This is a genomic window from Rhodobium gokarnense (assembly GCF_025961475.1).
GTDB classification, from domain to species: domain Bacteria; phylum Pseudomonadota; class Alphaproteobacteria; order Rhizobiales; family Rhodobiaceae; genus Rhodobium; species Rhodobium gokarnense.
Genome location: NZ_JAOQNS010000001.1, coordinates 394,020 through 450,919, shown reverse-complemented (window position 1 = coordinate 450,919; position 56,900 = coordinate 394,020). Strand labels below are relative to the sequence as shown.

General features: G+C 65.7%; 53 protein-coding genes and 1 tRNA gene (2 of these 54 cut by a window edge). 12 read left to right on the top strand and 42 right to left on the bottom strand.

Annotated features, from left to right (window positions below; genetic code table 11):
- The 15 genes from M2319_RS02110 to M2319_RS02040 all read right to left on the bottom strand — a co-directional run.
- Nucleotides 1-648, bottom strand: partial view of an NAD(P)/FAD-dependent oxidoreductase gene (locus M2319_RS02110; RefSeq protein ID WP_264599773.1) — the 5' portion only. Its footprint begins 678 nt before the window's first position; the window shows 648 of its 1,326 coding nt (coding positions 1-648); the start codon lies at nt 646-648; its stop codon lies off the left edge, out of view.
- Nucleotides 649-773: 125 nt separating this feature from the next.
- The gene (locus M2319_RS02105) at nt 774-1,322 is read right to left on the bottom strand and encodes a hypothetical protein (RefSeq protein ID WP_264599772.1); all 549 of its coding nucleotides are present in this window, start codon (nt 1,320-1,322) and stop codon (nt 774-776) included.
- 10 nt (nt 1,323-1,332) lie between these two features.
- A complete protein-coding gene (locus tag M2319_RS02100; RefSeq protein WP_264599771.1) occupies nt 1,333-1,728 on the bottom strand; it encodes a RidA family protein in 396 nt (131 codons plus the stop codon).
- Between the two features lie 2 nt (nt 1,729-1,730).
- Nucleotides 1,731-2,648 carry a hypothetical protein gene (locus M2319_RS02095; protein ID WP_264599770.1) on the bottom strand — a complete coding sequence of 306 codons (918 nt, stop codon included), beginning with the start codon at nt 2,646-2,648 and terminating at the stop codon, nt 1,731-1,733.
- A complete protein-coding gene (locus M2319_RS02090) occupies nt 2,648-3,421 on the bottom strand; it encodes an SDR family NAD(P)-dependent oxidoreductase (protein WP_264599769.1) in 774 nt (257 codons plus the stop codon). Before M2319_RS02090 ends, M2319_RS02095 begins: the two co-directional genes overlap by 1 nt.
- Before the next feature lie 94 nt (nt 3,422-3,515).
- Nucleotides 3,516-4,460: a DMT family transporter gene (locus M2319_RS02085; protein WP_264599768.1), complete on the bottom strand. Its 945-nt coding sequence runs from the start codon at nt 4,458-4,460 to the stop codon at nt 3,516-3,518.
- On the bottom strand, nt 4,457-5,272 hold the full coding sequence (gene proC / locus M2319_RS02080) for a pyrroline-5-carboxylate reductase (RefSeq protein ID WP_264599767.1): 816 nt from the start codon (nt 5,270-5,272) through the stop codon (nt 4,457-4,459). The genes M2319_RS02085 and proC overlap by 4 nt, the downstream gene beginning before the upstream one ends.
- 8 nt (nt 5,273-5,280) lie before the next feature.
- Nucleotides 5,281-6,525, bottom strand: coding sequence for an acetoin dehydrogenase dihydrolipoyllysine-residue acetyltransferase subunit (locus tag M2319_RS02075; protein WP_264599766.1), 1,245 nt, complete (start codon nt 6,523-6,525; stop codon nt 5,281-5,283).
- A 10-nt stretch (nt 6,526-6,535) separates the two neighbouring features.
- The gene (locus M2319_RS02070; RefSeq protein ID WP_264599765.1) at nt 6,536-7,513 is read right to left on the bottom strand and encodes an alpha-ketoacid dehydrogenase subunit beta; all 978 of its coding nucleotides are present in this window, start codon (nt 7,511-7,513) and stop codon (nt 6,536-6,538) included.
- Nucleotides 7,513-8,484, bottom strand: coding sequence for a thiamine pyrophosphate-dependent dehydrogenase E1 component subunit alpha (locus tag M2319_RS02065; protein WP_264599764.1), 972 nt, complete (start codon nt 8,482-8,484; stop codon nt 7,513-7,515). The genes M2319_RS02070 and M2319_RS02065 overlap by 1 nt, the downstream gene beginning before the upstream one ends.
- A 232-nt stretch (nt 8,485-8,716) precedes the next feature.
- The gene (locus M2319_RS02060; protein WP_264599763.1) at nt 8,717-9,403 is read right to left on the bottom strand and encodes a GntR family transcriptional regulator; all 687 of its coding nucleotides are present in this window, start codon (nt 9,401-9,403) and stop codon (nt 8,717-8,719) included.
- 98 nt (nt 9,404-9,501) lie between these two features.
- Nucleotides 9,502-10,251 (bottom strand): amino acid ABC transporter ATP-binding protein, encoded by a 750-nt coding sequence (locus M2319_RS02055; RefSeq protein ID WP_264599762.1) that lies wholly within the window; start codon nt 10,249-10,251, stop codon nt 9,502-9,504.
- A gap of 15 nt (nt 10,252-10,266) precedes the next feature.
- On the bottom strand, nt 10,267-11,367 hold the full coding sequence (locus M2319_RS02050; protein WP_264599761.1) for an amino acid ABC transporter permease: 1,101 nt from the start codon (nt 11,365-11,367) through the stop codon (nt 10,267-10,269).
- Between the two features lie 30 nt (nt 11,368-11,397).
- On the bottom strand, nt 11,398-12,567 hold the full coding sequence (locus M2319_RS02045) for an amino acid ABC transporter permease (RefSeq protein WP_264599760.1): 1,170 nt from the start codon (nt 12,565-12,567) through the stop codon (nt 11,398-11,400).
- A 64-nt stretch (nt 12,568-12,631) separates the two neighbouring features.
- Nucleotides 12,632-13,669, bottom strand: a complete 1,038-nt coding sequence (locus M2319_RS02040; protein ID WP_264599759.1) for an amino acid ABC transporter substrate-binding protein — start codon at nt 13,667-13,669, stop codon at nt 12,632-12,634.
- A gap of 241 nt (nt 13,670-13,910) precedes the next feature.
- On the opposite strand from M2319_RS02040, the gene M2319_RS02035 reads away from it, so the two are divergent.
- Complete coding sequence (locus M2319_RS02035; RefSeq protein ID WP_264599758.1) at nt 13,911-14,093, top strand: hypothetical protein; 183 nt, start codon at nt 13,911-13,913, stop codon at nt 14,091-14,093.
- 122 nt (nt 14,094-14,215) lie between these two features.
- On the opposite strand, the gene M2319_RS02030 is transcribed toward M2319_RS02035, so the two are convergent.
- Both M2319_RS02030 and cpdR read right to left on the bottom strand, forming a co-directional pair.
- Nucleotides 14,216-14,290 (bottom strand) — tRNA-Val (locus M2319_RS02030).
- Between the two features lie 137 nt (nt 14,291-14,427).
- Nucleotides 14,428-14,787 (bottom strand): cell cycle two-component system response regulator CpdR, encoded by a 360-nt coding sequence (gene cpdR, locus M2319_RS02025; RefSeq protein ID WP_111435381.1) that lies wholly within the window; start codon nt 14,785-14,787, stop codon nt 14,428-14,430.
- Between the two features lie 207 nt (nt 14,788-14,994).
- Here cpdR and M2319_RS02020 point away from each other — a divergent pair, with 207 nt between their 5' ends.
- Nucleotides 14,995-15,885, top strand: coding sequence for an N-formylglutamate amidohydrolase (locus M2319_RS02020; RefSeq protein WP_264599757.1), 891 nt, complete (start codon nt 14,995-14,997; stop codon nt 15,883-15,885).
- A gap of 370 nt (nt 15,886-16,255) precedes the next feature.
- A complete protein-coding gene (hisN, locus tag M2319_RS02015) occupies nt 16,256-17,047 on the top strand; it encodes a histidinol-phosphatase (protein WP_319801758.1) in 792 nt (263 codons plus the stop codon).
- A 10-nt stretch (nt 17,048-17,057) separates the two neighbouring features.
- Here the strand turns inward: hisN and M2319_RS02010 are convergent, their stop codons facing one another.
- Nucleotides 17,058-18,068, bottom strand: coding sequence for an alpha/beta hydrolase (locus tag M2319_RS02010; RefSeq protein WP_264599756.1), 1,011 nt, complete (start codon nt 18,066-18,068; stop codon nt 17,058-17,060).
- 135 nt (nt 18,069-18,203) lie between these two features.
- Nucleotides 18,204-19,115, bottom strand: coding sequence for a LysR substrate-binding domain-containing protein (locus M2319_RS02005; protein ID WP_264599755.1), 912 nt, complete (start codon nt 19,113-19,115; stop codon nt 18,204-18,206).
- Nucleotides 19,116-19,184: 69 nt separating this feature from the next.
- Between M2319_RS02005 and M2319_RS02000 the strand changes: the two genes are divergently transcribed.
- Complete coding sequence (locus M2319_RS02000) at nt 19,185-20,177, top strand: DMT family transporter (RefSeq protein ID WP_264599754.1); 993 nt, start codon at nt 19,185-19,187, stop codon at nt 20,175-20,177.
- An 18-nt stretch (nt 20,178-20,195) separates the two neighbouring features.
- On the opposite strand, the gene M2319_RS01995 is transcribed toward M2319_RS02000, so the two are convergent.
- A complete protein-coding gene (locus tag M2319_RS01995; RefSeq protein ID WP_264599753.1) occupies nt 20,196-20,507 on the bottom strand; it encodes a hypothetical protein in 312 nt (103 codons plus the stop codon).
- A 379-nt stretch (nt 20,508-20,886) separates the two neighbouring features.
- On the opposite strand from M2319_RS01995, the gene M2319_RS01990 reads away from it, so the two are divergent.
- Nucleotides 20,887-21,351 carry an Hsp20 family protein gene (locus M2319_RS01990; protein ID WP_264599752.1) on the top strand — a complete coding sequence of 155 codons (465 nt, stop codon included), beginning with the start codon at nt 20,887-20,889 and terminating at the stop codon, nt 21,349-21,351.
- 620 nt (nt 21,352-21,971) lie between these two features.
- Here the strand turns inward: M2319_RS01990 and M2319_RS01985 are convergent.
- The 6 genes from M2319_RS01985 to M2319_RS01960 form a co-directional block, all read right to left on the bottom strand.
- Nucleotides 21,972-23,165, bottom strand: a complete 1,194-nt coding sequence (locus tag M2319_RS01985) for a patatin-like phospholipase family protein (RefSeq protein ID WP_264599751.1) — start codon at nt 23,163-23,165, stop codon at nt 21,972-21,974.
- 61 nt (nt 23,166-23,226) lie between these two features.
- A complete protein-coding gene (locus M2319_RS01980) occupies nt 23,227-24,291 on the bottom strand; it encodes a threonine aldolase family protein (protein WP_264599750.1) in 1,065 nt (354 codons plus the stop codon).
- 126 nt (nt 24,292-24,417) lie between these two features.
- Nucleotides 24,418-24,993, bottom strand: a complete 576-nt coding sequence (locus M2319_RS01975; RefSeq protein WP_264599749.1) for a DoxX family protein — start codon at nt 24,991-24,993, stop codon at nt 24,418-24,420.
- A 5-nt stretch (nt 24,994-24,998) separates the two neighbouring features.
- On the bottom strand, nt 24,999-25,742 hold the full coding sequence (locus M2319_RS01970) for an HvfC/BufC N-terminal domain-containing protein (RefSeq protein WP_264599748.1): 744 nt from the start codon (nt 25,740-25,742) through the stop codon (nt 24,999-25,001).
- A gap of 1 nt (nt 25,743) precedes the next feature.
- A complete protein-coding gene (bufB, locus tag M2319_RS01965) occupies nt 25,744-26,658 on the bottom strand; it encodes an MNIO family bufferin maturase (protein ID WP_264599747.1) in 915 nt (304 codons plus the stop codon).
- A 36-nt stretch (nt 26,659-26,694) separates the two neighbouring features.
- Nucleotides 26,695-26,997: a BufA1 family periplasmic bufferin-type metallophore gene (locus M2319_RS01960; protein WP_264599746.1), complete on the bottom strand. Its 303-nt coding sequence runs from the start codon at nt 26,995-26,997 to the stop codon at nt 26,695-26,697.
- A 692-nt stretch (nt 26,998-27,689) separates the two neighbouring features.
- Here M2319_RS01960 and gltB point away from each other — a divergent pair.
- Both gltB and M2319_RS01950 read left to right on the top strand, forming a co-directional pair.
- Complete coding sequence (gene gltB, locus M2319_RS01955; protein ID WP_406682059.1) at nt 27,690-32,429, top strand: glutamate synthase large subunit; 4,740 nt, start codon at nt 27,690-27,692, stop codon at nt 32,427-32,429.
- A gap of 5 nt (nt 32,430-32,434) precedes the next feature.
- Nucleotides 32,435-33,856: a glutamate synthase subunit beta gene (locus M2319_RS01950; RefSeq protein WP_264599745.1), complete on the top strand. Its 1,422-nt coding sequence runs from the start codon at nt 32,435-32,437 to the stop codon at nt 33,854-33,856.
- Nucleotides 33,857-33,940: 84 nt separating this feature from the next.
- On the opposite strand, the gene M2319_RS01945 is transcribed toward M2319_RS01950, so the two are convergent.
- The 3 genes from M2319_RS01945 to M2319_RS01935 form a co-directional block, all read right to left on the bottom strand.
- Nucleotides 33,941-35,095 (bottom strand): SGNH/GDSL hydrolase family protein, encoded by a 1,155-nt coding sequence (locus tag M2319_RS01945; protein WP_264599744.1) that lies wholly within the window; start codon nt 35,093-35,095, stop codon nt 33,941-33,943.
- 112 nt (nt 35,096-35,207) lie between these two features.
- A complete protein-coding gene (locus tag M2319_RS01940; RefSeq protein WP_264599743.1) occupies nt 35,208-36,464 on the bottom strand; it encodes a lytic murein transglycosylase in 1,257 nt (418 codons plus the stop codon).
- A gap of 59 nt (nt 36,465-36,523) precedes the next feature.
- Nucleotides 36,524-38,023, bottom strand: coding sequence for an outer membrane beta-barrel protein (locus M2319_RS01935; RefSeq protein ID WP_264599742.1), 1,500 nt, complete (start codon nt 38,021-38,023; stop codon nt 36,524-36,526).
- A 335-nt stretch (nt 38,024-38,358) separates the two neighbouring features.
- On the opposite strand from M2319_RS01935, the gene M2319_RS01930 reads away from it, so the two are divergent.
- The 3 genes from M2319_RS01930 (at nt 38,359) to M2319_RS01920 (ending at nt 41,309) form a co-directional block, all read left to right on the top strand.
- Entirely contained in the window at nt 38,359-39,378 is a 1,020-nt protein-coding gene (locus M2319_RS01930) for a KpsF/GutQ family sugar-phosphate isomerase (RefSeq protein WP_264599741.1), read from the top strand.
- 293 nt (nt 39,379-39,671) lie between these two features.
- Entirely contained in the window at nt 39,672-40,445 is a 774-nt protein-coding gene (locus M2319_RS01925; protein ID WP_264599740.1) for a motility protein A, read from the top strand.
- 9 nt (nt 40,446-40,454) lie between these two features.
- A complete protein-coding gene (locus M2319_RS01920) occupies nt 40,455-41,309 on the top strand; it encodes a flagellar motor protein MotB (protein WP_264599739.1) in 855 nt (284 codons plus the stop codon).
- Between the two features lie 24 nt (nt 41,310-41,333).
- Here M2319_RS01920 and M2319_RS01915 read toward each other — a convergent pair whose 3' ends face one another.
- The 4 genes from M2319_RS01915 to M2319_RS01900 form a co-directional block, all read right to left on the bottom strand.
- Nucleotides 41,334-41,810 (bottom strand): NfeD family protein, encoded by a 477-nt coding sequence (locus M2319_RS01915; RefSeq protein WP_264599738.1) that lies wholly within the window; start codon nt 41,808-41,810, stop codon nt 41,334-41,336.
- Nucleotides 41,810-42,799: an SPFH domain-containing protein gene (locus M2319_RS01910; protein WP_264599737.1), complete on the bottom strand. Its 990-nt coding sequence runs from the start codon at nt 42,797-42,799 to the stop codon at nt 41,810-41,812. The genes M2319_RS01915 and M2319_RS01910 overlap by 1 nt, the downstream gene beginning before the upstream one ends.
- A 169-nt stretch (nt 42,800-42,968) precedes the next feature.
- Nucleotides 42,969-43,991, bottom strand: a complete 1,023-nt coding sequence (gene hemH / locus M2319_RS01905) for a ferrochelatase (RefSeq protein WP_264599934.1) — start codon at nt 43,989-43,991, stop codon at nt 42,969-42,971.
- 223 nt (nt 43,992-44,214) lie between these two features.
- Nucleotides 44,215-45,414 carry a putative manganese transporter gene (locus M2319_RS01900; RefSeq protein WP_264599736.1) on the bottom strand — a complete coding sequence of 400 codons (1,200 nt, stop codon included), beginning with the start codon at nt 45,412-45,414 and terminating at the stop codon, nt 44,215-44,217.
- A 185-nt stretch (nt 45,415-45,599) separates the two neighbouring features.
- Between M2319_RS01900 and M2319_RS01895 the strand changes: the two genes are divergently transcribed.
- Together M2319_RS01895 and M2319_RS01890 are read left to right on the top strand one after the other, a co-directional pair.
- Entirely contained in the window at nt 45,600-47,102 is a 1,503-nt protein-coding gene (locus M2319_RS01895; RefSeq protein ID WP_264599735.1) for a bifunctional metallophosphatase/5'-nucleotidase, read from the top strand.
- A 125-nt stretch (nt 47,103-47,227) separates the two neighbouring features.
- Nucleotides 47,228-47,725 (top strand): response regulator, encoded by a 498-nt coding sequence (locus tag M2319_RS01890; RefSeq protein ID WP_264599734.1) that lies wholly within the window; start codon nt 47,228-47,230, stop codon nt 47,723-47,725.
- Nucleotides 47,726-47,904: 179 nt separating this feature from the next.
- Here the strand turns inward: M2319_RS01890 and M2319_RS01885 are convergent, their stop codons facing one another.
- The 9 genes from M2319_RS01885 to M2319_RS01845 all read right to left on the bottom strand — a co-directional run.
- Nucleotides 47,905-48,348: a response regulator gene (locus M2319_RS01885; protein WP_264599733.1), complete on the bottom strand. Its 444-nt coding sequence runs from the start codon at nt 48,346-48,348 to the stop codon at nt 47,905-47,907.
- Nucleotides 48,349-48,548: 200 nt separating this feature from the next.
- Nucleotides 48,549-49,784, bottom strand: coding sequence for a phenylacetate--CoA ligase family protein (locus M2319_RS01880; protein ID WP_264599732.1), 1,236 nt, complete (start codon nt 49,782-49,784; stop codon nt 48,549-48,551).
- Nucleotides 49,785-49,915: 131 nt separating this feature from the next.
- Nucleotides 49,916-50,764 (bottom strand): ABC transporter ATP-binding protein, encoded by an 849-nt coding sequence (locus M2319_RS01875; RefSeq protein ID WP_406682058.1) that lies wholly within the window; start codon nt 50,762-50,764, stop codon nt 49,916-49,918.
- Nucleotides 50,765-50,829: 65 nt separating this feature from the next.
- Nucleotides 50,830-52,119 carry an ABC transporter substrate-binding protein gene (locus M2319_RS01870; RefSeq protein WP_264599731.1) on the bottom strand — a complete coding sequence of 430 codons (1,290 nt, stop codon included), beginning with the start codon at nt 52,117-52,119 and terminating at the stop codon, nt 50,830-50,832.
- 130 nt (nt 52,120-52,249) lie between these two features.
- Nucleotides 52,250-53,326, bottom strand: coding sequence for a branched-chain amino acid ABC transporter permease (locus tag M2319_RS01865; RefSeq protein ID WP_264599730.1), 1,077 nt, complete (start codon nt 53,324-53,326; stop codon nt 52,250-52,252).
- Nucleotides 53,326-53,706 carry a VOC family protein gene (locus M2319_RS01860; RefSeq protein ID WP_264599729.1) on the bottom strand — a complete coding sequence of 127 codons (381 nt, stop codon included), beginning with the start codon at nt 53,704-53,706 and terminating at the stop codon, nt 53,326-53,328. The genes M2319_RS01865 and M2319_RS01860 overlap by 1 nt, the downstream gene beginning before the upstream one ends.
- Before the next feature lie 7 nt (nt 53,707-53,713).
- Nucleotides 53,714-54,682 carry a branched-chain amino acid ABC transporter permease gene (locus tag M2319_RS01855; protein ID WP_264599728.1) on the bottom strand — a complete coding sequence of 323 codons (969 nt, stop codon included), beginning with the start codon at nt 54,680-54,682 and terminating at the stop codon, nt 53,714-53,716.
- 12 nt (nt 54,683-54,694) lie between these two features.
- The gene (locus M2319_RS01850) at nt 54,695-55,516 is read right to left on the bottom strand and encodes an ABC transporter ATP-binding protein (protein ID WP_264599727.1); all 822 of its coding nucleotides are present in this window, start codon (nt 55,514-55,516) and stop codon (nt 54,695-54,697) included.
- Nucleotides 55,516-56,900: the 3' portion of an AMP-binding protein gene (locus M2319_RS01845; RefSeq protein WP_264599726.1), read on the bottom strand. It continues 601 nt past the right edge of the window; the window shows 1,385 of its 1,986 coding nt (coding positions 602-1,986); its start codon lies off the right edge, out of view; its stop codon occupies nt 55,516-55,518. Before M2319_RS01845 ends, M2319_RS01850 begins: the two co-directional genes overlap by 1 nt.

Below are 56,900 nucleotides of genomic sequence, written 5' to 3'. Positions count from 1 at the left end.
GCTCTTCTCGTGGATGACGGCGCCTTCCTGGGTCGCGGCGCGGGCAAGGCCGAGGCAGAGCGCGAAGGGCTGCACCGCACCGCCGGTCGGATTGCGCCAGGCGCCGAGATAGCCGGAGGCGCCGAGCGTCGCCTTGACGTCCGCACCCTCGATCCACTCGACGTCCTGGCCGAGCGCCTTCCATTCATCAAAGACGGCTTTGACCTTGGCCATCGCCTTTTGCGAATGGGCCGGCTGCGCCCAGCCCTTTCGGAGCGGGTCGCAGGCGATCTGGTATCGCTCGATCTCATCGAACATCCAGGTCGGCCCGCCGGCGACCAGTGAGATCAGCTTGTCGGCCTTTTTCTTGCCGAGCAGCTTTTCCACGTCGCTCGGCTTTTTCGCGCCCGGGAAATGCGGAACCGCGTAGCCGCCGGTGCGCCCGGAGGCGCCGACGCCGACGATGCCGGCCTCCAGGACGACGACGGACAGCCCGGCCTTTGCCGCGTAGCGGGCGATCGTGAGGCCCGCAAACCCGGCCCCGACGACAACGAGGTCAACGTCCTTGTCGGCCTCCAGCGGCATGCTGGAAAACGGCTTTTCCTTGGCGGTCCCGGCCCACAGGACCCCTTGCATTTTCACATCGATGCGGTCGAGGGCAGATCCCATGACCCGAACCTTTCCTGAAAAAGTGCCGGCCCGACCGCCGGTCGGGCCAGCGCATGCTGGAGGACATGTTCTTTATGCGTTTATCGGGAGGCGGCGTTCTCGGACGCCGCTCTTGTCGTTGCCGTTTATCCGTCTTTGGTTTTGGCGTCGAGATGGCGGAAATAGATCACCTCGATCTCGCGCAGGACGTCGACCGGCTCCTCGTCATAGGTTTCCGAAAAGACGCCGCCCTTGCCGTCCTCCACCGAGATCGACCACTTGCCGCGGTGGGGATTGAAGCTGCAGGTCGGGAAATGCATGTGGTGATGCCACGTCGCGCCCGAGGCATCGATCTCCCGGACCTTCGGCAACAGGGTCGAGGCCGCAACAGCCGCATTGTCGCCGCCCGATTTGGAGGCATCGAGGATGTCGTCGCCGTGCAGGATCTTCACCAGCACCTTGTCCTCCTCCGGAAAGCCGACGGAGTGGGCGAGATAGGTGATGTCCTCGCTGTCGTCCTCGATGACGAGGCCGTACTGCTCGGGCTTGGGGTTGTGCAGGCAGCCCGGCGAGAGGACATGGGAATGCCACTTCTTGCCGGAGGTCCTGAGTTCCTCGGCAAGGGCCAGGGTCTCGCCGAGCGGGATGATCCGATAGACGAGGTCGCCGTGGGTGATCGTTTCTGCGTCGGCCATGGGGTCTCCCTTAGCTGCCGCAGCCGATGACGGCGGTCGCCGAAATTTCGACCGTCACGTCCGGCACCGGGAATTCGACGACGAGCGCCGCGTTGGTCGGGCGGATGTCGCCGAAGATCTTGCCGAGTTCCGGACCGATCGCCTGGAACACCTCCGGCGCCGTCACATAGGTCGTGATCTGGACCACGTCCTTGAGGCTCGCACCGGCCTCCTTGAGCGCCGGCTCGATGTTCCTGATGACCTGGCGGAGCTGCTCGACCGGATCGGGGGAGACCTCGCCGGTTGCGAAATTCATGCCGATGGTGCCGGAGATATAGACCGTCTCGCCGACCTTGACCGCGCGCGAATAGCCGAAGGCTTCCTCGAATTTCGATCCGGACGAGATGTTCTGGCGTTTTGCGGTCATTGTCATGCCTTTCCGAGAGAGTTGTCGGCAGCCTCAAGCGTCTTCAACGTCATTTCGTTGATCGGCCACCATTGGATGTAGAGGTCGAGCCAGGCTGCCATCCGGCCGCTGTAGAGAATGCCTTCGACGAGGACGTCATCGAGCCGGGCGGCGCCGTCGCCGAGCGCGACGATGAGCTTTTCCAGCACCGCGGCGGTCTCGCCCATGTGGCAGAAGCCGCCGACGCGGGTGATGGCCGCATGCGTTGCAAAGCGTGCGATCGCCATCTTTTCGGTATCGATGATTTCACCGCCCGCATTCCACAGCCGCCACAGCAGCTCGTGCAGCTTGCGCAATTCGCCTTCGGCCATGGAGAGCGGACCGAAGGGGATGTTGAGGCCGCGGCGGCCCAGCAATCCGGCAACGTCCGACGGCTGGGCCGCCCAGACCGCCCGGCGCGCGGCGCGGACGCCGGCAAGGGCACTGCCGTCGTCGGCTTCGTCCGGCTCGGGTGCCGCATCGGCGGGGGCGTCCTTCAGATAGACCTCGGCCTTGAAGATGGCCGTACCCTGACCCTGGCGCTGGCGGTCGGCATAGTCGCGCAGCCAGGCAACGTCGCCGCGAAGCCGGCCGAGATAGTTGACCGCGGCCGTTTCCGCCTGCAGCGCGTCGTAGGTGATTTCCAGATATTGCCGCTCCGGCCAGAAGAAGAACGAGCCGGCTGGCATGTCGAGCACGTCGGAGGCGTTCTCCACGGCTTCCACGAACGGCACCGGCCACATGATGTGGCTGCCGGCGATCTTGGCGCAGTGGATGTCGACGGTCGCCGGCAGCGCCGCCTTCACCTTGGCGAGCGTTGCCGGACATTTCGAGCCGTCGAGCAGGATCTCCCGCTCCACGCCCTCGACCTTGAAGATGAGGATATCCGGATCGCCCGCCATCAGTCGCGCTTGCCCAGGGTGTAGCCGTTGGCGATCCAGCCGCCGTCGACGGGAAGGATGGTGCCGGTGGTCATGCGGGCCTCGTCGCTGGCGAGGAAATAGCAGGCGGCGGCGACCTCTTCGGGCTCGGCGAGACGGCGCAGCGGCGCCCTGCCCTCGACGCCGGCAAGGTCGTAGATGCCGCGGTCGATGAGGTCCTGCACCATCGGCGTGCGCACGCCGGTCGGCGCGACGGCGTTGACGCGGACGCCGGACGGGCCCCATTCCACGGCAAGGCTGCGCACCAGATTGTGGACCGCGCCCTTGGAGGCGCAATAGGCCGTGCGCTGCGGCGCACCGCCGGCGCCATAGACCGAGCCGATCATGACGATCGCGCCATGGCCCTGCTCGATCATCACCCGGCCCGCCGCCTGGGCCGTGAACCAGGTGCCCATGACGTTGATTTCCATCGTCTTGCGGAAGAACTCCGGATCGGCATCGACCGCGGGCTCCACCTTGACGACGCCGGCAGACGTAACGATGGCATCGAGCGTGCCGAACATGTCCTTCGTCGCCGCGACCGCATCGGTCATGTCGGAGAGTTCGGTGACCGATCCGGTCACGCACAGCGAACCGATCTCCGGGTTCAATTCGGCAGCTACCTCCTTGGCAGCCGCCTCGTTGATGTCGAACAGGCAGACGCCATAGCCCTCGGCGTTGAAGCGCAGGGCCGCCGCGCGCCCGATGCCGCTGCCCGCACCCGTGATGAGAACCGATTTCCGTTTTTCCTGCATGTCCACCTGCCTTGCGTTCGGATTTCCCGAACTATGAAATATGTTATATCAAATTACAAGAGCCTCATGCCGGCGATTATCGGCGATTTTTAGCTCAGGCCCGAGCCGCCGCGCGGGCCCGCACCCGCTCGCGATAGGCAACGAACAGGCCGCTGCCGACGATCAGCGCGCCGCCGGCAAACGCCCAGGCATCGGGCATGTCGTTAAAGACGAGCCAGCCGACGATGACGGCCCAGACGAGCTGCAGGTAGTTGAACGGCTGCAGGAGGCCGGCCGGCGCGATGCTGAGGGCCCGGATCAGCGAATAATGGCCTCCCATCGACATGGCGCAGAGGACCGCCAGCCAGGCGCCGTCCTCAAAGGTGATGGTGGTCCAGGCGAACGGCGCGACCACCGTCATCATGACGGCCCCGACCATGCTGACATAGAGGAACGACGTCGACGGGCTGTCGTCATTGCCGCAGAGCCGGGTGAGGATCTGGTAGACCGCATAGATCAGCGCCGAGATCAGAACGTACACCGCACCGACATCGACAACCCCCGCGCCGGGCCTGAGGATGATGACGATGCCGACGAAGCCGACGGCGACCGACACCCAGCGCCGCCAGCCGACCGGCTCGCGAAGGAGCACGGCGGCAAGCGCCGTCGCCATCAGCGGATAGCACATGAACAGCGTCATGGTCTCGGCGAGACCGAGGGTGCGGTAGGCAAGCGCCATCAGGCCGATTTCGAGGACGAGCAGGATCCCGCGCCCGATCTGCAACACCGGCCGTCGGCTCTTGAAGGCGATGTGGAGGCCCGGCTGGCGCGCGGCGAGGCCAAGCCCGAAGGCGCCGAAGAACCAATAGCGGATGACGAGGATGAAGGTGACCGGATAGGACGCCACCAGATGCTTGGTGATGGCGTCCTGGCAGGCGAAGATGATGGTCGCAAGGACGAGCAGCAGCACCCCGGCGACGACATTCGTGCCGGCCGGGGGCGAGATTGTTTTTATGTTGCGAGAGGTGTCCGGTTCGCCGGCCGCACCGGGACTGGTCACTCGGATTTTCCGAGCTCTACGGAACGGTCGCGGGCGGCTTCGACGGCATCGCCGAGGAGCGTCGACAGGGCGCCCTCGCCCATCAGCACGCCGAGCGCAGCCGCCGTCGTACCGCCCGGGCTGGTCACCTTCTCGCGCAGCGTCCCGGGCGCATCGTCGCTGGTCGCGGCGAGCCGTGCGGCGCCTTCCACCGTCTTGAGCGCCATCAGGTCCGCCAGATCGTCCGGCAGGCCGACCTTGCGCGCGGCCTCCGAAAGCGCCTCGATGAAATGGAAGACATAGGCGGGTCCGGAGCCGGAGACCGCCGTGACGGCGTCCATCAGGGCCTCGTCTTCGATGGCGACGACCGTGCCGCAGGCGGCAAGGAGCGTTGCCGCGGCCTCGGCCTGCTCCGCGCTCACCTGGCCGTTGGCATAGAGCGCCATCACGCCATGGCCGATCGCGGCCGGCGTGTTCGGCATGCAGCGCACGATGGCCGCATCCGCTCTGGTCAGTCCGGCAATGGTGGCGGTGGTGACGCCCGCGGCGATCGAGACGAACAGCGTCGACGGACCGGCGAACCGGGCATAGTCCGGCAGGACGCCGGCGAACATCTGCGGCTTGACCGCAAGGACGACGATGTCCGGCCAGTAATCCGCGGCAAGGTCGTCCGCCGACGCAAGGGCCGAAACGGCGAGGTCGGAGATCCGCTGGCGCAACGGGGCGGCGGGCTCCACGACGGTGATCTCGGGCGACGGCTGCAGGGCGAGCCAGCCTTGCAACATCGCGAACCCCATATTGCCGCAACCGACAAGCAGAACCTTCTTAGCCACAGAGCCTCCTATCCGGCCCGCGTCAGCTCGTTGATGAGCCGCGCCGTCAGCGCCGGCTGTTCCATGTGCGGCACGTGCCCCGTTCCCTTCATGAGATGGAGGCCGACACCGGCCGATGCCGCAAAGGCGTGGGCGGACGGGATGATCCGGTCATCGAGCCCCCACAGCACCTTTGCCGGGATCGCCAGGTCGGCAAGGACGGGCGCCAGCCGCATCGATTGCGTATTCCCCGGGAAAAGGCCGTCGGCCATCTCGGCTAGGGTCTTTTGCGTATCCCTTGCCTGCCACTGGCGCAATACCGTGCGCGCATAGCCGCTCTGCAGGGTGAAGTCGGTTCCCGTCATGGCATCGAGCCACGGCTCCAGGCTCTCGGCACTCTGCGCATTGGCCATGCCATCGAGGAAGCCGCCATTGATCTCGGGGCCGAGCCCGGCCGGCGCGATCAGGCAGAGGGAATGGACCGCGACCCGGCCAAGGCCGCACAGCGCGAGCGCGACGGCGCCGCCGAGGGAATGGCCGACGAAATGGGCGGCCGTAATGCCTTTGTCGTCGAGCTCGGCTGCGACGGCATCGACGAGATCGTCGAACCGGGTGATGGCGCCATCTGTTGACGATCCGTGCCCCGGCAACTCGATCAGGATCGGCTTGATGGCACGGTCGACGAGCGGCACGACCCGGCTCCACGCCGTCCTGTCGGCCCCGAACCCGTGCAGGAAGACGACCGGGACACCGTCACGGGCCGGTCCTGCGGCATCCTGCGGCGCGGCAGCGGCCGGCTTCGGCGCGGCCTTTGCCGCCTCGACATCCCGCAGCTTGATGCGGCCGCGGGGGCCCGTGCCGCGAATGTCGTGGAGGTCGATGCCGCGCTCCTTGGCGACGCGCCGGGCGAGCGGCGTCGCGACGACCCGCGCGCCGCCCTTGGAGGCCGCGGGTGCCGTCGACACCGGCGCCTCGTCGGCGGCCTTCGGCGTCGGCGCAGCGCTCTCGGCGGGCGCCGGCGTGCTCGCAGACTTCTCGTCGCCGATGCGGCCGAGGACGGCGCCGATATCGGCCTCCTCGCCGGGCTGGAACAGGATCTCCTGCAAATAGCCGGCATGCGGCGCCGGGATTTCCGTGGCCGCCTTGGCGGTCTCCACGACGACGACGACCTCGCCCTCGGCGACCGCCTCGCCGGGCTTCTTGGTCCATTCGACGACGACGACGCTTTCCATATATTCGCCGCCGGCGCTTTCCAGCGTGATCGGATGGGTCATTGTCCCCTCCTCAGGCGAGCGTTTGCAGCGACGCGGCGACGATCTTTTCCGCGTTCGGAAGCACCGCCATTTCCAGCGGCTCGCTGTAGGGGATCGGCATGTCGGGCATGGTCACCCGGGCCACCGGCGCATCGAGATCGTCGAAGCAATGGTCCATGATCGTCGCCGAGATCTCCGCCGCATAGCCGCAGAAATTCCAGCCCTCGTTGACGACGACGGCGTTGTTGGTCTTGGCGATGGATTTCTTGATGGCGTTGAGGTCGAGCGGCTTCAGCGACCGGAGATCGATCACCTCGGCGGAAATACCCTTCTCGGCGAGCGCCTCAGCCGCCTTCAGGCTCTCATGCACCATGCGCGAGGTCGCAAAGATGGAGACGTCCGTGCCTTCTCGGGCGAGCGAGGCGGCGCCGAGCGGTACCAGCACGTCGTCGCCCTCCGGCACCTCGCCGCGCATGTTGTAGAGCAGCTTGTGCTCCAGGAAGACCACCGGCTGGTCGTCGCGGATCGCCGATTTCAGGAGCCCCTTGGCGTCGGCCGGGGTCGACGGCGCGACCACCTTGATGCCGGGGATGTGCGCGACCATGGAATCGAGCGACTTGGAGTGCTGGGCCGCGGCCCCCGCGCCGCCGCCGCCCTGCGTGCGCAGGACGAAGGGCATCTTCACCTGGCCGTTCCAGATATATTCGTAGATCGAGGCCTGGTTGACGAGCGCGTCGAGCGTCAGCGGCATGAAGTCCGCATACATGATCTCAAGCACCGGCCTTGTGCCGGTCATCGCCGCCGTCACGGCCATCGCCGTCATCGCCTGTTCGGAGATCGGGGTGTCGCGCACCCGGTTGAAGCCGAACTCCTCCTGCAGGCCGCGCGTTACCTTGAAGACGCCGCCATAGCGGCCGATGTCCTCGCCGAACAGAAAGACCGACGGATCGCGCGTCATTTCCTCGCGAAGCGCCGCGTTCAGCGCCTCGGCATACCGCATCAACGCCATTACACAACCTCACTGTATGCCGCGCTGGCATCGAAGAGTTCGAATTCCGGGAACGGATCAGAGAGCGCCTTCTCAAAGGCGGCTTCCACCTCGGCGACGGCCTCCGCCTCGATGGTCTTCAGCTTGTCCTCGCCGACCTCGGCCTTGAGCTGGTCGAAGGCGATCTTCAGGGGGTCGCGCGCCTTCCAGGCGGCGATGTCCTCGTCCTTCTGGTAGCCGCCCATGTCGGAGGTCGAAAAGCCTTCCAGGCGATAGGTCTTGGCCTCGACCATGCCCGGCCCCTCGCCGCGCCGGGCGCGCTCGACCATCGCCCCGACCGCCCGGTAGACGGCGACCGGATCGTTACCGTCGACGATCTCCGAGGGCATGCCGTAGCCGGCGGCGCGGATGCTGAGATCGTCGATGGGCGACTGCATGTCGGTATCGACCGTGAGGCCGAACTGGTTGTGCTCCAGCACGAAGACGATCGGCAGCTTCCAGAGAGCGGCCATGTTCATCGCCTCGTGGCAGATGCCGGTCTGCGCCGCGCCATCGCCGAAGATGCACATGGAGACCGCGTCGCGGCCGAGCACCTGGTTGGAGAGCGCCGCGCCCGTTGCCGCCGGAATGCTGGCGCCGACGATGGCGTTGCCGCCGATCATGCCCTTGGAGGCATCGGCGACCAGCATGTGGCCGGCCCGGCCCGCGCAACTCCCGGTCTCGCGCCCGAAGATCTCGGCGACCACCGGATAGACGTCGAGCCCCTTGCCGATGTAGTGGGCGTGGCCCCGGTGCGTGCTCATCACATAGTCGGTGTCGTCAAGCATCGCCGTCGCGGCAACGCCGATCGCCTCCTGGCCGTCGCAGCGATGGATCGGGCCGCGCGTCTTGCCTTCCTTGTGCAGGGCTCCCAGCTTTTCCTCAAGCTGCCGCACCACATGCATTTTTCGAAATATTTCAATTTGTTCGTCGATCGACGGTGAGTTCTTCATCCGGCCTTTTCCGCGTTATTTTGTTATAACATGTAACACATAACTTCAAAAAGCCGCAAGGGCAAACTGGCCGCGAAAGGACATCCGCAAGCCGAAGACAGTCGTCGTGATGAAAGGAAAGACCGCAGCCGGAAGCGTAGCGCCCAGCCGGCGAAAAAACCCGTCCGGACCGGGGAGCCGCCGGGAAACGGGCGATTCGCGGACGAAGGCCGGCCCGGCCGTACTTGTGGACCTAGTCGGCCCCGCGCTTGCGGATCATCTCGGCAAGCCAGTCACCGGCGGTGCGGATGTCCAGCGCGATGGTCGCCTCAAGCTTCTCTGCATCCCGCGCCTTCACCGCCTTGATGATCTCGCGGTGGATGTCGATGCCCACATTCACCTGGCCGTAATCGGGGTAGAGGACGTTCAGATAGGAGCCGATCATCAGCCAGCAGGATTCGATCATCTTGCAGAGCTGCGGCATCTGGGCCGCCTCGTAGATGGCGAAGTGGAACTGCCAGTTGAGCGTCCGGAGCGCCGTGTAGTCCCGCGCCTCGTCGGCCTCGATCAGCTTTTCGTTGGTGTCCTCAAGCCTGGTGACGAGCTCCGGCGACAGCCGCGGCGCCGCCTCGCGGGCGGCAAGGCCTTCCAGGTTGATGCGGATCTTGGTGATCTCGATCAGCCGATTCTCGTCCATTTCGGGAACGCAGACGGTGCCGTTCGGCTGGGTTTCCAGCGCCCCTTCGGCAACGAGGTTGAACAGCGCCTCGCGGGCCGGCGTCAGGCTGACGTCGAGCGCCTTGGCGACGGCGCGAATCGTCAGCTTCTCGCCGGGCATGAACTGACCCGCCATGATGGCGGAGCGGAGCTGTTCGCGAACCAGTGTCCCGAGCGTTTCCTTGCGCTCGACCGGCCTGAAGCTTTCAAGAGTAGATGACATGCCGGTTTTTGCCTCGCGGAAAGTCGTTCTCGGGAAATCGTTTGCGTCGTATATCATATAACGGATGCCCTACCATTAGGACTGTCCACAGCAACACCTCAGTGCGACAAGATCTGCCCGAGAAAATCCTTCGTTCTTTGGTGTCGGGGAGCGGAGAAGAAGACCTCCGGGGGCGCCTCCTCGACGATCTCGCCCTTGTCCATGAAGATGACGCGGTCCGCCGCCTTGCGGGCAAAGCCCATCTCGTGGGTAACGCAAATCATCGTCAGGCCGTCGGAGGCGAGCTCGATCATCACGTCGAGCACCTCGGCGATCATCTCCGGGTCGAGGGCGGAGGTCGGTTCGTCGAACAGCATGATCTGCGGCATCATGCAGAGCGAGCGGGCGATCGCCACCCGCTGCTGCTGGCCGCCCGAAAGTTCGCCCGGATATTTGTGCGCCTGTTCGGGAATGTGCACCCGCTCCAGGAACTGCATCGCCCGCGCCTCGGCGTCCGCGCGCGACATCTTGCGCACCCGGATCGGCGCCAGCGTGCAGTTCTCCAGGATCGTCATGTGCGGGAACAGGTTGAAGTGCTGGAACACCATCCCGACCTCGCGGTGGATGCGGGCCTCGCTGACCTCGTCATGGCCGATCCGGTGCCCGAGCACGGTGATGTCGCCGGACTGGTGGTCCTCCAGCCGGCTGATGCAGCGGATCAGCGTCGACTTGCCGGACCCGGACGGCCCGCAGATGACGATCCGCTCGCCGTTCTCCACGGTCAGGCTGACGTCCTTCAGGGCGTGGTGGGCATTGTAATACTTGTTGAGGCGATCCACCCGGATGGCGTGGGGGCCGGTTGCGAGCATTTGGTCAATTCCCACTCAGTGCTGCGCGATGCGCATGCGGCGTTCCAGATAGGCGCCGTAGCGCGACAGGCTGAACACGAAGACGAAATAGACGAAGGCGATGAAGACGTAGACCTCGACATAGGCGAACGCCCATTCGCCCGACCCGTAGGCCGCATTGCCGGAGGCGAGGAACTCGAACAGGCCGACGATGATGATCAGCGAGGTCTCCTTGAAGGTGATGACCATCTGGTTGATCGTCGGCGGCAATGCGCGGCGGAACGCCTGGGGCAGGACGATGTAGATCATCCGCTGCCAGTAGGTGAGCCCGAGGGTCCGGCCCGCCTCGTCCTGGCCCGAGGAAAGCGACTGGATGCCACTGCGGATGATCTCGGCCTGGTAGGCGGCAAAGAACAGCGCCATGCCGGCGATCACCCGGTAGAGCTTTTCGCCCTGCAGCCAGCTCGGTACCAGGATCGGCACGACAACGGCAACGGTGAAGAGGATGGTGATCAGCGGCAGCGAGCGCACCGTGTCGATGAGGAGGCCGACCGGCACGGAGACGAACGGCGTGGAGGAGCGCCGCATCAGGGCGAGCAGGATCGACAACGGCATGCCGATGAGCGCGACGGCGGCAAAGATGAAGATCGTCAGCGACAGCCCGCCCCACTGCTCTTCCGTGACTTCGGAGAGGCCGAAGATGCCGCCGCGCATCAGGATGACGAAGGCGGCAAAGCCGAGCACCCAGGCGATGGCGAGCCTTTTGGCGGCCCAGAAATAGGGCACACAGGACAGGATCGCGACGCCGATGGCGATGGCGCAGGCGAGGCCCGACCGCCAGTGCTCCTCGTAAGGGTAGAGCCCGAAGAACATCAGCCGCCAGCGCGCCGCGATCACCGACCAGCAGGCACCGGCCTTGGCCTCGCAGGCCTTCGGCCCGACATCGGCCGAGAACGCCGCATCAAGGATCGCCCACTGGAAGAGGGTCCAGCCGATATAGACGAGGAGCGCGGTGCCGCCGAGGGTGAGGATGACGTCGGACGGCCGGCCGAAATAGTCGGCGCGGAACTTTTCCAGCGCGCTCTGGCGCGGCGGCTCCATCGAAACGCCGGACGTCCGCAGCATGGTGTCAGCCATGTGGAAAGATCCCCTCGCACAGCATGATCGTCACTTGCGCGTCCCCTGGCCCTTGATCGCGATCGACCGGTTGATGGCGTTCATGACCGTGCCGATCGTGTAGTTGATGAGGAGGAACCCGCCCATCAGGATGAGGAGGAGCTCCACGGTCTGGCCGCTCTGGTTGATCGAGGTGGAAATGACGAGGAAGAAGTCGGAAAAGCCGACGGCGATGCCGAGCGTGGTCGCCTTGATCAGCCAGACATACTGGTTGGTGAGCGTCGGCAGGATGGCGCGGATGGCGAGCGGCAACCGCACCAGCGTGAAGATGTGGAACGGCCTGAACCCAAGCGCCTTGGCCGCCTCGATCTGCCCCTTGGGGATCGACAGGAAGCCGGCGCGGATGATCTCGCCGAGATAGGCGCCGCCATAGAGCGACATGGCCGTGAGCAGCGCCGCGAACTCCGACGTCAGCCGCAGCCCGCCGCGGATGTTGAGGCCGCGCAGCTCAGGCATGCTGATCACCGGCTGGTCCGCGATCCGCCCGGCCTCGCCGACGAGAAAGATGGCAATGGCGGCGACGACCAGCGCCAGGCCCGCCAGCGGCAGCCGCCGAGCCTCGGCCCAGCCCGTCAGGCGCCGTGACGAGATCAGCCAGAGCGCGGCAACGATGCCGACGACCAGCAGCACGGCACAGATCGCGATCGCGCCGTTGGAGATGTTGAAGCCCGGAAGATAGATGCCGCGGGCGCTGAGGAAGATCGCGTCGCCGAATTCGATGGCGCGGCGCGGCGGCGGCAGATGGGTATAGACGGCGTACCAGAAGAACGCCTGCAGGATCAGCGGCACGTTGCGGAACGTTTCCACATAGATCGTGCCGATCGCGTTGAGGACCGGATTGTGCGAGGTCCGGGCGACGCCGACGAGGACGCCGACGAGGGTGGCGAGCGCCAGGCCCGCAAAGCCGAGGAACAGGGTGTTCATCAGCCCGATCAGCAGCACCTTCCAGTAGGGGTCGCTGATCGAATAGGGAATGAGGGAGAAGCCGATGTCCCAGCCGGTGCTGCGCCACAGGAAATCGAAGCCGGAGACGATCCCCTTGGCCATCAGCTCCTGCTGGCCGGCATAGATGAGGCCCGCGAGCACGACGACGACGATCGCCGCAACGACTGCCTGAAAGTGCCTTGAGGCAAGGAGGGTGACGAGCCGGTCCCGTGTCATTCTGTGCGCAGCTATCATCTCTGCAAAGCGAGGGCCGGCGCGATCGCCGGCCCTGCCTTTCTGATCAGTCTACCAGGATCGGGAACAGAACGCCGCCGTCGCTCCAAAGCGAGTTGATGCCGCGTTCCAGCTTGTAGGGCGAGCCCTGGCCGAGATTGCGCTCGAACATCTCGTCGTAGTTGCCGAGCTTCTTGATGACGTTGTAGGCCCAGTCGTCGGATAGGCCCATGCGGGTGCCGATGCCGGGGGTGGCGCCGAGCAGCTTGCCGACCACCGGGGTCGGCGGATTGGCCTTCATCTCGTCGACATTCTCGCTGGTGATGCCGTTTTCCTCGGCCGCGAGCAGCGCCGACAGGGTGAAGTTCATGATGTCGAGCCAGCCGTCGTCGCCCTGGCGCACGGCCATGGCCACCGGCTCGGCGGAGACGGTGTCGGGCAGGATGACATGGGCGCTCGGATCGTCCGCCTTGAGGCGCAGCACGGCGAGCTGCACGTCCCACTGGGCGAACACGTCGCAACGGCCGGAAAGGTACGCCGCCTCGCTCTCCTCGGTCTTTTCGGTGGTGACGAACTCCATGGTCACGTCATTCGCCTTGAGATACTCGGCGACGGACCGCTCGGTGGAGGTGCCGGCCGGCACGCAGACGGAACCGCCGTCCAGGTCCTTGACCGACTTGGCGCCCAGGTCCTTGCGAACCAGCATCTTGATCGGCGCCATCATGTAGATGTTGGAGAACTGCAGGCCGAGTTCGGTGTCGCGGCCCATGGTCCAGCCGGTCGCCTTGATGATGACGTCCAACTCGCCGGACTGGATCGCCGGCCAGCGCTGGGCCCAGCTCGTCGGCAGGATCTTCAGGTGGTCTTCATAGTCACCGAAGATCGCCGTGGCGACGGCACGGCACAGATCGATGTCGAAGCCCTTCCAGTTGCCCTTGTCGTCGACCTCGGCAAGGCCGAGATAGGAACCGTTGTGGCCGGTGCAGGCGAGCGCGCCGCGCTCCTTGACGGCGGCGAGGGTCTCGCCGAATTCCGCATGGGCGGGGACCATGGCGGCAGCGCTCAGAAGAATGCCGGCCGCAGTCGCCCTCATCAGTGATTTCATCATTTTCAGCTCCTTTTTTGACCGGCGCATGCCGGCTCCCCTGGCTCCCGCAACGCTCAAGACCGTCCGTCGCATTGCTGAGATATGTTACACGTTATAACAAATTTCATTCCAGTCAATCGGGCACGTCATGAAAACCGGTTCGGAATGGGCCGGAAAAGGCTGAACGCCCCGGCGCGCGCGCCGCGGAAGGCGGGCCGGCGGCACCTTTCCCGGCGGCAGAGAGCAAAGCAAGCTTGCCATGAACGAAGAAACCGCGCCCGCGCGGGCGCGCAAGAGCGACCGCCAGGCCGCACGAAACAGGCGTGATCAAAGCCGGCCGGCCGCGAGACAAATAACCGAGCGCAAAGCGCTCGCAAGCCCGAACGGGCGCCGCGCGAAAACGCGCGCCGTCGCGGGCGCGAGCGAAGCGAGCCTGCCGTGAAACAAAAAAAAACGAGCCCGCAGGGCTCGCAAGGCGAACAGCCGCCCGAGCCGATGCGAGGCGCCGTCGCAGGCCAGTGAGCGTTAGCGAACGCTCGGCCGTGAGACAAAAAAGAGAGAAAATGGTGGGCGGTACTGGGATTGAACCAGTGACCCCTACGATGTCAACGTAGTGCTCTCCCGCTGAGCTAACCGCCCAAAACCCGGGGTTTTGGCGTCGCCGGGACGACGTTCGGGGGATATAGCCGGCTTCGTTGCGCCGTGCAAGACCCGAAAGGCGGGAAACCTTTTCGCGGACGTTTTGCCGCCCGCGCCAGGTGCCGGCAAGCGCAGGATCAGGCCGCCAGCAGCCGCTCGACCTCGTTGACGAGCTCGCGCAGATGGAAGGGCTTGGAGAGCACCTTGGCATCCTTGGGGGCGTTGGAATCCGGATTGAGCGCGACGGCGGCAAAGCCGGTGATGAACATCACCTTCAGGTCCGGATCGAGCTGGGTCGCCCGGCGGGCGAGCTCGATGCCGTCCATCTCCGGCATGACGATGTCGGTCAGGAGCAGCGTGAACGGTTCCTCGCGCACCCGCTCATAGGCACTGCGGCCGTTGTCGAAAGAGATGACGTCATAGCCCGCAGTCTGGAGGGCTTTGGTGAGAAAACGACGCATATCGTTGTCGTCTTCGGCAAGGAGTATCCGCGACATTCAGGTACCTGTTCCGATTTTGATTATCTTTGCCGGCCTCTGCCGTCCGTTGTCGCCCCATTAGACCGCCGGTCTGGTAAATAACCGGTGAAACCGGCGCCGATTGCAGGCAGCGATGGACAGCGCCGCGCGTTCTTGGCACCATGCGCGGAATTAACCATGCGTTCCATCCCTTCACCCGGTCCGGCAGAATAGCAAACAGACGCGATGAAGATCATCGAAAATTTCGACGACAGTCCACCCTTCGATGTGATCCGCCCGGCCGCACACGAGATTCCCTTCGTCTTCAATTCGCCGCACTCGGGCCACGACTACCCGGAAGCGTTCCTGGAAGCCTCGCGGCTGTGCGAGAACACCATCCGCCGGTCCGAGGATTCCTTCGTCGACGAGCTGTTTGCGGCGGCGATCGCGCGCGGTGCGCCGATGCTCAGGGCCCGCTTCCCCCGCGCCTATCTCGACGTCAACCGCGAGCCCTACGAGCTTGACCCGGCGATGATCGACGGCGAGCTGCCGCGCTACGCCAACAGCCGCTCGCCGCGGGTCGCCAGCGGCCTCGGCACGATCGCGCGCATCGTCGCGGAGCGCCAGGAGATCTATATCGACCGGCTGCCGCTGTCGGACGCCATGCGGCGCATCGAGATGCTCTACAAGCCCTACCACGCGGCCCTGAGGCGCATTCTCGCCGAGACCCATGTGCGCTTCGGCCATGCGGTGCTGATCGACTGCCATTCGATGCCCTCGGTCGTGCGCGGCCAGGACCGCTGGCGCCGGCCCGACTTCGTCATCGGCGACCGCTTCGGCACTTCCTGCAGCGACATCGTCTCCGATACCGCCGCGCGGGTCCTGCGCGGCCTCGGCTACTCGGTCGCCCGCAACAAGCCCTATGCCGGCGGCTTCATCACCGAGCATTACGGCCGCCCGGCCCAGGGGCTGCACGCCCTGCAGGTCGAGGTCAACCGCGCGCTCTACATGGACGAGCGGACCTATGAGCGGGCCGCCGGATGGGGGCGCCTGGAGCGCGACATCGCCACCTTCATCGACGCCATGGCCGATATCGATCTGGGAGGGTTCATCCCCCAGTCCCAGGCGGCCGAATAGGCGCACGGGCAACGCCGCGAACAGCAGACTTCAGAGAAATGAGGGCCGGAAAAGAAAAGGGGCCGCTCTCTTTTGCAAGAGGCGGCCCAAGTCTAGGGAGGAAACGCCCAAGGAGGGCAGCGATACGACAGCGTCGTACCGCACTGCACAAATATGAAAGTGCAGCGCAAAAAGGTCAAGTGCCGTCACGTCGCATCGCGCGCCGAACGCGCCTCAAAAGCAAATTTTGGGCGAAATTTACCCTGGGGTTGAAACTGCCTGAAAAACAGCCATACGTCGCAACTGTTTGATTTTAAATAATTTTATTGGACAGTTTTTGACGGTATGGTAGACGAATGTCCGTGAAAACCCGAAGCATTGCGCACTTTGCATGGCTGATATGCTAGCCTCAGATCAACTGAAATTCTTCTGCGAAGCACTCGCGAAAGCGGCCTCGGACGAGATTCTTCCGCGCTTTCGGAATTTGTCCCGAGTCGACAACAAGGACGAAACCGCCTTCGATCCGGTGACCGAGGCGGACCGGGCGGCGGAGGCGGCGATGCGCCGGCTGATCGCCGAGCGGTTCCCCGAGGACGGCATCGACGGCGAGGAGCACGGGCTGGAGCGGGGCGATGCGGATGCGGTCTGGATCCTCGATCCGATCGACGGCACCCGCGGCTTCATCGTCGGCCTGCCGACCTGGGGCGTCCTCATCGGGCGCATGGAGGGCGGCCGGCCGCGCATCGGCATGATGCACCAGCCCTTCGTCGGCGAGACCTTCTTCGGCGACTGCGAGACGGCGGTGCTGACGCATGGCGGCACCGAGACGCCGCTGAAGACCCGCCCCTGCCCGGACCTTGCCGATGCCGCGCTGCTCTCCACCGGACCGGATTTCTTCTCCGATGCCGAGCGCCCGGCCTTCGACGCCGTGTCGCGCGCGGCAAAGCTCACCCGCTTCGGCACCGACTGCTACGGCTATTGCGTGCTTGCCGCCGGCCAGGCGGATCTGGTCGTCGAGGCGGGCCTGAAGATCCAGGACATCGCGCCGCTGATCCCGATCGTGGAAGGCGCCGGCGGCGTCGTCACCGACTGGAGTGGTGGACCGGCCGGCTCCGGCGGCCAGGTCGTCGCCTCCGGCGACCCGCGCCTGCACGAGCAGGTGCTGAAGAAGCTGTCGGGCTAACCGATCTCGCCTATCCGGTCGCGGCCTTGGCGACGACCTTCGGCATCTTCGCCTCCCGGTCGGCGTCCGAGCCCGGAATATAGGCGTCGAACACGGCCCAGAACTGGTTCCGGAACACGTCCCGCTCCATCATCAGCTCGTGCTTGGAGCCGGCGACGAAGAGGTGCCCGCCGCCGCGCAGGCACAGCGCCAGCTCCTCCTGGGCCCGCACCGAGACGACCTTGTCACCGCCGGCCGTCAGGATCAGTGTCGGCACGTTGACCGTCGGCGGAAAGTCGGTCCGCTTGAAGAGCGAGACCGTCCGGCACGCGGCGTAGAGCCAGCCGACGGTCGGCGCGCCGAGCGCGAGATCCGGCCGCGCCGCGACCACGGTCTGGGTGCGCCCGTAGCGGTCCGGGTCCGAGGTCAGGAGATTGTCCTCGAACGGGATCTGGTAGATGTCGGTGACCTTGCCGCCGGGCACGAACAGCGTGCCGAGGCCGAGATAGGAAAGCGTGCCGGAAAGCGGGCCGATCAGGGCCGGCGGCAGCGGCAGCGGGCCGAAATCGATAAGCGGCGAGGTCAGCACCATCCGCCGGATGCGCCCGCCGAGCCGGCGCGCGGCGCGCAGGAGAACCGCCCCGCCGGTGGAATGGCCAAGCGCGAAAAAAGGCGGCCGGCAGGAGGCCTCGACCTTTTCGAGGAACGCATCGAGATCGAACTCGTAGTCATAGAAATCGTCCACATGGCCGCGCCGCGGGTTGGAGAGCAGCCGCTGCGAGCCCCCCTGCCCGCGCCAGTCGACGGTCGCGACCTCAAAGCCGCGCGCCTGCAGGTCGTGGATGACCTCGTAATATTTCTCGATGAACTCGGCCCGCCCGTGCAACAGGCAGACCGTGCCGCGATGGCGCGACACCGCACTCGGCCAGCGCGCCCCGCGCAGCGTGATGCCGTCGCGCGTCGTCAGCGTCCAGACCTCGGCACCGGCCGGCACCGGATTGTCGCGGCAATCGTAAAGCATCGTCTTGGCGGGCTCGGGCATGGGCTCTCGGGGCAGGACTGACAGGATTTGGCCGCACCTTACTGCAAAAGCGCGCCGGGGAATACGGCCATGGACCGATGTCCGGGAAACAAGTGACGGCATCCGTTGCGAAATTCGCCGTGCCGCCGTCACCGATCACAGCGGCTGCGCCAGCTCCTCACCCAGCCAATCCAGCAGCGCTCGCGTCTCCGCATGCCCGCCCCGGCGGCTGCCGCGGAAGACGGAGAGTTCGCTCGGGCGTTTGACGACGTCCGCGCAGGGGCGGATCAGCTTGCCCTCGGCGAGCATGCTATCGACGGTGCGCCGCCAGCCGAGGGCGATCCCCTGCCCGGCGACGGCGGCCTGGACAACGAGCGGAAAGCTGTCGAAATGGGTCGGCCGAAGATCGGTGGGAACCGGGGCGCCGATGGCCGCGAACCAGTCGGGCCAGTCCATCCAGTCCTGCGGCACGACCCGGTGCGAGAGCAGTGGGAAGGCTGACAGCTCTTGCGGTGCCAGCGGCAGATCCGCCCCTTCCAGCACCTGCGGCGCACAGACCGGAAAGACCTCGTCGGCGGCCGTGAAGGCGAGCCGCGCCGAGCCGGACGGGCGCCCCGTCGTCTGGATCGCGACGTCGAAGGGCTCGCGCGCCGCCGTCAGCGGCTCCAGCGCGCTGACGACGCGCAGTTCGATGCCGGGATGCCGCTCGTGGAAGAGCGACAGCCGCGGCATCAGCCAGTAGAACGCCTCGCAGAGCTGGCAGTGCAGCACCAGCCCGCCCGGCAGCGATGCGCCGCGCAGATGGGCGGCCTCCGCAGCGATCTCGGCAAGGGCCGCCGTGACGATGCGCCCGAACCGGCGCCCCTCCTCGGTCAGGAACACGGCCCGGTTCCGGCGCTCAAAGAGAACGGTCCCGAGATCGGCTTCCAGGAGGGAAATCTGCTTGCTGACGGCGGTCTGGGTGAGCCCGAGTTCGACCGCCGCCAAGGTGAAGCTTTCCAGCCGCGCGGCCGCCTCGAAAGGCCGAAGGCGCGAGAGCGGCGGCAAAGCTCGACTGAAGTAATCCATGACTTTTTTTCATGCATTGATGACAAGAAGTCATTTTTAACAGCAGATTGAACCTGCTTTCCATACCTGATGGAATGGAAACTGCGCAACGCGCCGGCGGCCGGCCACCCCACCCTCGGCATCCTCTCCATTACTGGGGCGGTGTTTCTGCTGTCGCTGTCGGATGCCCTGGTGAAGCTTGCCGGCGAGCGAATGGGCCTCGGCCAGCTCGTCCTCATCCGCTCCGCCTTTGCCGCGATCCTGATTGCGGGCGCCGTCGCGGCGACATCGAGCCTCCGCCGCATGCGGCCCGTCCGGCCGGGCTGGGTTTTGCTGCGCAGCCTCTGCCTCACAGGCATGTGGCTCTGCTACTACGCCGCCCTTCCCGCCATGTCCTTCGCGCTCGCCGCCGCCTGCTACTACACCGCGCCGATGTGGATGGCGGTGCTGTCGTGGCTCGTCCTGAAGGAACCGCTTGGGTTGCGGCGCTGGAGTGCGGTCGTCATCGGCCTTGCCGGCGTCCTCATCGCCATCAATCCAGGTCTTGGGACCGTCTCGCCGGTCGTCGTCCTGCCGCTTGCCGCCGCCTTCCTCTATGCCCTTGCCGGCATCATCACCTGGAGCCGCTGCCGCGGGGAATCGCCGCTGGCGATGGCGCAAGCCCTCAATCTGACCCTGATGGCCGGCGGCGGCCTCGCGATCCTTGCCCTAGCGCTCATCGACCCGGGACCCGGGGCCGGCTTCGTGCTGGCCGTCTGGCCGCCGCTCGGCCTTGAGGACTGGCTCCTCATGGCCGCCCTCGGCGTCCTCCTTGCGGTCATCACGGTCTCGGTCGCCCTTGCCTACCGGCTCGGCCCGCCGGACATCATCGGCGTCTTCGACAACACTTATCTGCTGTTCGCCGCAGTCTGGGGAGCGCTCATTTTCGCCGATATCCCGAGCCTCCGGGAGGGGCTGGGCATGGCGCTGATCGCCACCGGCGCCCTTTTGGCAAGCCGGGCGCCACCGGGAAAGGACTGCGGAAAAGAAAAAGCCGGTGCCTTGGGCGGGCACCGGCCGAGACCAAACGCCGGCAGGGGCTGATGCGACGTGTGGCCTTTTCTATCCGCCTTTCGGCGGAATTCTGTTGATCAGAGGCGCCCCGTGGGCGCCGCTGCGATGCAGGACGACGCCGGAATAGGCATCGACCATGACGACGACGCGCCTGCCGCGGCGGTTGGTGGCCGCAACCCGCCAGGCCCGGCCGACAAGACGCGGCTCGGAAAAGGCGGAAAACCCACGCCAGCCGAGCTGCACCAGCACCTCGTCGGCGGAAAGCCGCGTGGCGGTAGCCGAGCGCACCGCATCGAGACGGATAGGCCCCGTCCCGGACAGTGCAATGGCCGGGTTGCCGGCTCCGGCAAGGCCGATCACGATTGCGCCGAAAGCGGCGCCAACGGCACTTGCACGAAAAACGCCGGGCCGGGTCATCGGGTTCCCTTCCGGGCCGCTCGGGGCCTCTCTTCATCCGTTGATCGTGACAATGCCGCAAACCGTCTGAACGGAACCGGAAACCGCCGTTCATCTGGCGTTCATATCGGGCGTCGTTCGCGGAAATCCGCGCGCGGCCGCACAGGTCGCCCGGCCGCGCGCGAAACGACGCGCAAAAATCTTGACAGCCATTTTGACGATCACCATTTGAGGATCACGCGGTCGCCACGAAGGGGCCGCGGGCATCCCGTCCCTGCCAGACCGGAGGGGCACATTGAGGATGCAGTGAAGTTAAGTCGCTCAACACTCAGGAGGACTTGAGATGCATCACGTCGACTTTAGCCCGCTTTATCGTTCCACCGTCGGTTTCGATCGGCTGTTTTCCATGCTCGATTCCATGACCGCGGGCGAGAACGGCAACGCCAGCTACCCGCCCTACAACATCGAACGCACCGGCGAGAACGCCTATCGGATCTCGATGGCCGTCGCCGGCTTCTCCGACGCCGATCTGTCGATCGAGGCCAAGGAGAACGTGCTCACGGTGAAGGGCGAAAAGACCGAAGAGTCCGACAAGGGCGAAGTGCTCTATCGCGGCATTGCCTCGCGCGCCTTCGAACGCCGCTTCCAGCTCGCCGATTACGTCCAGGTGAACGGCGCCCAGCTCGAGAACGGCCTCTTGCACATCGACCTGAAGCGCGAGCTTCCCGAGTCGATGAAGCCGCGCAAGATCGCGATCGGCTCCGGTCAGGTGAAGGAACTGGAAGCCAAGACGGTCGACGCCGCCTAACGGCAGCGCCTGTCCTGACTCCAAAGTCCTGAAAACGTCGGCGCCCCGGAGGTCCTCCGGGGCGCTTTTCGTTTGGGATGACAGATGTGGCGCACGCCCGACGCCGTCAGGCATCGCAGGCGCACCAGGTCGCCGGCCTGTGGCTGCCCTCCTCAAGTCGCCCCAACCTCCGCGACGTTGCCGGGCTTGACCCACTACTGTCCGGTTCAGGGCGACTCATGGCCCAAAAACTCACAGAAAAACAGAGTGTTGCCGAGCAATCAGGCGAAGCGGACGCGGACTCGCTCTTTGTCTGAACCTCTCTCATGCGTCATTGCCGGGCTTGACCCGGCAATCCATAAGGCCTTTATTTTCAATCTCTTAGGCTGATATTTGCCGCACGTCATCATGGACCACCGTGTCAAGCACGGTGGTGACGCGGAGGGGGTGGATATGCCGGAGCAGAGCCGCACACGCAGACGGGCACGGGATGAGGACGGCAACGACACCTGGAAGGGAGGCCGCTCTAACAACACCCAGAACCGATGGCGCGCACACTCGACGCCGTCAGGCGTCGCAAGCGCAAATGCGCGCTGGCGCCGTTGCGCCGTCAGCCTGCGTGGCGCCTGAACGCACCAAAATCAATGCGTCCGGAGCCCCGGCGGCTTGCGCTTCCAGGCGTAGCCCTTGCGGGCGAGGTCGCGGCCGAGGACAAACAGCTTCTTCAGCCGTTTCGGATCGAACTCGCCGAGCGTGCCCGTCTTTGTGCCGGCCGGGATGCTCGCCATCCGGTAGGCGACCCCGTCGCGTTGCGCAATCGTGTAGATGCGGTAGAGGTCGGCGACCGCATGGGCCTTCAGGAGCGTCGACAGCGACCGCCGTGCGATGTCGAAGGGTTCGTTCTCGATGGCCGAATATTCCGGCGCCAGCTTGTCGTTGCGGATGATGTAGAGATTGTGCCGCCGTTCCCGGCCGAGCGCCCGGTCGACGTCGCGCATGGAGACCTGGGGCGGCGCAAAGAAGGCCTCGGTCTGGGTGCCGGCATCCACATGCAGCTCCACATAGGAAGCGTTTCCGGCCTTCACCGTGATCGGCACGGCCGGCAGGACGACGGGGATGGAGGCGGCCGCCAAAAGCACGTCGACGAAGAGCTCGCGCCGGTCGGGACGGTTGCTGGCGGCGATCGCGCCGAGGTTCCACATCACCGTGCGCTGGGCATCGAGATTGGTGGTGCCGACAAAGAGCAGGCGTCCGCGGGCATATTCCGCCGCGACCGCATCGAGCAGTTCGTCCGTGACCCGCTTTTCCACGTCCCGGCGCAGCGGATTGTCGTCCGACTGCACCTCGCCGACGATGACCTTCTGGATGTTCTCCTTGGCATAGAAGTCGTAGCCGTCGAAGCCGGCGAACATGCCTTGCAGCTCAGGGTCCTCGGAACTGCCGATGAAGGCGTAGGGCGCAACGAGGGCGCCGATGCTGATGCCGGTGACGATGTCGAATTCCGGCCGCGTGCCGGCCTCCGTCCAGCCGGTGAGGAACCCGGCCCCGAAGGCGCCGTCGCCGCCGCCGCCGGACAGCACCAGATAGTTGGCGATCGCCCGGTTGCGCTTCTGCGCCGCCGCCACATAGAGCTTGCGCCATTCGGCCCGCTCGGAAACCGACAGCCGGTCGTCGGCCCAGTAGCGGATCTTGTCGTCGGCCGCATAGCCGCTGACGGAGGCAATGCCGACGGCGTTTTCCGGCACCGCCGTGCGCTCCGGCAGGCTGGCGCAGCCGGCAAGCAGCGCCGCCGCGGCAAGAAGGCAAAGAACGGGTCCGGAAAGGCGGCTCGGCAACGCTCAAGTTCTCCAGATGGCGGCGGGCAAAGAGGCGCGGGAGGACGCCGTCCGGCCCGACCTACGCAGCTATTAAAGACACCTCCGAGACGAAACGCGACACCTCGTCTTCGGTTGTGCGGAAACTCGTCACCAGCCGGACGAGCTTTTCGCCCGCATTGGGACCGTCCGACCCGGGCGCGGCATGGGACGGCCACTGGTGGACGTCGATGCCGGCGGCAGACAGTTGGCTGAGGGCCTCGTCGGTGAAGATGCCAAAGACCTCGTTCGACTGCGGCCGCCAGGCAAGCCGCGCCGCGGGGGCCGCATCGATGCCCGCCGCAATCCGCGCCGCCATGGCGTTGGCGTGGCGGGCGTTCTCCAGCCAGTGGTCGTCGTCGAAATAGGCAAGGAACTGGGCAGCGACGAACCGGCTCTTGGAAAAGAGGTGCCCGGCGCGCTTGCGCAGGTAGGGAAAATCGCTGCCGCGTGTGGGATCGAAGAAGACGACGGCCTCCGCGCACCAGCAGCCGTTCTTGGTCGCGCCGAAGGACATCACATCGACGCCGGCCTTCCAGGTCATCTCGGCGGGTGTCTGCCCCGTTGCGACGAGCGCATTGGCAAAGCGCGCGCCGTCCATGTGGACGGTCATGCCGCGGCCATGGGCAAGGTCGGCGATCCGGGCGACGTCGGCGGTGTCGTAGACCGTGCCGGCTTCCGTGGCCTGGCTGAGGCTGACGGCGGCGACGCGGCCGTGGTGGACATCGCCGTCCGGCACCTTTGCGAGCGCCTCGGCAAAGCCCTCCGGCGTCAGGAGACCGGCAGGACCGGCGATGGGATTGAGCTTGCCGCCGCCGGAAAAGAACTCCGGGGCGCAGCATTCGTCGACCGCGATATGGGCCTCGGAGTGGCAGAAGACGATGCCGCCGGCCGGCGTTGCGGAGGCGAGCGCCAGCGCGTTGGCGGCCGTGCCGGTGGCGACGAAATAGACCGCGACGTCGCGCTCGAAGATCTCCGAGAATCGCGCGGCGGCGGCCGTCGTCACCTCGTCATTGCCATAGGCCGGGGCCGGTCCGGCGCCTGCCGCGGCAAGCGCCTCGGCGACCTTTTCCGACGCGCCGGCCCAGTTGTCGCTGGCGAAAAACATTACGGCTCTCGTACAAACATGGAAGCCGGAGACATGCCAGCCGCGCCGGCCGTTGGCAAGGTCGGCGAGGCTCCCGGGGCGACGATTTTTGCGGCGGTGCGGCAATTCCGCCATTCGCGCCGCATCCTACCAGGGCTGGGCGGTGGACCGTTCGCGCCGTGCCAGCAAGCCGTCCAGCGACAGCCGTCCACCGCCGCGGAGGACGAGGACGACGAGGACGAACACCCAGAACAGCCGCTGGTCGGCGATCATGCCGTCCGGGAAGCGGTCGAAGGGCAGGCCGATGGTCGCGGCATCGAGCCCGTGCGCGGTGACGTCGACGATGCTCTGGACGACGATGAAGCCGATCATGCCGAGGCTGGCAAGGCGGGTGAAGAGGCCGAGAACGATCAGCACCGGCAGGAAGAATTCCGCATAGGTCCCGGCCCAGACGATAAGGCCATAGGGAAAGAAGGCGATCTGCGAGACGTCGTAGCCGGCGCCTTCGGCGACCTTCGGGACGATCTGCGCATAGGCGCCGACCTGGGGCACGAACATCTCCGGAAAGCCCGAGCCGACCTTGGTGTAGGCGGAGTTGAGGTAATAGAGGAGCAGCGCGGAGGCAAAGACGAGCCGGGCGATGAGCGGCAGGACCGAGGGGCCGAGGGCGCGCTCAAGCGCGGCGAAGGCCCGTTCCTGAAGGGCAACAAGGCGGGCGAGCATGGCAATCACTCCTTGAAATAATCGAGCGCCGTTGCAGCGCCGGTGGTGAGAAGAAGGGAAAGGCTTGCGGCAAGGTCGAAGGCGGGATCGGCCTGAAGGCCGGCGGCAGCGGCCGGCCCGAGCGGTGCGCCGTCCTGAAGCGCGGCGAAAAACGCTGCCGTTGCCGGCGAGACAGCATGCACCGCGACCTCCACCTCCGGCCGCGTCACCAGCGCCCCCTCCCCCTCGGCTGAAAGTTTCAAAGGGCCGTCCGGATCGGCCCCACGATTGGCGCGAAAGAGGCTGACCACCGGATAGCCAGAAACGATGACGCGCGTAGCCGGATGGAAGCGGAAGCGCACGCTGTCGAGCCCCTCCGGCGGCACATCGGCGAGCGCGTTCGGATCGAGCGGTGCCGCGTCGGCCGCATGGAGCGCGTCATAGACGGCCCATTCCAACCGCGCCACATCGGCGAGATAGGCAACGCCTTTGGCTGGGGGAAAGCCTTCCAGGAACATCGGAAAGCCCGCGCCATAGGCGAACATCAACGGCGAGGACGGCGGCGCGGCCCGCACGAAGACGCCGGCGGCGGCGCGGAAGAAGTCCTCGCCGACGATACGCGAGGCGGCCGGAAGGATTGCCGCCAGATGGTCGACGAGACCGGAGACCACATTGTTGCGATGGATGGAAAGGCGCGTCGGCCGCGCCCCGAGGCCGGCTGGCGCCGAGCGGTCCGGGTCAAGCAATGCGGCGGCGAATTCCTGCTCCATCTCAGACCCCGGCAGCGCGTTGCGCGGTCACGACCCCGCCGCCATGGGCCTCGAGCACTGCCGCCGCCCGCGCCGCCTCGGCGGCGAGCACCGGAAACGCCGGCACGTCGTTGTCCCATTCGATCAGCGTCGGCACCGGGCCGGTGCGGTCGAGCACCGCCCCGTAGAGCGCCCAGACGGGATCGGCGACGGCTCGGTCATGGGCGTCGATGAGGACGCGGCTGCCGTCTGCCTCCGTCTCCGTGGCGTGGCCGGCCAAGTGGATCTCGCCGACGGCATCGAGCGGAAACGCCTCCAGATAGGAAAGCGCGTCAAAACCCTGGTTGGCGGCGGAGACATGGACGTTGTTGACGTCGAGCAGCAGCCCGCAGCCCGTGCGCCGGACAAGTTCGGCGAGGAAGTCGGTCTCCGCCCAGGTACTTTGCGAAAACGTCACGTAGCTCGACGGATTTTCCAGCAACATCCGTCGGTTGAGGAACGCCTGGACCTCGTCGATATGGGCTGCGACCCGTTGAAGCGTCGCTGCGTTATATGGAAGCGGCAACAGGTCGTTGAAGAACGTGCCGCCATGGCTCGACCAGGCGAGATGCTCGGAAAACAGTTCCGGCCGGTAGCGGTCATTGAGATCGGCGAGCCGTTGAAGGTGCTCCCGGTCGAGCGGTCCCTCGCCCCCGATCGACAGCCCGACCCCGTGCATGGAGAGGGCAAACCGCTCCCGCACGGCGGAAAGCAGCCGGTGCGGCGGCCCTCCGGCACACATGTAGTTCTCGGCGTGGAACTCGAAGAAGCCAATGTCGTGCGGCGTCTCGAAGATCTCGCGGCCGTGCTGCGGCTTCAGCCCGACCCCGGCCGAGGCCGGGATCGGGTCGCTCTGTCTGCCCCGCACCGCAGGGCCGGCGTCAAATGCCAGGGTCATGCTGCCCCCCAATGCGTGACGGTTCCGGATGGCGGCTTATGCCGGCACGTCGCGCTTGAGCGGCTCAAGGCTGCCCTTGCGGCCCTCGGGCAGTTCGGTGGTCTCGCAGGTGCCCTTCGGCACCAGCTTCCAGGCGTTGCCCTGGTAGTCGACCTTGGAGGTGCCGGCGCAGGAGGTGCCGGCCCCGGCGGCGCAGTCGTTCTCGCCGGCCAGCGAGACGCCGTAGCACTTCACCTGCTCGGCGGCGGACGCCGGCTGGACGACGGCGGCGGCCGAGATGGCCGTGGCAACAGCGCCGGCAAGGATGGCGGCGGAGAAGGTCTTGGGGGATGCGGTCATGGGAGAAAACCTCTGTTCGAGTGTCGAAATGCGGCAAACGGACCGGCGGCAATGCGCCTCGGACCGCTGCCCGACAATGTGGAGAGGCCATCCATCAAGTGGAAATCAAAGCGATGTCAGAGCGGCTTTCGGCCAGTTCACGCGCGCGTGACGACATCGGCACAATAATGGGCGCGGCCACTGGTCGGCTGCGCGTTGTGGAATATCTCACACAGTTAACGTGCTGCCGCATCTTGCTCAACCGCCGGAAATCTGGCAATGTCAGACTTCCGGAATAGGACAGGAATACTGTCCCAGTTACCGCGGCAGGCCCGGTTTTCGCCGTCGAGGAATTGGGAAAACGTCCTGACGCATCGGACCGCCGGAACCCCGCGGATGAGGCAAACGAAGCCGGGGCCCGGTCGGAAAAAGATGCACCGGACGGCATTTATGCCATCGGAGCAGTACTGGCATCCGGTATTGTTCTTCTTCGACAGAGCCGCGGTCATTTGCCGGTCTCGTCGCTCGAGCCGCGCCAGTCTAGGGCGCGACCCGCAGGGGCTGGACCGATCATGCAGCGCGGCCCTGCAGCAAGCGTCGGGGCAGGCTTGTTCGTGTCCCGGCGCCAAGGGGTAAATTCGGTCTCGGCCGGCAGGACGTCTTCGTGAAGAGCGCTGCCGGCCCTTGGATGGTCAGGAAGTGGAGGGGCAGCCATGTCAGGCGCGACGACGGTGCACGGAACGAACACGCCGAAAGTGGCGGATTCGAACGCCAAAACCGCCGCCACCGCTGCGGACACCCGCCGCGCGGCGATGCAAGCCGGTCTCTATGATCCGGCCAAGGAGCACGATGCCTGCGGCGTCGGCTTCGTTGCCGATCTGCATGGCCGCAAGAGCCACGACATCGTCGCCAATGGCCTGAAGATCGTCGTCAACCTGACCCACCGCGGTGCGGTCGGCGCCGACCCGCTGGTCGGCGACGGCGCCGGCATCCTGACCCAGATTCCGCACGCCTTAATGAAGGAGGAGTGCGCCAAGGCCGGCTTCGAGATCCCGGAGCCCGGCCATTACGGCATCGGCTTCTTCTATACCTCCCAGGACCCGGAAGCCTGGGACGCCTGCCGCAAGATCATCGAGGAGGTGATCGAAGAGGAAGGCCAGATCCTGCTCGGCTGGCGCGACGTGCCCGTCGACAATTCGTGCCTGTCGAAGGCCCCGGAGATCCAGGCAACCGAGCCGATTCATCGCCAGCTCTTCGTCGGCCGCAGCCCGGACATCGCCGACGACGACGCCTTCGAGCGCAAGCTCTATGTGCTGCGCAAGTCGTCCTCGAACCGCATGATCGAGGTCCTCGGCCAGGACTACGACCGCGCCTATCCGGTCTCGTTCTCCTGCCGCACCATCGTCTACAAGGGCATGTTCCTCGCCTACCAGCTCGGCGAGTACTACCTGGACCTCACCGACGAGCGCTACGTCTCGGCGCTCGCCCTGGTGCACCAGCGCTTTTCCACCAACACCTTCCCGTCCTGGCGGCTGGCCCATCCCTATCGCATGGTCGCCCACAACGGCGAGATCAACACGCTGCGCGGCAACGTCAACTGGATGGCCGCGCGCCAGGCGAGCGTCGAATCGGAGCTGTTCGGCTCCGATATCGAGAAGCTCTGGCCGATCTCCTATGAGGGCCAGTCCGACACCGCCTGCTTCGACAACGCGCTCGAATTCCTCATCCAGGGCGGCTACTCCATGGCCCATGCGGCGATGATGCTGATCCCGGAAGCCTGGGCCGGCAACCCGCTGATGAACGCCGAGCGCCGCGCCTTCTACGAGTACCACGCCGCGCTGATGGAGCCGTGGGACGGCCCCGCCGCCGTCGCCTTCACGGACGGCCGCCAGATCGGCGCCACGCTGGACCGCAACGGCCTCAGGCCCGCCCGCTACTACGTCACCGAGGACGGCCTCGTGGTCATGGCCTCCGAGATGGGCGTGCTGCCCGTGCCGGAGGAGAAGATCATCGAGAAGTGGCGCCTGCAGCCGGGCAAGATGCTGCTCATCGACCTGGAGGAAGGCCGCATCATCTCCGACGAGGAGATCAAGCGGACGCTGGCCACCCGCCACCCCTACAAGGAGTGGCTCGGCCGCACCCAGATCGTGCTGGAGGACCTTGCCCCGGTCGGTGCCGAGCCGCACCAGACCAACGTGCCGCTGCTCGACCGCCAGCAGGCCTTCGGCTACACCCAGGAGGACATCACCCTTCTGATGGCGCCGATGGCGACCACCGGCCAGGAACCGATCGGCTCCATGGGCACCGACACGCCGATTTCCGCGCTGTCGAACCGCTCAAAGCTGCTCTACACCTATTTCAAGCAGAACTTCGCCCAGGTCACCAACCCGCCGATCGACCCGATCCGCGAGGAGCTGGTGATGAGCCTCGTCTCCTTCATCGGGCCGCGGCCGAACCTCTTCGACCGCAAGGGCCTGTCGAAGCGCAAGCGGCTTGAGGTGCGCCAGCCGATCCTGACCTGCGACGACCTGGAGAAGATCCGCGTCATCGGCGAGATCGCCGACAACCAGTTCCGCACCCAGACGCTGGACATCACCTATGCCGCTGCGGGCGGCGCCGAGGGCATGCGCCCGGCGCTCGACGAACTCTGCCGCCAGGCCGAGCACGCCGTCAACGAAGGCTTCAACATCATCATCCTGTCCGACCGCCTGGTCGGCCCGGACCGCATCGCCATCCCGGCCCTCTTGGCCACCGCCGGCGTCCACCACCACCTGATCCGCAAGGGCCTCAGGACCTCCGTCGGCCTCGTGGTGGAGACGGGCGAGGCCCGCGAAGTGCACCATTTCGCCGTCCTTGCCGGCTACGGCGCGGAGGCGATCAACCCCTACCTCGCCTTCGAGACCCTGATCGACCAGCGCGGCAGCCTGCCGGAAGAGGTCGAACCGGACGAGATCGTCGCCCGCTACATCAAGGCGGTCGACAAGGGCATCCTCAAGGTCATGTCCAAGATGGGCATCTCGACCTACCAGTCCTATTGCGGCGCCCAGATCTTCGACGCCGTCGGCCTGTCGTCGGAATTCGTCAACGAGTTCTTCTTCGGCACGGCGAGCCGCATCGAGGGCGTTGGCCTCAAGGAGGTCGCTGAGGAATCGGTGGCCCGCCATGCCGACGCCTTCGGCAACGCGCCCGTCTACCGCAACGCTCTCGACATCGGCGGCGAATACGCCCAGCGCATGCGCGGCGAGGCCCATGCCTGGGAGGCTCCGGTCGTCGGCGCCCTGCAGCACGCCGTGCGCGGCAATGCCGAAGAGAAGTACAAGGAATTCGCCAAGTCGATCAACGACCAGTCGAAGCGGCTCCTCACCATCCGCGGCATGTTCCGCATCCGGGATGCCGAGGAGGCCGGACGTGAGGCGGTGCCGATCGACGAGGTCGAGCTGGCCGTCGACATCGTCAAGCGCTTCGCCACCGGCGCCATGTCCTACGGCTCGATCAGCCGCGAGGCGCATACCACGCTGGCGATTGCCATGAACCGGATCGGCGGCAAGTCGAACACCGGCGAGGGCGGCGAGGAGCCGGACCGCTTCGTGCCGCTGCCGAACGGCGATTCCATGCGCTCCGCCATCAAGCAGGTCGCCTCCGGCCGCTTCGGCGTGACGACGGAATATCTCGTCAACGCCGACATGATCCAGATCAAGATCGTCCAGGGCGCCAAGCCCGGCGAGGGCGGCCAGCTTCCGGGCCACAAGGTCGACGCGGTGATCGCCAAGGTGCGCCACTCGACCCCGGGTGTCGGCCTGATTTCGCCGCCGCCGCACCACGACATCTATTCGATCGAGGACCTGGCGCAGCTCATCTACGACCTGAAGAACACCAACCCGGACGCCGACATCTCGGTCAAGCTCGGCTCCGAAGTCGGCGTCGGCACCGTCGCCGCCGGCGTCTCCAAGGCGCGCGCCGACCACGTCACCATCGCCGGCTATGAGGGCGGCACCGGCGCATCGCCGCTGACCTCCATCAAGCACGCCGGCAGCCCGTGGGAGATCGGCCTTGCCGAGACCCACCAGACGCTGGTGCTGAATGGCCTTCGCGGCCGCATCTCGGTGCAGGTGGACGGCGGGTTCAGGACCGGCCGCGACGTCGTCGTCGGCGCGTTGCTCGGTGCCGACGAGTTCGGCTTCGCCACCGCGCCGCTGATCGCCGCCGGCTGCATCATGATGCGCAAGTGCCACCTCAACACCTGCCCGGTCGGCATCGCCACCCAGGACCCGATCCTGAGGAAGCGCTTCGTCGGCAAGCCGGAGCACGTGGTCAACTACTTCTTCTTCGTCGCCGAGGAAGTGCGCCAGTTGATGGCCGAGATGGGCTTCCGCCGCTTCGACGAGATGATCGGCCAGATGCAGATGCTCGACCGCGCCGCTGCGATCGACCACTGGAAGGCCAAGGGCCTCGACTTCTCGCGCCTGTTCCACAAGCCACAGGTGCCGGAGACCATCCACATCTTCAAGTCCGAGGAGCAGGACCACCAGATCGACGACGTGCTCGACCGCAAGCTGATCGCGGCGGCCGAACCGGCCCTTGCCGAGGGCAAGCCGGTGCAGATCGACATGCCGATCGCCAGCGTCGACCGCACCACCGGCGCGATGCTGTCGGGCGCGGTCGCCAAACGCTACGGCCACAACGGCCTGCCGGACGACACCATCCACGTCAAGCTGAAGGGCACCGCCGGCCAGAGCTTCGGCGCCTGGGGCGCCCATGGCGTCACCCTGGAGCTGGAAGGCGAGGCCAACGACTATGTCGGCAAGGGCCTCTCCGGCGGACGGCTGATCGTCTATCCGCCGGCCGAGGCACGCCAGATCACGCCGGAGAGCTCGATCATCGTCGGCAACACCGTGCTATATGGTGCCGTCGAGGGCGAATGCTACTTCCGCGGCATCGCCGGCGAGCGCTTCGCGGTCCGCAACTCCGGCGCCATCGCCGTCGTCGAGGGCGCCGGCGACCACTGCTGCGAGTACATGACCGGCGGTGTGGTCGTCGTCATCGGCCAGACCGGGCGCAACTTCGCGGCCGGCATGTCCGGCGGCATCGCCTATGTGCTGGACGAGGACGGCAGCTTCCAGAGCCGCTGCAACATGGCCATGGTCGCCCTTGAGCCGGTGCTGGCCGAGGAGGAGATGCTCTCCTCGCACCTGCACCAGCGCCACGACCTGCAGTCCCACGGCCGTGTCGACATCATGTCCGACATGACCCGCTACGACGCCGAACGGCTGCAGCAGCTCGTCGAGAACCACGTCCGCTACACCAACTCCGCGCGCGGCAGGGAGATCCTCGCCAACTGGAAGGATTACCTGCCGAAGTTCCGCAAGGTGATGCCGGTGGAATATCGCCGCGCCCTTGCCGAGCTGGCCATCCAGCAGGCCGCCGCCAAAGAATGCCCGGTACCTGGGGAGTGATCTGAATGGGTAAAGTAACAGGCTTCCTCGAGATCGATCGGCAGGATCGCAAGTACCTGCCGGCGTCGGACCGCATCCAGAACTACCAAGAGTTCGTGATCCCGCTGAAGGAACCGGTGGTGCGCGACCAGGCGGCACGCTGCATGAATTGCGGCATCCCCTATTGTCACACCGGCTGTCCGGTCAACAACCAGATCCCGGACTGGAACGACCTCGTCTACCAGGACGACTGGCGCGAGGCGGTGCGCAATCTGCACTCCACCAACAACTTCCCGGAATTCACCGGCCGCGTCTGCCCGGCCCCTTGCGAGGCCGCCTGCACGCTCAACCTCATCGACAACCCGGTGACCATCAAGACGATCGAATGCGCCATCGTCGACCGCGGTTGGGACGAGGGCTGGATCGTGCCCGAGCCGCCGACGGCAAAGACCGGCAAGAAGGTCGCCGTGGTCGGTTCCGGACCGGCCGGCATGGCCGCCGCCCAGCAGCTCGCCCGCGCCGGCCACGACGTTCATCTCTACGAGAAGAACGCCCATGCCGGCGGCCTGCTGCGCTACGGCATTCCCGACTTCAAGATGGAAAAGCGCCTGATCGAGCGCCGCGTCGACCAGATGGAGGCCGAGGGCGTCACCTTCCATTGCAACGTCCATGTCGGCGTCGACGTCACCACAGCCGAGCTGATGGAGGGCCATGACGCGCTGGTGCTGGCCGGCGGCGCGGAAAAGCCCCGCGACCTGCCGATCGAGGGCCGCGACCTCTCCGGCATCCATTTCGCCATGGAGTTCCTGCCGCAGCAGAACCGGCGCAACGGCAACGAGTCCCTCGGCGACGTCGAGCCGATCCTCGCCACCGGCAAGCACGTCGTCGTCATCGGCGGCGGCGACACGGGTTCCGACTGCATCGGCACCTCGGTGCGCCAGAATGCGCTCTCCGTCACCCAGCTTGAGATCATGCCGCGCCCGCCGGAGAAGGAGGACAAGCTCCTGACCTGGCCGAACTGGCCGTTGAAGCTGCGCACCTCCTCCTCGCACGAGGAAGGCGCCGAGCGCGAGTTCTCCGTCCTCACCCAGCGCTTCGAGGGCGGGCCCAACGGCAACGTCAGGGAGCTCCACTGCGTGCGCATCGACAACAAGATGCAGCCGCTGCCGGGCACCGAATTCGTGCTGAAGGCCGACCTCGTGCTGCTGGCCATGGGCTTCGTCAGCCCGGTCCATGAGGGCATGCTGGCCGATCTCGGCGTCGACCTCGACGGTCGCGGCAACGTCGCCGCCAACACCGAGGACTACGTCTCCAGCGTCGACAAGGTGTTCGCCTGCGGCGACATGCGCCGCGGCCAGTCGCTGGTCGTCTGGGCGATCCGCGAGGGCCGCCAGGCGGCCCGCGCCGTCGACGAGTTCCTGATGGGCAAGAGCGACCTGCCGCGCTGATCCGCGGATCACGAACAAACAAACGAAAAGGCCCGCCGGCGCTATCTCCGGCGGGCCTTTTTCATATGCGTTTTCTCAAAAAGCCTATTTCCGCGGCCAGCCGAAATCGTCGACGCGCCCGGTCTCCGGCGGCAAGGGCTCGCCGCGCACGATCACCTTGTTCTGCAGGCTGTCTTCCTTCGGCGCCAGCGGGGTCTCTTCGCCGGCAAGCGGCTCGCCCACCCGCGCCGTCGGCCCCGTCAACGGCAACACGGCACCGATCTTCGGCCCGACCGTACCGTCCGCGTTGAGGCCCGGCAGGAACACGCCGCCGGCACCGGTCTCCAGCACGCGCTTGAGTTCCTGTTCGACGTAAAAGGCGAGCTTGCGATAGCCCGACCCGGTGAAATGGATGCCGTCGTCGGCCCTCAGGACCGTCGTCTGGCCTTCGACGTCCGGTCCGGCGCGGGTATAGCGCCCCTCCTCGTCGACGAAGCGTTGCCAGATGTCGACGAAGACGACGCCGGAGAGCTCGGCCTCGGCCTTGTAGACGTCGTTGAAATGGGCCATGTCGGCGGAGAACTTGCTGGACCGCGTCGGCGGCAGGCCGACCCAGATCACCGGCTTGCCGCTCGCCGCAAAGGCCTTCAGCATATCGACGACCCGCGCCCGGTAGCGCTTGTCCCATTCCTCCGTGCGAAGCTGGTGCGACCCGTCGGCATCGCGGATGCGCTGGCGGTCGTTGACGCCGACCATGACGACGATGGCGTCGACCCGCTCGTCGCCGGCAAAGAACTGCCGCAGCTCCTTCGGCCAGTTGAAATAGTCGTCGCGCACGAGGCCCGACGAGCCGTTGACCCAGCGCCGGATCTCGACCTTCGGCGAGTCGGCGAACGCCACCTCAAGCCCCTTGGACATGCCGCGGGCGAGCGAGTCGCCAACCACCAGCACAACATTGGCATCGGCATCCTTCGGCACGGCCACAGGCGCCGGCTTGTGCTGCCGGGCGGGCCGCTGGTGGTGCCGCCGGGCAGTGCCGCGCGAGCGCTTGGTCTTGCTCGAGTTGCCGGACCGGTCCCGGCGCTTGGCGCCGAACAGGCGGAACAGCGGACGCAGCGGATGGAAGCCCTCGTTGCGGGCAACGACGATGCGCTTGTCCTCGGCCCTGGCCGCCCCGCCGGCAATGCCTGAAAGCACGACGATCACGGCAATGATAAGCGCACTCGCCGCGACAACGGTTGGGCGCAAAAGTCCCGCCATCTTGGGTTCCCCTTGTCCAACGGGCGCCGGCAAAGCTGCCCGCGCCCGCTCGATCCCATTATAGGTTCCCCCATTATAGGTTCCAGGCGTCAAGATGGCGAGGGACCCACGATCAACCGTCCTTGAGATTGCTGAGGAGGCGGGTGTTGGCATAGCCGTCCGGCGGCATGCCGATACGCTTCTGGTAACCGCGGATCGCCGCCCGGGTCTTCGGCCCGAGCTTGCCGTCCGGCGTGCCGGCCGGATAGCCGAGCCGGTTGAGGAGTGCCTGCAGCTCGCGGGTCTGCGAGCGCGTCAGCGGCTTTTCCTCGCGCGGCCAGGACGCCGCCAGCGGCCCTGCCCCCATCAGCTTGTCGGCAAGGTGGCCGACGGCCAGCGCATAGGCGTCGGCATTGTTGTAGCGCTTGATGACCCGGAAATTCTTCAGCATCAGGAACGCCGGGCCGCGCGCGCCGGCGGGCATCAGGAGATAGGCCTCGTCGTCCGGCCGGGGAAACGTCCGGCCGAGCACACGGGTGACGCCCAGCGCCTGCCATTCGGCGATCGACCGCTTGCCGCGGCCGTCGGCGAGCGCGAAGTTGAAGCCGCGCGGCAGGTCCACCTCGTAGCCCCAGGTCTTGCCGCTGACCCAGCCGGAGCGGTTGAGGTAGGCCGCCGTGGAGCCGAGGGCATCGGGGATCGAGGTCCAGATGTTGCGCCGCCCGTCGCCATCCATATCGACCGCATAGGCCTCGAACGTCGTCGGGATGAACTGGGTATGGCCCATGGCGCCGGCCCAGGAGCCGGTCATGTGGCGCGGATCGACGTCGCCGCGTTCCAGGATCTTCAAGGCCGCGACGAGCTGGCTTTCGCCGAATCGGCGCCGCTTGCCGCCGGCATAGGCGAGCGTCGACAGCGAGCGGATCACGTTCTTGACGATCTTGGGGTTGTTCAGCACCTCGCCATAGGAGGATTCCATGCCCCAGATGGCGACGACGACGTGGCGGTCGACGCCGTATTTGGCCTCGATCCGGTCGAGCCAGGACCGCCATTCGACGAGCTTCTCGCGGCCGTTCTCCACCCGGCGCTCGGACGCGGCCGAGCCCAGATAGTCCCAGATCGGGGTGACGAACTCCGGCTGCCGCGACGCCTTCTTCAGGATATCCGGGTCGGGGTCGACGCCGGCAAAGGCCTGGCGATAGGTGTTCCAGGAAACGCCCGCCGCCTTGGCGGTCGGCCAGAAGTCCTTGACCCAGCGATCGAAACGGGCATCGGCCTTGGCCCCGACGGAGGCGGCAAGGACGAAGATGACGACGGCGGCCCAGAAGCCGACAAGGAATGCGGCACCGCGCAGGGAGCCTGCCGTGATGCGGGGAGAAATACCGGTCAATTGTGCCTCCTTTCGGATGTCTGATCGGAACGGGTGAAAACGTCGGCCGACGGTCGCGGTCAGTGCCTGAGGATCACGCCGGCCTCGATGCTGTGTGCGCGGTAGTCGTTGCCGCGCTCGCTGGAATCGAGGTCCTCGTAGCCGTAGCGCGCGACGGCCGCGACGTTGCGGTTGAACGACCATTCGACGCTGGCATCGGCCGTGCGCCGCCATTCGGTGACGGGGCTCGATTCGTAGTCGCGGTAGGCAAGTCCGAGCGCGCCAACCAGCTTGACGTTGCGGCGCAGCGACCGGGTCCCGGTGAGAACGCCCTTGTATTCGACCGAGCCGGCCGAGCCGGTCAGCGTCGTGGTGTCGAGCGTGGTCGAGCCGGTCAGCGCGATCGTCGTCAGCCGGCTCGGCGACCAGGTCAGCGTGCCGTCGACGGTCGGACCTTCCAGCGCCTTCAGCCGCCCGTCGCGCGGCTCCTCGCGGCGCCAGCCGGCGGCGAGATCGCCGGTCAGCTTGGAGGCCATGTCGATGGCGACGCCGCCGCGCAGGGAATAGCCGTCGCTGGAGCGCCGGTACCCGTCGGCGTCGCGCTCGTCGTCGAGCTGGCGCTGGAACAGCGAGCCCTCCACATAGGGCATCAGGGCCGGCGAGACCTTGTAGCCGGTCCGCAGCGAAATCTCCGTCAGGGTGTAGTCGCGCCCGGTGCCGCCGTCGTTGGAATCGTAGGACTGGCGTTCAACGGCACCGCGCAGGCGGACCTGGAAGCGGCGCACGTCCTGGACGATGGCGGCCGCCCCGGTCAGCGTGTGGATGTCGGCACGGTCGGTGCCCTTCTTGCGTTCCGCGCTTTCGGCCTCTTCCTGTTCGAGCTGGTAGCCCGCCTCCAGCTCCAGCCGCGTGCCGTCACGCACGTCGATCCGGCCCGTCGCCTGGCCGTCGAAGGTCGGCGTATCCTCGGTGGCGCTGTCGATATAGCCCGTGTACTCGCCGTTGAGGTTGACGTTCAGCGAATGCCGCGACCAGTCGGACTGCACGTCCAGCGACGGGCGGATGCGATAGAAGGCGCCGGACTTGCCGTTGTGGTCCTGGTCGACATTGGTCGAGCCGCCGCCGGTCGTCTCCACCTGCGGCTTGACGATGAAGGAGCCGGCGCGGATGCCGAGCGGCTCATAGGCGTCCTTGTCGTCGTCGAAATTGTCCTCCGGCGCCTCGGCCGTCACCGTCGTGTCGACCCGCTCCATGAGGGTGCCGTCGGCATTGCGCGGCCCGGGCTGCACCGGCTGCACGGCCCGCACAGCCTCCGGGCGGCCGCCGAGCCTTTCCCGGCGGGCGTCCTCCGCGGAGCGCGGCCGCGGCGGCGTGCGCGTGCCATCGGCGGGCGTCGCCGTTGCAGCGCCATCCGCCGTTTCGTCATCCGAGGCGCCGAGCAGTGCGTCTTCGTCGTCGCTGAAGCCGCCATCGGTCGGCGCGCTGCCGCGAAGCTGCACATCGCCGGTCGCGGTCTGGCCATGGGCCGGACCGACGCCAGCGGCAAGGACGACCGCAAGGGCCGTCAGGCAACCGCGCATACCGAGAATTGGCGACGACGAGAAAAGCGACACCCGCACCCCGTTTCGAAATCTGGCCGCAAGGGCCGGTTCTTTCCGAAAAGTAAAGGCGCAGGGTTAATGTTTCGTTGGCATGGTGCTGCCAATTCCCGTCAAAGGCGGTTTTTTCCGGCGGAAAATCCGTGAAACGGGGCCATAAACGCGCTATAGGTGTCGCTTATTGGGGACAGTGGCGGGACGTCGTGCCGCGCCGCAGGATTTTGCCGGATTATTGCCACATAGTGGTCGCAATCGCGGACTAGCCACGAGCTTCCCCTTGCCCAACGCCGGGTACAACGAAAACAAAATGGTGTAAAATGGCGAAGCTTGCAATCGTCGGCGGTGGCCCCTTGAGCGTGATCGACCATAGTGACGTAGAGCTTATCGAGTCGGCAGGTCGCACGGTCCATAACGAAATCCAGGGTTTGATGGCGCTGCAGAAGGCGCTCGGCAACGGATTATCGGAGCCCTTCGTCGACGCTGTGCGCCTGATCAGCGGCATTCCCGGCCGCGTCATCGTCACCGGCATCGGCAAGAGCGGCCATATCGGCTCCAAGATCGCCGCCACCTTCGCCTCCACCGGCACCCCGGCCTTCTTCGTCCATCCGAGCGAGGCCAGCCACGGCGACCTCGGCATGGTCACCGCTGGCGATGCCATTATCGCCATTTCCTGGTCCGGCGAGACCCGCGAGATGGCCAGCATCATCGCCTATTCGCGCCGCTTCCGCGTGCCGCTGATCGCGCTGACCTCGAGCGCCAAGAGCACGCTCGGCCGCGCCGCCGACATCGTCCTTGCCCTGCCGAAGGCGGCCGAGGCCTGCCCGCACGGCCTTGCCCCGACCACCTCGACCATCCTGCAGCTCTCCGTCGGCGACGCCATGGCCATCGCCCTCCTGGAGGCGCGCGGCTTCACGCCGCAGGATTTCGGCATCTTCCATCCGGGCGGGCGCCTCGGCGCATCGCTGCAATTCGTCCGCGACATCATGCACACCGGCGACCGGGTGCCGCTGACGCCGCTCGACACGCCGATGACCGAGGCCATCGTCCTGATCACCCAGAAGGGCTTCGGCTCGCTCGGCATCGTCGACGAGGCCGGAAGGCTGGCGGGCATCATCACCGACGGTGACTTGCGCCGCCACCTCGCCTCTGATCTTCTGTCCAAGCGCGTCGACGAGGTCATGACCCGCTCGCCGAAGACGGTGAAGCCGGACCTGCTCGTCGCCTCGGCCCTGGAGATGCTTGAATCCTCCAGCATTTCGGCCCTGTTCGTCGTCGAGGACGAGCGCGCCGTCGGCATCATCCACCTGCACGACCTCCTGCGCGCCGGCGTCGCCTGAAGCAGCGCCCCGTCGCTGCCGATCCAGTCCCGGCAACCGCCTTTTCTTCCCGAAACGCCCTCTGCTCGCGCGGCGTGCGGGCGTCCGCTACCGTTTTCCATGTCAAGTTTTCGTTAAGGTTAACGAAGCGTAAACGCTGCCGATTTTCGGTGAGCGCGTCCTGAAGCCTATGGGTTTTTTCCGGGACGGAGACGAATTTTCGCACCTCGATTAGGGATTATTTAGCCCTGTGATCCATAGACTGCGCCCCGAGGACGGCCGCATGCGGTCATCCGAGAGGAGTTGGGACAGTTATGGATCTGGCAACAATCATCGGTATTGTCGCGGGTACGGCCGTAGTCGTCACCGCGATTTTCCTCGGCGGCAACATCAGCCAGTTCATCGACATCGCGTCGATCCTGATCGTCTTCGGCGGCGGCATGGCAGCAACCCTGATCCGGTTTCCGCTGGCCGGTGTCGCCTCGGCCTTCATCACCGGCGCCAAGGTCGCCTTCACCCACAAGAAGATCGAGCCGCGCACGATGATCGAGGAGATCACGGAGCTCGCCGACGTCGCCCGCAAGCAGGGCCCGCTCGGGCTTGAGAACGTGGAAGTCTCCGATGCCACCCTGGCCAAGGGCGTGCAGTACATCGCCGACGGCTACGAGCCGAATTTCATTCGCGAATCCATGGAGCGTGAGCGCGATCTCTATCTCGACCGGCTCGAAGAGGGCCAGCGCATCTTCAAGGCGCTCGGCGACAGTGCGCCGGCCTTCGGCATGATCGGCACGCTCGTCGGCCTCGTCCAGATGCTGGCGACCATGGACGATCCCTCGACCATCGGCCCATCCATGGCGATCGCGCTCCTCACCACCCTCTACGGCGCCCTGCTGGCCAACCTCGTCTGCATCCCGATCTACGAGAAGCTCGGCGCCAAGGCCAATGTGGAGGACGTCAACCAGACCCTCATCATCGACGGCGTCATGCAGATCCGGGAATCCAAGAGCCCGGCGCTGATCCGCGAGATGCTGATCGCCTACCTGCCGGAGAAGAATCGCGGCGACCTGATCGAAGCGGCCGCGGCGTAGGGGCGAGAGATGGCCAAGAAGAAGAAGTGCCCTCCCGCCGGCGCGCCGGAATGGCTGGTGACCTTCGCCGACCTGATGTCGCTGCTGGTCTGCTTCTTCGTGCTCATCATCTCCTTTTCGATCCAGGACAAGGAGAAGCTGCAGGTGGTCGCCGGCTCCATGCGCGACGCCTTCGGCATCAAGGTGGAGTCCCGCCACCAGGGCATGATCGAGATCGAGGGCGTGCCGGTGCGCGAATATGTGCGCCGCGTCGCGCCGATGCCGACAAAGACGGATTCCGAGGTCGAATCCACCCGCCACGACGGCCGCACCAAGCAGGGCCCGGAGAACAACACCTACGACGTCGAGATCACCGACGTCGAGCGCACGCGCCAGTTCGCGACCGCCGCCGCCTCGCTGCGCCAGGCCTGGCAGGACATGCCGGACATCGCAGAGCTGTCAAAGAACATCATCATCGAGGAGAACGAGGAAGGCCTCAACATCATGCTGGTCGACCAGGACGGCCGCTCGATGTTCCCCGAAGGCTCCAAGTTCCCGTATGAATCGACCCGGCAACTGCTGGAGCGGATGGCCGAAGTGGTCCGCGCCATGCCGAACCGCATCCGCGTCACCGGCCACACCACCTCCGGGCGGGCCTTCAACAATCCCAACTATTCCGGCTGGGACCTCTCCGCCGACCGGGCCAACGCCACGAGGCGCATCCTCAACCAGTTCGGCGTGCGCAGCGACCAGATCTTCTCCGTCGTCGGCAAGGCCGACACCGAGCCGCTGTTTCCCAACGACCCGTTCCTCGCCGCCAACCGGCGCATCTCGATCCTGTTGATGAAAGAGGAACCGCCGCTGCCGCCGGACTACAAGCCGTAGCGGCGACCGGCTCCACCGCGACGATTACGCCGTATCGGCGACCTCTGCCGGCCCGACCCGCAACAGCGCGCCGTCCGCATCGACGATGGTCACCCGGGTGCCGGCGGCAAGGTCGGGACCCGACACCCGCCAGACGCTGTCGTCGATCTTGAGGCGGCCGGAGCCTTCCACGATCGGCTCGGTCAGCGTGAAGGTCCGCCCGATCAGCCGCGCGCCGCGGCGGTTGAGGAACGTCGTCTCGGCCGGCTCCGGCTCGCGCGTCCGGCGCAGGAGCAGCCGGCTTGCGATCAGCGCGACGACGGCCAGCGCCATGAAGACGATGACCTGCGCCTGCCAGCCCCAGGTGATGAACAGCGAGATCGAGCCGACGATGATCGCCGAAACGCCGAACCACAGGAAGAACGTTCCGGGGATCAGGATCTCCACGGCGAGCAGCACCAGGCCGAGAACCCACCAGTTCCACGGCCCGAGGAAGTTGATGACCGTCTCGATGAGGCCCATCACGCGTCCCTTTCACCCGGTCCGGTGCGCGGCACGGAGCCCTGGCGGCGCCGGGCGACAGCCTCCTCGCCGAAGGATTCCTTGGCGATCTCGGCAATGCCGTTGAGGGCGCCGAGGATCGAGGTCGCCTCGACCGGCAGCATCAACACCTTCTGGTTCGGCGCGCGCGCGACTTCCTTCAGCGCCTCGACATATTTGGTGGCGACGAAATAGTTGATCGCCTGGACGTCGCCCTCGGCGATGGCCTTGGAGACGTCCTGGGTCGCCTTGGCTTCCGCCTGGGCCAGACGTTCGCGGGCCTCGGCGTCCTTGAAGGCTGCCTCGCGCTGGCCTTCCGCCTCCAGGATGCGGGCCTGCTTCTCGCCTTCGGCCTTCAGGATTTCCGACTGCCGCTTGCCCTCGGCCTCCAGGATCGAGGCGCGCTTGTCGCGCTCCGCCTTCATCTGCCGCGCCATCGCGTCGACCAGGTCCCGCGGCGGATCGATGTCCTTGATCTCGATGCGGGTGATCTTGATGCCCCACGGCTCCACCGCCGCATCGACCACCTTCAGGAGCCGCTCGTTGATCTCGTCGCGGTTGGACAGGAGTTCGTCGAGATCCATGGAGCCCATGACGGTACGGATGTTGGTCATGGTCAGGTTGAGGACGGCGTATTCCAGCCCCGCCACCTCATAGGCCGCCCGCGCCGCGTCCAGCACCTGGTAGAAGGTGACGCCGTTGACCGTCACCGTGGCGTTGTCGCGGGTGATGACCTCCTGGCTCGGCACGTCGAGCACCTGCTCCATCATGTTCATGCGCGCGCCGACCACGTCGATGAACGGGATGATCAGGTTGAGGCCGGGGCGCAGCGTCTTGGTGTACCGCCCGAACCGCTCGATCGTGTAGTTGAAGCCCTGCGGTACCTGCTTCACGCCCATGAAGACGACGAGGACGATGAGCACGAGGAGGACGATGACGACGATATCGAAACCGGTCAGCGCAAACGGCATTTTGGCTTCCTTTGCTGATGCACCGGACAGCCGGCCACCCACCGCACGCGGCTGGCGACGTCCTCTTTGTTTCAGGTTTTACCGGGATTCGCCGGCAGCGGCGACAAAAACGGGATGTGAGGATTAGCGCCGATCTAACGGCTTTTGCGACCGGTGTCCGGTCGACGCCTCAGATCCAGCCGGAGAGCTCTCTCAGCACCACCGCCCTGATCACCGCCATCCCCTCCTCGCTGTCGTTGAGGCAGGGCAGCGCGGCGAAATGCTCGCCGCCGTTCTCCTCGAAGATCTCCGCGTTTTCGCCGGCGATCTCCTCCAGCGTCTCCAGGCAGTCGGCGGCAAAGCCCGGCATGATGACGGCCATCTTCCGGACGCCCTCGCGGGCAAGGCGCGCCACCGTCTCGTCGGTATAGGGCTTCAGCCACTCCTCCCGGCCGAACCGCGACTGGAAGGTGACCATCAGCCTTTCCGGCGCCCAGCCAAGCGCCTCGCGGAGCAGCCGCACGGTCTTCTGGCACTGGCAGTGATAGGGATCGCCCTTTTCGAAATAGGATTTCGGGATGCCGTGGAAGGAGGCGAGGACGATGTCCGGCTCGAAGTCGAGCTCGGCCAGGTGCTTCTTCGTCGACGCGGCCAGCGCCTCGATATAGGCCGGATCGTCGTGATAGGGCGGCGCCGTGCGCACCGCCGGCTGCCAGCGCATCTGGGAGAGCGCCTCGAACGCCTTGTCGTTGACGGTCGCGGTCGTCGCCGCGGAATATTGCGGATAGAGCGGCACGATCAGCAGCCGGTCGGCGCCCTCCGCCGTCAGCGCGTCGAGCTTTTCCGCGATCGAGGGATTGCCGTAGCGCATCGCCCAGTCGACGATGATGCGCGGATCGGTCCTGGCGAGGTCGGCCGCCAGCTTCTCGCCTTGCGAGCGGGTGATGGTGCGCAGGGGAGATTCGTTGCGCTCGGTGTTCCAGACCTTGTCGTAAAGGGCGCCGGATTTCTGCGGCCGCGTCGACAGGATGATGCCGTTCAGCACCGGCCACCAGATCAGCCGCGGCGCCTCCACGACCCGGCGGTCGGACAGGAACTCCTTCAGATAGCGGCGCATCGACCAGTAGTCGGTTCCGTCCGGCGTTCCAAGGTTCACCAGCAGCACGCCGATGCGTCCCGCCGCGATCTCCTCGTGCCCGTCCGGGAAGCGGATGGCGCGGCGCGACCAGCTGGAGCCGTCGCTGCCATTACCTTGATCCTGCGCCACAATCTTCGCTCCGTTTCCGAATTCCGACGACCGGAACATATGACGTCAGGCGCAGGAGTCCACTCCGTCAAGGGAACGACGTGACAAAACCCACAAAAAGCCCGCATCAAAGGCCGGAACGGGCCGTTTTTTCAGGGCATTTCCGACCGTTGCCGTCAATGCGAGGCGATCAGAACTCGAACAGGAAGAAGTAGCCATAGCCGACCAGGACGGCGGGGATGGCGCTGTAGACCGAGGCAAGGAACGCCGCCCGCGGCGCCAGGGCGATCGCCGGGAACAGCGCATCGCCGTCATTGGCGATGGCGTTGGTGAGCTGCGCCGACAGCGGGATGGCCCCGGCGAGATAGAGCGTCGTGACGACGATCTGCGGGCCGCAGCCCGGGATCATGCCGACGGCGAGCCCGGCGAGCGGCGCGACGATCGCCCATTCGCCGAACCAGTCCTTCAGGTCGATGCCGAAGAAGAACACCGTCAGCTCGAAGGCGAGGAACGCCATCACCACCCAGCCGGTGACGAAGTTGGTGTCGGCGATCGTGCGCTGGACCGTCGAGCCGCGCAGGCCCTCGCCCTTGCGCACGATGGTGTGGCTGTTGCCGTGGATCGAAAACGCCCACATGGCAAGGCAGAGGAGCGCGCCGACGACGCCGATCTTCTCCGTCAAGCCGGCACCGGCAAACGGCCCCATCAGCGCATCCGCATCGATCTGCAGCGCGCCGAGGACACCGAGCGCCAGGCCCGGCAGCAGCAACGCCAGCCAGGCCGCGCTGGAGATGCGCGCATAGACCTCCTGGGTCGGCTCGAATGGCATCACCCGGCCGAAATCGGGATCGCCCCGCGCCGCCTCCTCGTGCAGGAAGTCGGAGCCATGGATCGCATCGACGATCATGCCGGAGATCGTGCCGACGACGAGGCTGACGGCAATGACCAGGAGCGCCGTTGACGGATCGCGCGCGATCAACAGGAACGCCGCATCGCCCATGGTCGCCACCAGAACGGCGACGACGCTGCCGAAGGTGGTGTAGCCGCGGGTATATTGGGTGACAACGACGATGGCGCCGCCGCAGCCCGGCATGGCGCCGAGCAGCGAGGCGATCAGCGGCTGCCAGCGGGCGCTGCGCGCCAGCATGACGCCGACATCCATCCGCATCCAGGCTTCCACGAAATTGACCAGGAACAGCGTGCCGGCAACGAACACCGTCACCTGCAGATAGGCATCGGCAAGGGCAGAGGCGGCGAGATGCTTGGTGGTGTCGGAGATCAGCAGCATGGCCACGGCGGCCAGCAGCACGATGCGCCACCAGTGCGGATTGACGCGCCAGTCCACCCTGTGGGCGATCAGGCGTCCCGTCGAAAGCGTGAATTCGGTCATCGGTGCGGATCTTCTGGTCGAGGCAAAGGCAATACAGATTTTATAATTCTTCTAATAACGATTTGCAACTACGTTGGCAAAGAACCGACCGTCGTCATGGTGCAATCGGACGGCGTTAAGATTCTTCTGGAACAAACCAAGAACTGTGCTATCGTCGCTGAACGTTCCGGTTGCAGGGGGTTGTCATGGGAAAGCCGACCAATGCGCTCGCGGCGCTCGTTGCCGCGATGCTTTTTCTCGCCGCCAGCGTCGCCGCCAATGCTGCGGAGATCACCTTCGTGCTGGTCAACGACATCGACACCATAGAGCATACGGAGGAGCGGGGCGGCTTTGCCCGGCTCGCCACGGTTGTGAAGGCCGAGCGCGCGGCCCGCAAGAACGTCATCTTCGTCCATGCCGGCGACAGCCTGTCGCCGTCGCTGCTGTCGGGCCTCGACAAGGGCGCCCATATCGTCGACCTCCTCAACATGACGCCGCCGGATGTCTTCGTGCCGGGGAACCACGAGTTCGATTTCGGAAAAGACGTGTTCCTAACGCGCCTTGGCGAGATGAAGTTCCCGAAATTCGCCGCCAATCTGCGGCTTCAGGACGGCAGCCCCGTGCCGGGCGTCAGCGACAGCCGGCTCCTGGAGGTCGACGGCGTCAAGATCGGCATCATCGGCGTCACCTCCGCCGATGCGCGGGACAAATCGAGCCCCGGCGACCTGGTGTTCGAGGAAGCGATGAAGACGGCCTTCGCCGAGCGCCGCAAGCTGAAGGAAAAGGGCGCGGACCTCTTCGTCGTCGTCGGCCATCTCGGCCGCGGCGAGGATCTCGCCCTTTACCGCTCCGGCGCCTTCGACCTGATCCTGTCCGGCGACGACCACGACCTCTATCTGCAATATGACGGCCGCACCGCGATCGCAGAGTCCCGCCACAACGCCCGTTTCGTCACCGCCGTCGACCTCGACGTGACGGTATCCAGTCGCGGCAATCGCCGGCGCGTCGACTGGCGGCCGAATTTCCGCATCGTCGATACCGCAAGCATTGCGCCCGACGCGGCCGTTGCCGCCCGCATCGCCGAATACGAAAAGCGCCTGTCGGAGGAACTGGACGTCGCCATCGGGACCACGGCCGGAGACCTCGACAGCCGGCGCGCCGCGGTGCGCAGCGGCGAGGCCGCGATCGGCAACCTCATCGCCGATGCCATGCGCCATGCCGTCGCGGCCGACATCGCCCTCACCAATGGCGGCGGCATTCGCGGCGACCGTGTTTATGCCGCCGGAACGCCACTCACCCGCCGCGACATCCTGTCCGAACTGCCCTTCGCAAACCACACCGTGCTCCTGGAAGTCTCCGGCAAGACGGTGAAGGCCGCGCTCGAGCACGGCGTCTCGCAGATCGACGAAGGCTCCGGCCGCTTCCCCCAGGTTTCCGGCATCCGCTTTTCCCTCGACCCTGCAAAACCACAGGGATCGCGCATCTCCGACATCGTCGTCGGCGACGCTCCGCTCGATCTGGAGCGCACCTATCGGCTTGCAACCAATGATTTCATGGCCCGCGGCGGCGACGGATACCGCATGCTGAAACGGGCCAAGCCATTGATCGGCCCGCGCCATTCCGGCCTGCTGGCGAACGACGTCATGGCCTATATCCGGGAGAAAGGGGAAATATCACCTAAGATTGAGAAAAGGATTTATACACCGTAAGCGCAGGGATCGCGGATGTGATCCAGAAAATGAATTCCATCCATAGAATTTTATGTGTCCCGTTAACCCTTCGTATAAGGACAAGTGCCAAACATGCCTGAGTATTTTTGACGAGGGTGATCCCCGTGTCCGCCTTTTCCGCAAGCAGCGATTTCGAAGCGCTCCACGTGCTGGTCGTGGACGACAATTCCTTCTTCCGCAAACTGGAACGGAGCATGTTGCGCCAGCTCGGCGTCGACACCGTCTATGAGGCCTCCGACGGGCTGGACGCGCTCACCCGGCTCGACCAGCGCGAATGCGATCTGGTGCTCCTCGACTGGAACATGCCGGCCTTTCCCGGTGCCGACTTCCTGCGCCTCATCCGCGACAAGGACGACGTCTATTTCCGCTCCATTCCGGTCATCGTGGTGACCAGCTTCGCCAACCAGGCCCTGGTGCTGAAAGCGGTCGAACTCGGCGCCAACGGCGTCGTCGTCAAGCCGTTCTCGATCGCGCTCCTGCGCGACCGCATCCTCGCCACCGGCGCGACCTGCCGCACCGGCCGCGACGCCTCCCGCGAGCCGGTGCCGGCCGCCCCCATCGACGATCCCTCGGCGGTCTTCGACATCGACGGCATGATGTGAGGTCCGTGCGGACCCGGATCGCGAAACCAATGGCCGGCATGCGCGCCCGGATCCGCCGGCGCCTCCCTTAGAGCGCATTTCCGAAAAGCGGCGATCGGATTTCGGAAAAAACCCAGAAAAATAAAAGGTTAGAGCATCCCGAGCGGTTCAGCATTCAGGAGAAATGCGCCGGGGGCAGCTCAGACGAAGAACTGCTGCGTGCGCTGAAACCAGGAATCGACCAGCCGGTCGCGGATGCTCTGCTGCGCCCGGCGCAGATTGTGCGGCGAGATCACGGTGCTGGCGCCGGCGGCGATCGCCCGCCGCTCCGCTTCCGGATCCTCGCCGTCATAGAGGGCGCAGATCATGCCGGAGCGCAGGCGCGCATCGCGCGACACCGTCTCCAGGAAGCCATAGTCGTCGGCCTTGGTACCGCTGATGTCGAAGAGGATCATGTCCGGCGACATATGGCCGTAGCTCTTGGCGCAACGACGCAGGTAATCCAGCCCCGTACGACCGTCCTCGCAGACATCCACCTTGATGCGGATCGGCGCCTTTTCCAGCATCTTGCGCATTGCCACGGCGTCCTTCTCGTCATTGTCGACCATCAGGACAAGGGCATCGAAGACTTCTTCGTCGGTCATCGCATCATTCCTTCTTCGGCCTTTTCGGGCGCGGCTCGTCACCTCTTTTCAGACTTGCGACCGACTAAACAAATGGAGGTATAAGCCGAATATAGAAATCCCCATTTTTTCAGGGGTGTAATTTTCTCTACGCATTTTTGACAGGGAACCGCCAGGAAAACATCTGAAATGCTTACAATTTGAATGAATTTCGCACGGTTTTATTCATAATTTCTTTCATCGGCGATGATCTTGCCGTCATTCGGCAGCGTTCCCGGCGCCACAATTTCCACGCTACCGGACAGCTTCGTCACGTCACGCAGAGTCTCGCCGATTTTGCCCGCCAGTCCGGCATCGGCGACATCGCTTTCGACGCTCAGCGTCATGACGTCCTGGTCGTTGGCGCGGCCGATTTCCAGCCGTGCCCGCCCGATCTCCGGATGGCGCTTCAAGACCCGGTCGATCTGGGCCGGATCGACGAACATGCCCTTGACCTTGGTGCGCTGGTCGGCCCGGCCCATCCAGCCCGCAATCCGCATATTGGTGCGCCCGCACGGGCTCGTCCCCGGCAGTACCGCTGAAAGGTCGCCCGTGCCGAAGCGGATCAGCGGGTAGATCGGGCTGAAATTCGTCACCACCACCTCGCCGACCTCGCCGTCGGCAACCGGCTCGCCGGTGCCCGGGCGGACAATCTCCACGATCATGTCCTCGTTGACGATCAGCCCCTCGCGGGCGGCGCTCTCATAGGCGATGACGCCGAGGTCCGCGGTCGCATAGCACTGGGCGATGTCGACGCCGCGATCGGCGTATTCCTGGCGCAGCGCCGGAAACAGCGCGCCGCCCGAGACCAGCCCGCGCATGATCGAACGGGCCGGCCGGCCGAGTTCGACTGCCTTGTCGAGGAGCACCTTCAGATAGTCCGGCGTGCCGGTATAGCCGACCGGCTTCAGGGTGGCGATCGCCTGCACCTGCGCCTCCGTATTGCCGACGCCGGCCGGAAACACGGTGCAGCCGAGCGCCTGCGCGCCGCGGTCGAGGATGAAGCCGCCCGGCGTCAGGTGGTAGGCGAAGGCGTTATGGATGACGTCGCCCTGGCGGAACCCCGCGGCAAACAGCGCCCGCGCCCCGTGCCAGGGATCGGAGCCACCGCCCTGCGGCTCCCAGATCGGCCCCGGCGACATGAACACCCTGGAAAAGCTGCCCGGCGCGCCGGTGACGAACTCGCCGAAGGGCGGGCGCGCCTTCTGCGCCTCCATCAGGTCGGACTTGCGCAGCACCGGAAGCTTGGCAAGCTTTGCCCGGCTGTCGACGCCGGCAAGGTCGATCCCCTTCAGCCGCCGCTCCCATCCCGGAGCCTTCGCCACCGCCATCTGCAAATGGCCGGCCAGATGAGCAAAGAGCCGCCGCTCGCGTTCGCCAGGATCAAGAATCTCGGTGTCGTCGAAATGCTCTGTCATGTCGCCCTCTTTCGTGTTGCGGGCCAGGACACCGGACCGAAATCGGCAAAAATGTTTCGGCAAAATCCGATGCTGAAAAAATGCGATCGGCCGCCCGTGCAGTCCGGTTCAGGCACCCCCGGTGGCGCCGCTCAGGCAAGCCAGCGCTTGCGGCGCTTGTAGTGCTTGACGTTGCGGAACGATTTCCGCCCCTCGCCGCCGACGCCGAGATAGAACTCCTTGACGTCCTCGTTCTCGCGCAGCGCATGGGCCTCGCCGTCGAGCACGATGCGCCCGGATTCCAGGATATATCCGTAGGTGGCGTATTTCAGCGCAATATTGGTGTTCTGCTCGGCGAGCAGGAAGGAGACGCCCTCATGGGCGTTGAGCTGCTTGACGATCTCAAAAATCTCTTCCACGAGCTGCGGCGCCAGCCCCATGGACGGCTCGTCGAGCAGGATCATGGTCGGCCGCGACATCAGCGCCCGACCGATCGCCGTCATCTGCTGCTCGCCGCCGGAGGTGTAGCCGGCCTGGCTGCGCCGCCTTTCGCGAAGGCGCGGGAAATAGTCGTAGACCATATCGAGGTCGCGCCGGATCGCGGTGCTTCCGTCGCGCCGCGTATAGGCGCCGGTAAGGAGGTTCTCCTCCACCGACAGGTGGCCGAAGCAGTGCCGCCCCTCCATCACCTGGATGCAGCCGCGCCTGACGAGGTCGTTCGGCGACAGGTGCTGCACCTCTTCGCCGCGAAAGACGATGCTGCCCTTGGTGACCTCGCCGCGCTCGGCTCTGAGGAGGTTGGAGATCGCCTTCAGCGTCGTCGTCTTGCCGGCGCCGTTGGCGCCCAGAAGCGCGACGATGCCACCCTCCGCGACCCTCAGCGACACGCCCTTCAGGACGAGGATGACGTGGTTGTAGATCACCTCGATATTGTTGACGACAAGGACCGGATCGGCGACCGGCGCGGTCCGTGCCGAAGATGCCATGCTCACGGGAAGCATCCCCTTTCTCGTCATCCGTGACGGCACGCCCGAATGGCCCGGGCGTGCCGCTTCCAGGCCCGCCGCTAGTTGCAGGTCCGCGGGGTGATATTGGCTTCCTTGGCGTAGGCCGCGGAATCTTCTTCGATCAGCGGGTCGACGACCTCCCGGTCGGCCGGGATGTAGTCGGTGATCAGCGACCACTTCTTGGCCTTGGCGTCCCACTGCTGGATGGCGCCGAGGCCCGGCCCGCCATGGTTGGCGCAGCTCACCTTGACCGGCACGGTGAAGCCCGGCAGGCCAAGTTCCTCAAGCCGCGCCTCATCGACATCGAGCGCCTCCATGCCGTCGCGCATCATCTCCGGCGTGATCTCCTTGGTGTCGTGGATCTCCATCGCCTTGCGCGCCGCTTCCACCGCCCACATCGCCGCGACCATGCCGCGATTGTAGAGCACGGTGCCGGCATTGGTGCCGTCGCCGGCCGCCTTGCCCGCGTCGTAGACGAACTTCTTCAGGTCGGCGTAGATCGGGAAGTCGTCGCCGACGCCGTGGAAGGTGATGGCCTTGTAACCGTCGGCGCCGTCACCGGCCGGCAGCACGTCGTTTTCCGACGCCGACCACCACACGCCGATGAAATGGTCCATCGGGAAGCGGATCGAGGCGGCCTCCTTGATCGCCACCTGGTTCATCACGCCCCAGCCCCACATCACGACATAGTCGGGCCGGTCGCGGCGCACCTGCAGCCAGGTCGCCTTCTGTTCCTGGCCCGGATGGTCGACCGGCAGAAGAGTGAGCGAAAAGCCGTGCTTTTCGGACAGCTTTTCAAGCGTGCGGATCGGCTCCTTGCCATAGGCGGAGTTGTGGTAGACGAGCGCGATCTTCTTGCCTGAGATGTCGCCGCCCTCCTCGCTCATGATGTATTTGACGATGATCGAGGCGGCGTCCCAATAGGTGCCGGGATAGTTGAAGATATATTCGAACACCTTGCCGTTGGCCGCGGACGTGCGGCCGTAGCCCATGGAGTGGATCGGCACCTTGTCCTCGGTCGCCTTCGGGATGAGCTGGTAGGTGATGCCGGTCGACAGCGGCTGGTAGACGAGGCTGCCGAGGCCCTTGGTGGATTCGTAGCACTCCACGCCCTTGGTCGTGTTGTAGCCGGTCTCGCATTCCGGGTTGTCGATCTTGACGCCCTCGATGCCGCCGTCGCGCTCGTTGACGAGCGTGAAATAGTCGGAATAGCCGTCGGCGAACGGAATGCCGTTCGGGGCATAGGGGCCCGTGCGGTAGCTGAGCGAGGGGAACACCAGTTCGGCCATGGCCGGCGTGGCAAGCCCCACCGCGAGCGCTGTCGCAAGCGCGATCCTTGTCAGTTTCATTATCGTTCATCCTCCCGTTGGTGTTTTCGGCCCGGTTGTTCCCGGCCGTTTCGTTGCTGCCGCCCTGGGCGGCATGAGGTGATTTTTGTCATTTGCGGCGCACCTCGCGCCGATCTCCAGAGCCGTTCCCCTAGTGCGGGAACGGCCAAAGCCTCAGCTTCTCCTTTGCGGTCCGCCACAGGGCGGCGATGCCGTGCGGCTCGACGATCAGGAAGAAGATGATGAGGCCGCCGACGAGCATCAGTTGCAGATATTGCGACAGGTCCGTCGGCCAGCCGAAGGCGCCGACGAAGAGGTTTTTGAACAGAACCGGCAGCAGCACCATGAAGGCCGCGCCGATCAGCGAGCCGAAGATCGAGCCGAGCCCGCCGATGATGATCATGAAGAGCACCATGAAGCTCTGGTTGATGCCGAACGCCTCCGTCACCTCCGCCGCGCCCTGCCACAGCGCAAAGAACAGCGCCCCGGCCATGCCGATATAGAAGGACGAGACGGCAAAGGCGGAGAGCTTGGTCCGCAGCGGATTGACGCCGATGATTTCTGCCGCGATGTCCATGTCGCGGATCGCCATCCACGACCGGCCGATCCGCCCGCGCACCAGGTTGCGCGCGATCCAGGCAAAGACGAAGAGGAACGACAGGCAGAAGAGGTAGGTCGTTGCCGGCTGCGCGGCAGCCCCGGTGACGGCAAAGCCGAAGACGGTGCGCTCCGGCGCGGTGATCTGGCCGGTGGCCGAATAGTTGTAGAACCACGGCACCTTGTTGAAGAGCCAGACCAGGAAGAACTGCGCCGCAAGCGTCGCCACTGCGAGGTAAAAGCCCTTGATGCGCAGAGACGGCAGCCCGAACAGGATGCCGACCGCGGCCGCGATCGCCCCGGAGAGGAACACGATCGGCACCATGGAAAGCTCGGGAAAGGCGGTCATCAGCTTGTAGCAGGCATAGGCCCCGACGGCCATGAAGCCGCCGGTGCCGAGCGAGACCTGCCCGCAATAGCCGGTCAGGATGTTGAGCCCGAGGGCGGCGAGCGCGAACACCATGAACGGGATGAAGACCGCCTTTTCCCAATAGTCGTTGATGAGGAACGGCACGACGAGGAAGGCGACCGCCGTCACCGACCAGAAGAACACCCGGTCGAAGCGGATCGGAAACGTCGCCTGGTCGGCCTTGTAGCTGGTCTTGAACTCGCCGGCTTCGCGGTAAAACATCAGGCCTCTTCCCAGGTGGCGGCGTTGTCGTCGAATTCCCGGCGTTGCGGATCGACGATGCAGAAGCGGTGGCCGGTCGGGGCCTCCATGACGATCCAGCTCTTCAGCCGCCGCACCTCGCGCGCGCCGAGGGCGGCGAGCCGGGCGCGTTCGGCCTCCTTGTCGTCGGTCTCGATGTCGAGATGGACCCGCGGCTCATGGTCGACGGCCTGGATCAGCACCCTTATGTCGTCGCCCGGGCCCTGAATGACGGCGTATTTGCCGTCGTCGTCGACGCTTCCCGGCAGGCCGAGAAGGCTCGACCAGAACACCAGGGCGTCGGAGAGGTCGTCGGTCTTGCAGTCGATCACGATGCATCCAAGGCGGCTTTTGTGGCTCATGTCATCCTCACACTCTTTCGATGATCCTTTCGCCGAACAGCCCCTGGGGGCGGAACAAAAGGAAAACAAGCGCGAGCATATAGGCGAACCAGTTCTCTGTCGCCCCACCCAGCATGGGGCCGAGATAGATCTCGAAAAGCTTCTCGCCGACGCCGATGATGAGGCCGCCGATGATGGCCCCGGGGATCGAGGTGAAGCCGCCGAGCATGAGGACGGGAAGGGCCTTGAGGGCGATCAGCGACAGCGAGAACTGCACGCCCGACTTCGCCCCCCACATGACGCCGGCAACGAGCGCGACGATGCCGGCGACGGACCAGACCACCCACCAGATGGTCTCCAGCGAAATGCCGACCGAAAGCGCCGCCTGGTGGTCGTCGGCAACGGCCCGGAGCGCCCGGCCCATCTTGGTGTACTGGGAAAAGATCGTCAGCGAGACGACCAGCAGGACGGCGACGATGGCCGCCGCGATCTCCAGCTTTTCAACGAACATGCCGGTCGCATCGATGATCGTGTCGGACGGTCCGGTCGGCAGGCCGACATCGAGCGTCTTGACGTCGGCGCCCCACATGATGTCGCCGAGCCCCTCCAGCACGTAAGCCAAGCCGATGGTCGCCATGAACAGGATGATGCCCTCCTGGTTGACGAGCTTGGAAAGCGCCAGCCGCACGATCAGCCAGGCAAGGCCGATCATGACGAGAAGCGTCAGCACGATGGCAAGGAAGGTGTGCGTGCCGGTCCCCCAGTGGTGGATGTTGGTGCCGAGCACGGTGTTGATGAGATGGGAGAACGGCACCTGACCGGTCTGGAACCCGACCAGCGTCAGCGCGGCAAAGAGGGCGAGCACCCCTTGCGCGAAATTGAAGATGCCGGAGGCCTTGAAGATCAGCACGAAGCCGAGCGCAACCAGCGAGTACATCACCCCGGCGAGGAGGCCCGACACCACCACTTCCCAGAAAAAGACGTCGAAAAAGCTCATGGGTCCGCTGCTCTAGTCGTGCGCCACGCCGAGATAGGCGTCGATCACATCCTGGTTGCGCCGCACCTCGTCGGGCGGCCCGTCGCCGATCTTCTTGCCGTAATCCAGCACCACGACCCGGTCAGAAAGGTCCATGACGACGCCCATGTCGTGCTCGATGAGGGCGATCGTCGTGCCGAACTGTTGGTTCACGTCTATGATGAAGCGGCTCATGTCCTCCTTTTCTTCCACATTCATGCCGGCCATCGGCTCGTCGAGGAGGAGCAGCGCCGGCTCCGCGGCCAGCGCCCGGCCGAGCTCCACCCGCTTCTGCAGGCCGTAGGGAAGCCGCCCGACCGAAGTCTTGCGGATGTGCTGGATTTCCAGGAAATCGATGATCCGCTCCACCACCTCCCGGTGCGCGATCTCCTCGCGCTCCGCCGGCCCGCGCCAGATCGCCTGCCAGAACATGTTCTTCTTCATCCGGGTAAGGCGCCCGGTCATGATGTTGTCGAGGGTCGACATGCCCTTGAAGAGGGCAATGTTCTGGAAGGTGCGGGCGATCCCCTCATTGGCGATCTGGTGCGGCTTCAACGCCTTGCGCTTCTTGCCGCGGAACCAGATCTCGCCCTCCTGGGGGTGGTAGAAGCCGTTGATGACGTTGAGCATCGACGTCTTGCCGGCGCCGTTCGGCCCGATAATGGCGCGGATCTCGCCCTGGCGGATGTCGAAGGAGATCGCCGTGATCGCCTTGACTCCGCCGAAGGAGAGAGAGACGTCCTCCACGCGCAGCAGCACGTCGCCCCTCTGGCCGGTATCGGCGTCCCGCATCTGGCTCGGGTCGACGAAGGCCATCACTCCGCCGCCTCCCGCGCGCCGCCCGCATGCGGCACCTCGGTCATATCGCGGATTTCCACCGTCGCGCGGATCTTGCCCTTGCGGCCGTCCTCGAAGGTCACTTCCGTCTCGACATATTTCTCGTCCGAACCGTCATAGAGCGCCTCGATCAGCGGCGCGTAGCGCTCGGCGATGAAGCTGCGGCGCACCTTCTGGGTTCGGGTCAGTTCGCCGTCGTCGGCGTCGAGCTCCTTGTGCAGGATCAGGAAACGGCGGATCTGCGCGCCGGCCATGACCTCTTCGGCGGCAAGGTCGCGATTGACCGAGGCGACGTGCTCCTCGACCATGCCGTAGACGTCCGAATGCGCGGCGAGCTCCTGGTAGCTGCCATAGGAGACGTTGTTGCGCTCCGCCCAGTTGCCGACGGAGTTGAGGTCGATGTTGATGAAGACCGTGGCAAAGGCGCGGCCGTCGCCGAAAGCCACCGCCTCCTTGATGTTGGGGAAGAACTTCAGCTTGTTCTCGATATATTTCGGCGCGAACAGGCTGCCGTCGGTGAGCTTGCCGACGTCCTTGGCCCGGTCGATGATCTTGAGCTGGCCGTCCTTGGCGAAAAAGCCGGCATCGCCGGTGTGCACCCAGCCGTCTTCCGTCTGTGCCTCGCGGGTGGCTTCATCGTTCTTGTAATAGGCGACGAACTGGCCGGGGCTGCGGAAGATGACCTCGCCGCTGCCGGCGATCTGGATCTCCACATTCGGCGCCGGCGGGCCGACCGTATCGGCGCGCACATGGCCGTCGGCATGGGCGGTGACGTAGAGGAACGCCTCCGTCTGGCCGTAGAGCTGCTTCAGGTTCATGCCGAGCGAGCGGTAGAAGGAAAAGAGGTCCGGACCGATCGCCTCGCCGGCGGTGTAGGCGACGCGGATGCGCGAAAAGCCGAGGACGTTCTTCAAGGGTCCGTAGACCAGCAGCTCGCCGAGCCCGTAGAGCAGCCGGCCGCCGAGCGGCACGCGCTCGCCGTTGAGGATGCGCTCGCCGTATTTCTTCGCGACGCCGAGGAAATAGTGAAACATCCGCTGCTTCAGCCGGCCCGCATCCTCCATGCGGATCATCACCGTCGTCAGATTGTTCTCGAACACCCGCGGCGGCGCGAAATAGAAGGTCGGGCCGATCTCGCGCAGGTCCTGCAGCACCGTCTCCATCGATTCCGGACAGGCAATGCAAAAGCCCGCGACCATTCCCTGCGCGTAGTTGAGATAGTGGTCGCCGACCCAGGCGAGCGGCAGATAGGCGAGCGCCTCGTCCCGGTCGGTGAGCTTGTCGAAGGCGACCGTATCGCTCGCTGCCGCAATGCAGCGCTCGGCCGACAGCATCACCCCCTTCGACCGGCCGGTGGTGCCGG

Bases quoted from the DNA above. Each gene is read 5' to 3' on its own strand.
- M2319_RS01865 (WP_264599730.1), bottom strand. From the start codon at position 53,326: ATGTTTTACCGCGAAGCCGGCGAGTTCAAGACCAGCTACAAGGCCGAC.
- M2319_RS01975 (WP_264599749.1), bottom strand. From the start codon at position 24,993: ATGCTCGCCCGCCTTGTTGCCCTTCAGGAACGGGCCTTCGCCGCGCTT.
- M2319_RS01870 (WP_264599731.1), bottom strand. From the start codon at position 52,119: ATGAAACTGACAAGGATCGCGCTTGCGACAGCGCTCGCGGTGGGGCTT.
- M2319_RS01895 (WP_264599735.1), top strand. From the start codon at position 45,600: ATGGGAAAGCCGACCAATGCGCTCGCGGCGCTCGTTGCCGCGATGCTT.
- M2319_RS01900 (WP_264599736.1), bottom strand. From the start codon at position 45,414: ATGACCGAATTCACGCTTTCGACGGGACGCCTGATCGCCCACAGGGTG.
- M2319_RS01950 (WP_264599745.1), top strand. From the start codon at position 32,435: ATGGGTAAAGTAACAGGCTTCCTCGAGATCGATCGGCAGGATCGCAAG.
- M2319_RS02105 (WP_264599772.1), bottom strand. From the start codon at position 1,322: ATGGCCGACGCAGAAACGATCACCCACGGCGACCTCGTCTATCGGATC.
- M2319_RS02095 (WP_264599770.1), bottom strand. From the start codon at position 2,648: ATGGCGGGCGATCCGGATATCCTCATCTTCAAGGTCGAGGGCGTGGAG.
- M2319_RS01930 (WP_264599741.1), top strand. From the start codon at position 38,359: ATGGCGAAGCTTGCAATCGTCGGCGGTGGCCCCTTGAGCGTGATCGAC.
- bufB (WP_264599747.1), bottom strand. From the start codon at position 26,658: ATGACCCTGGCATTTGACGCCGGCCCTGCGGTGCGGGGCAGACAGAGC.
- M2319_RS02020 (WP_264599757.1), top strand. From the start codon at position 14,995: ATGAAGATCATCGAAAATTTCGACGACAGTCCACCCTTCGATGTGATC.
- M2319_RS02000 (WP_264599754.1), top strand. From the start codon at position 19,185: ATGGAATGGAAACTGCGCAACGCGCCGGCGGCCGGCCACCCCACCCTC.
- M2319_RS01855 (WP_264599728.1), bottom strand. From the start codon at position 54,682: ATGAGCTTTTTCGACGTCTTTTTCTGGGAAGTGGTGGTGTCGGGCCTC.
- M2319_RS01885 (WP_264599733.1), bottom strand. From the start codon at position 48,348: ATGACCGACGAAGAAGTCTTCGATGCCCTTGTCCTGATGGTCGACAAT.
- M2319_RS02050 (WP_264599761.1), bottom strand. From the start codon at position 11,367: ATGGCTGACACCATGCTGCGGACGTCCGGCGTTTCGATGGAGCCGCCG.
- M2319_RS02005 (WP_264599755.1), bottom strand. From the start codon at position 19,115: ATGGATTACTTCAGTCGAGCTTTGCCGCCGCTCTCGCGCCTTCGGCCT.
- M2319_RS02060 (WP_264599763.1), bottom strand. From the start codon at position 9,403: ATGTCATCTACTCTTGAAAGCTTCAGGCCGGTCGAGCGCAAGGAAACG.
- M2319_RS01960 (WP_264599746.1), bottom strand. From the start codon at position 26,997: ATGACCGCATCCCCCAAGACCTTCTCCGCCGCCATCCTTGCCGGCGCT.
- M2319_RS02070 (WP_264599765.1), bottom strand. From the start codon at position 7,513: ATGGCGTTGATGCGGTATGCCGAGGCGCTGAACGCGGCGCTTCGCGAG.
- gltB (WP_406682059.1), top strand. From the start codon at position 27,690: ATGTCAGGCGCGACGACGGTGCACGGAACGAACACGCCGAAAGTGGCG.
- M2319_RS02040 (WP_264599759.1), bottom strand. From the start codon at position 13,669: ATGAAATCACTGATGAGGGCGACTGCGGCCGGCATTCTTCTGAGCGCT.
- M2319_RS01860 (WP_264599729.1), bottom strand. From the start codon at position 53,706: ATGAGCCACAAAAGCCGCCTTGGATGCATCGTGATCGACTGCAAGACC.
- M2319_RS02065 (WP_264599764.1), bottom strand. From the start codon at position 8,484: ATGAAGAACTCACCGTCGATCGACGAACAAATTGAAATATTTCGAAAA.
- M2319_RS01915 (WP_264599738.1), bottom strand. From the start codon at position 41,810: ATGGGCCTCATCGAGACGGTCATCAACTTCCTCGGGCCGTGGAACTGG.
- M2319_RS01945 (WP_264599744.1), bottom strand. From the start codon at position 35,095: ATGGCGGGACTTTTGCGCCCAACCGTTGTCGCGGCGAGTGCGCTTATC.
- M2319_RS02055 (WP_264599762.1), bottom strand. From the start codon at position 10,251: ATGCTCGCAACCGGCCCCCACGCCATCCGGGTGGATCGCCTCAACAAG.
- M2319_RS02090 (WP_264599769.1), bottom strand. From the start codon at position 3,421: ATGCAGGAAAAACGGAAATCGGTTCTCATCACGGGTGCGGGCAGCGGC.
- cpdR (WP_111435381.1), bottom strand. From the start codon at position 14,787: ATGTCGCGGATACTCCTTGCCGAAGACGACAACGATATGCGTCGTTTT.
- M2319_RS01935 (WP_264599742.1), bottom strand. From the start codon at position 38,023: ATGCGCGGTTGCCTGACGGCCCTTGCGGTCGTCCTTGCCGCTGGCGTC.
- M2319_RS01920 (WP_264599739.1), top strand. From the start codon at position 40,455: ATGGCCAAGAAGAAGAAGTGCCCTCCCGCCGGCGCGCCGGAATGGCTG.
- M2319_RS01850 (WP_264599727.1), bottom strand. From the start codon at position 55,516: ATGGCCTTCGTCGACCCGAGCCAGATGCGGGACGCCGATACCGGCCAG.
- hisN (WP_319801758.1), top strand. From the start codon at position 16,256: ATGGCTGATATGCTAGCCTCAGATCAACTGAAATTCTTCTGCGAAGCA.
- M2319_RS02045 (WP_264599760.1), bottom strand. From the start codon at position 12,567: ATGACACGGGACCGGCTCGTCACCCTCCTTGCCTCAAGGCACTTTCAG.
- M2319_RS01880 (WP_264599732.1), bottom strand. From the start codon at position 49,784: ATGACAGAGCATTTCGACGACACCGAGATTCTTGATCCTGGCGAACGC.
- M2319_RS01910 (WP_264599737.1), bottom strand. From the start codon at position 42,799: ATGCCGTTTGCGCTGACCGGTTTCGATATCGTCGTCATCGTCCTCCTC.
- M2319_RS01980 (WP_264599750.1), bottom strand. From the start codon at position 24,291: ATGTTTTTCGCCAGCGACAACTGGGCCGGCGCGTCGGAAAAGGTCGCC.
- M2319_RS01875 (WP_406682058.1), bottom strand. From the start codon at position 50,764: ATGCTTCCCGTGAGCATGGCATCTTCGGCACGGACCGCGCCGGTCGCC.
- M2319_RS01970 (WP_264599748.1), bottom strand. From the start codon at position 25,742: ATGGAGCAGGAATTCGCCGCCGCATTGCTTGACCCGGACCGCTCGGCG.
- M2319_RS02010 (WP_264599756.1), bottom strand. From the start codon at position 18,068: ATGCCCGAGCCCGCCAAGACGATGCTTTACGATTGCCGCGACAATCCG.
- M2319_RS02100 (WP_264599771.1), bottom strand. From the start codon at position 1,728: ATGACCGCAAAACGCCAGAACATCTCGTCCGGATCGAAATTCGAGGAA.
- M2319_RS02075 (WP_264599766.1), bottom strand. From the start codon at position 6,525: ATGACCCATCCGATCACGCTGGAAAGCGCCGGCGGCGAATATATGGAA.
- M2319_RS02035 (WP_264599758.1), top strand. From the start codon at position 13,911: ATGAACGAAGAAACCGCGCCCGCGCGGGCGCGCAAGAGCGACCGCCAG.
- M2319_RS01990 (WP_264599752.1), top strand. From the start codon at position 20,887: ATGCATCACGTCGACTTTAGCCCGCTTTATCGTTCCACCGTCGGTTTC.
- M2319_RS01925 (WP_264599740.1), top strand. From the start codon at position 39,672: ATGGATCTGGCAACAATCATCGGTATTGTCGCGGGTACGGCCGTAGTC.